General features: G+C 70.5%; 52 protein-coding genes (2 of these 52 running past the window's edge). 29 read left to right on the top strand and 23 right to left on the bottom strand.

Features of this window, described 5'->3' with window-relative positions; translation table 11 throughout:
• Both Pph01_RS11180 and Pph01_RS11175 read left to right on the top strand, forming a co-directional pair.
• Positions 1 to 655, top strand: partial view of a DNA recombination protein RmuC gene (locus tag Pph01_RS11180; protein WP_204072947.1) — the end only. Its footprint begins 659 nt before the window's first position; the window shows 655 of its 1,314 coding nt (coding positions 660-1,314); the start codon falls outside the window, past its left edge; it ends in the stop codon at positions 653 to 655.
• Positions 656 to 664: 9 nt separating this feature from the next.
• Positions 665 to 1,162: a DUF6542 domain-containing protein gene (locus Pph01_RS11175; RefSeq protein ID WP_204072946.1), complete on the top strand. Its 498-nt coding sequence runs from the start codon at positions 665 to 667 to the stop codon at positions 1,160 to 1,162.
• Between the two features lie 24 nt (positions 1,163 to 1,186).
• On the opposite strand, the gene Pph01_RS11170 is transcribed toward Pph01_RS11175, so the two are convergent.
• Positions 1,187 to 2,152: a 4-hydroxy-3-methylbut-2-enyl diphosphate reductase gene (locus Pph01_RS11170; protein WP_204072945.1), complete on the bottom strand. Its 966-nt coding sequence runs from the start codon at positions 2,150 to 2,152 to the stop codon at positions 1,187 to 1,189.
• Between the two features lie 88 nt (positions 2,153 to 2,240).
• Here Pph01_RS11170 and Pph01_RS11165 point away from each other — a divergent pair, with 88 nt between their 5' ends.
• Both Pph01_RS11165 and xseA read left to right on the top strand, forming a co-directional pair.
• Complete coding sequence (locus Pph01_RS11165; RefSeq protein ID WP_204072944.1) at positions 2,241 to 3,116, top strand: DUF8129 domain-containing protein; 876 nt, start codon at positions 2,241 to 2,243, stop codon at positions 3,114 to 3,116.
• Between the two features lie 8 nt (positions 3,117 to 3,124).
• Positions 3,125 to 4,327, top strand: a complete 1,203-nt coding sequence (gene xseA / locus Pph01_RS11160; RefSeq protein ID WP_204072943.1) for an exodeoxyribonuclease VII large subunit — start codon at positions 3,125 to 3,127, stop codon at positions 4,325 to 4,327.
• Positions 4,328 to 4,331: 4 nt separating this feature from the next.
• Here xseA and asnB read toward each other — a convergent pair whose 3' ends face one another.
• The gene (gene asnB, locus Pph01_RS11155) at positions 4,332 to 6,176 is read right to left on the bottom strand and encodes an asparagine synthase (glutamine-hydrolyzing) (protein ID WP_204072942.1); all 1,845 of its coding nucleotides are present in this window, start codon (positions 6,174 to 6,176) and stop codon (positions 4,332 to 4,334) included.
• A gap of 104 nt (positions 6,177 to 6,280) precedes the next feature.
• Here asnB and Pph01_RS11150 point away from each other — a divergent pair, with 104 nt between their 5' ends.
• Complete coding sequence (locus Pph01_RS11150; RefSeq protein WP_204072941.1) at positions 6,281 to 6,541, top strand: exodeoxyribonuclease VII small subunit; 261 nt, start codon at positions 6,281 to 6,283, stop codon at positions 6,539 to 6,541.
• 147 nt (positions 6,542 to 6,688) lie between these two features.
• Here the strand turns inward: Pph01_RS11150 and Pph01_RS11145 are convergent, their stop codons facing one another.
• Both Pph01_RS11145 and Pph01_RS11140 read right to left on the bottom strand, forming a co-directional pair.
• Positions 6,689 to 7,228: a DUF4245 domain-containing protein gene (locus tag Pph01_RS11145; RefSeq protein ID WP_204072940.1), complete on the bottom strand. Its 540-nt coding sequence runs from the start codon at positions 7,226 to 7,228 to the stop codon at positions 6,689 to 6,691.
• Between the two features lie 11 nt (positions 7,229 to 7,239).
• Positions 7,240 to 7,830: a TetR/AcrR family transcriptional regulator gene (locus Pph01_RS11140; protein ID WP_204072939.1), complete on the bottom strand. Its 591-nt coding sequence runs from the start codon at positions 7,828 to 7,830 to the stop codon at positions 7,240 to 7,242.
• A gap of 139 nt (positions 7,831 to 7,969) precedes the next feature.
• Between Pph01_RS11140 and glpX the strand changes: the two genes are divergently transcribed.
• On the top strand, positions 7,970 to 8,998 hold the full coding sequence (glpX, locus tag Pph01_RS11135) for a class II fructose-bisphosphatase (protein ID WP_204072938.1): 1,029 nt from the start codon (positions 7,970 to 7,972) through the stop codon (positions 8,996 to 8,998).
• 78 nt (positions 8,999 to 9,076) lie between these two features.
• Here glpX and Pph01_RS11130 read toward each other — a convergent pair whose 3' ends face one another.
• Positions 9,077 to 9,733, bottom strand: coding sequence for a DUF1707 SHOCT-like domain-containing protein (locus Pph01_RS11130; RefSeq protein WP_239116595.1), 657 nt, complete (start codon positions 9,731 to 9,733; stop codon positions 9,077 to 9,079).
• Between the two features lie 110 nt (positions 9,734 to 9,843).
• Between Pph01_RS11130 and Pph01_RS11125 the strand changes: the two genes are divergently transcribed.
• The gene (locus Pph01_RS11125) at positions 9,844 to 11,025 is read left to right on the top strand and encodes an MFS transporter (protein WP_204072937.1); all 1,182 of its coding nucleotides are present in this window, start codon (positions 9,844 to 9,846) and stop codon (positions 11,023 to 11,025) included.
• Positions 11,026 to 11,126: 101 nt separating this feature from the next.
• Here the strand turns inward: Pph01_RS11125 and pdxR are convergent, their stop codons facing one another.
• Entirely contained in the window at positions 11,127 to 12,494 is a 1,368-nt protein-coding gene (pdxR, locus tag Pph01_RS11120; RefSeq protein ID WP_204072936.1) for a MocR-like pyridoxine biosynthesis transcription factor PdxR, read from the bottom strand.
• Between the two features lie 67 nt (positions 12,495 to 12,561).
• On the opposite strand from pdxR, the gene Pph01_RS11115 reads away from it, so the two are divergent.
• The 10 genes from Pph01_RS11115 to Pph01_RS11070 all read left to right on the top strand — a co-directional run bounded on the left by Pph01_RS11115 (position 12,562) and on the right by Pph01_RS11070 (position 26,105).
• The gene (locus Pph01_RS11115; protein ID WP_239116594.1) at positions 12,562 to 13,527 is read left to right on the top strand and encodes an EamA family transporter; all 966 of its coding nucleotides are present in this window, start codon (positions 12,562 to 12,564) and stop codon (positions 13,525 to 13,527) included.
• 188 nt (positions 13,528 to 13,715) lie between these two features.
• Positions 13,716 to 15,368 carry a fumarate hydratase gene (locus Pph01_RS11110; RefSeq protein WP_204072935.1) on the top strand — a complete coding sequence of 551 codons (1,653 nt, stop codon included), beginning with the start codon at positions 13,716 to 13,718 and terminating at the stop codon, positions 15,366 to 15,368.
• Between the two features lie 98 nt (positions 15,369 to 15,466).
• Positions 15,467 to 16,645, top strand: a complete 1,179-nt coding sequence (locus tag Pph01_RS11105; RefSeq protein WP_204072934.1) for a serine/threonine-protein kinase — start codon at positions 15,467 to 15,469, stop codon at positions 16,643 to 16,645.
• Positions 16,646 to 16,687: 42 nt separating this feature from the next.
• Positions 16,688 to 18,226 carry a serine/threonine-protein kinase gene (locus Pph01_RS11100; RefSeq protein WP_204072933.1) on the top strand — a complete coding sequence of 513 codons (1,539 nt, stop codon included), beginning with the start codon at positions 16,688 to 16,690 and terminating at the stop codon, positions 18,224 to 18,226.
• A 13-nt stretch (positions 18,227 to 18,239) separates the two neighbouring features.
• Positions 18,240 to 19,631, top strand: coding sequence for a class II fumarate hydratase (locus Pph01_RS11095; protein WP_204072932.1), 1,392 nt, complete (start codon positions 18,240 to 18,242; stop codon positions 19,629 to 19,631).
• A 67-nt stretch (positions 19,632 to 19,698) separates the two neighbouring features.
• Positions 19,699 to 20,460, top strand: coding sequence for a 3-hydroxybutyrate dehydrogenase (locus Pph01_RS11090; protein WP_204072931.1), 762 nt, complete (start codon positions 19,699 to 19,701; stop codon positions 20,458 to 20,460).
• A 1-nt stretch (position 20,461) separates the two neighbouring features.
• Positions 20,462 to 22,315, top strand: coding sequence for a helix-turn-helix domain-containing protein (locus Pph01_RS11085; protein WP_204072930.1), 1,854 nt, complete (start codon positions 20,462 to 20,464; stop codon positions 22,313 to 22,315).
• A 78-nt stretch (positions 22,316 to 22,393) separates the two neighbouring features.
• Positions 22,394 to 23,746: an MFS transporter gene (locus tag Pph01_RS11080; protein ID WP_204072929.1), complete on the top strand. Its 1,353-nt coding sequence runs from the start codon at positions 22,394 to 22,396 to the stop codon at positions 23,744 to 23,746.
• Positions 23,746 to 25,089: a 3-hydroxybutyrate oligomer hydrolase family protein gene (locus Pph01_RS11075; protein WP_204072928.1), complete on the top strand. Its 1,344-nt coding sequence runs from the start codon at positions 23,746 to 23,748 to the stop codon at positions 25,087 to 25,089. Before Pph01_RS11080 ends, Pph01_RS11075 begins: the two co-directional genes overlap by 1 nt.
• A complete protein-coding gene (locus tag Pph01_RS11070) occupies positions 25,086 to 26,105 on the top strand; it encodes an alpha/beta fold hydrolase (RefSeq protein ID WP_204072927.1) in 1,020 nt (339 codons plus the stop codon). Before Pph01_RS11075 ends, Pph01_RS11070 begins: the two co-directional genes overlap by 4 nt.
• Here Pph01_RS11070 and Pph01_RS11065 read toward each other — a convergent pair.
• Entirely contained in the window at positions 26,087 to 28,012 is a 1,926-nt protein-coding gene (locus Pph01_RS11065; RefSeq protein ID WP_204072926.1) for a glycosyltransferase family 2 protein, read from the bottom strand. The two genes, Pph01_RS11070 and Pph01_RS11065, sit on opposite strands and share 19 nt — an antisense overlap.
• Before the next feature lie 153 nt (positions 28,013 to 28,165).
• Between Pph01_RS11065 and Pph01_RS11060 the strand changes: the two genes are divergently transcribed.
• On the top strand, positions 28,166 to 28,609 hold the full coding sequence (locus Pph01_RS11060) for a hypothetical protein (protein WP_204072925.1): 444 nt from the start codon (positions 28,166 to 28,168) through the stop codon (positions 28,607 to 28,609).
• On the opposite strand, the gene Pph01_RS11055 is transcribed toward Pph01_RS11060, so the two are convergent.
• The gene (locus Pph01_RS11055; RefSeq protein WP_239116593.1) at positions 28,606 to 29,232 is read right to left on the bottom strand and encodes an aggregation-promoting factor C-terminal-like domain-containing protein; all 627 of its coding nucleotides are present in this window, start codon (positions 29,230 to 29,232) and stop codon (positions 28,606 to 28,608) included. The two genes, Pph01_RS11060 and Pph01_RS11055, sit on opposite strands and share 4 nt — an antisense overlap.
• A 348-nt stretch (positions 29,233 to 29,580) precedes the next feature.
• On the opposite strand from Pph01_RS11055, the gene Pph01_RS11050 reads away from it, so the two are divergent.
• Genes Pph01_RS11050 through Pph01_RS11040 form a run of 3 tightly spaced genes read left to right on the top strand, consistent with a single transcriptional unit; the run spans position 29,581 to position 32,227 of the window.
• The gene (locus Pph01_RS11050) at positions 29,581 to 30,255 is read left to right on the top strand and encodes a response regulator (protein ID WP_204072924.1); all 675 of its coding nucleotides are present in this window, start codon (positions 29,581 to 29,583) and stop codon (positions 30,253 to 30,255) included.
• On the top strand, positions 30,252 to 31,682 hold the full coding sequence (locus Pph01_RS11045; protein ID WP_239116592.1) for an ATP-binding protein: 1,431 nt from the start codon (positions 30,252 to 30,254) through the stop codon (positions 31,680 to 31,682). Before Pph01_RS11050 ends, Pph01_RS11045 begins: the two co-directional genes overlap by 4 nt.
• Complete coding sequence (locus tag Pph01_RS11040; RefSeq protein WP_204072923.1) at positions 31,679 to 32,227, top strand: hypothetical protein; 549 nt, start codon at positions 31,679 to 31,681, stop codon at positions 32,225 to 32,227. The genes Pph01_RS11045 and Pph01_RS11040 overlap by 4 nt, the downstream gene beginning before the upstream one ends.
• Before the next feature lie 12 nt (positions 32,228 to 32,239).
• Here Pph01_RS11040 and phoH2 read toward each other — a convergent pair whose 3' ends face one another.
• From phoH2 to abmR, 8 genes are all read right to left on the bottom strand, one after another.
• Entirely contained in the window at positions 32,240 to 33,550 is a 1,311-nt protein-coding gene (gene phoH2 / locus Pph01_RS11035) for an RNA 5'-3' helicase PhoH2 (protein ID WP_275412820.1), read from the bottom strand.
• A 263-nt stretch (positions 33,551 to 33,813) separates the two neighbouring features.
• Entirely contained in the window at positions 33,814 to 34,575 is a 762-nt protein-coding gene (locus Pph01_RS11030; RefSeq protein WP_204072922.1) for an isoprenyl transferase, read from the bottom strand.
• 54 nt (positions 34,576 to 34,629) lie between these two features.
• Positions 34,630 to 35,016 carry an SCO6045 C-terminal-like domain-containing protein gene (locus tag Pph01_RS11025; RefSeq protein WP_204072921.1) on the bottom strand — a complete coding sequence of 129 codons (387 nt, stop codon included), beginning with the start codon at positions 35,014 to 35,016 and terminating at the stop codon, positions 34,630 to 34,632.
• Positions 35,009 to 35,848, bottom strand: a complete 840-nt coding sequence (locus Pph01_RS11020; RefSeq protein ID WP_239116591.1) for an MbnB/TglH/ChrH family RiPP precursor modification enzyme — start codon at positions 35,846 to 35,848, stop codon at positions 35,009 to 35,011. Before Pph01_RS11020 ends, Pph01_RS11025 begins: the two co-directional genes overlap by 8 nt.
• A complete protein-coding gene (locus Pph01_RS11015; protein ID WP_204072919.1) occupies positions 35,826 to 36,815 on the bottom strand; it encodes a TIGR04222 domain-containing membrane protein in 990 nt (329 codons plus the stop codon). Before Pph01_RS11015 ends, Pph01_RS11020 begins: the two co-directional genes overlap by 23 nt.
• A 204-nt stretch (positions 36,816 to 37,019) precedes the next feature.
• Entirely contained in the window at positions 37,020 to 37,982 is a 963-nt protein-coding gene (locus tag Pph01_RS11010) for a TIGR04222 domain-containing membrane protein (RefSeq protein ID WP_204072918.1), read from the bottom strand.
• Between the two features lie 126 nt (positions 37,983 to 38,108).
• A complete protein-coding gene (locus tag Pph01_RS11005) occupies positions 38,109 to 40,010 on the bottom strand; it encodes a phosphoenolpyruvate carboxykinase (GTP) (RefSeq protein WP_204073090.1) in 1,902 nt (633 codons plus the stop codon).
• A gap of 248 nt (positions 40,011 to 40,258) precedes the next feature.
• Positions 40,259 to 40,777, bottom strand: coding sequence for an ATP-binding transcription factor AbmR (abmR, locus tag Pph01_RS11000; protein WP_204072917.1), 519 nt, complete (start codon positions 40,775 to 40,777; stop codon positions 40,259 to 40,261).
• A 76-nt stretch (positions 40,778 to 40,853) separates the two neighbouring features.
• Between abmR and Pph01_RS10995 the strand changes: the two genes are divergently transcribed.
• Positions 40,854 to 42,359: an MFS transporter gene (locus Pph01_RS10995; RefSeq protein ID WP_204072916.1), complete on the top strand. Its 1,506-nt coding sequence runs from the start codon at positions 40,854 to 40,856 to the stop codon at positions 42,357 to 42,359.
• Positions 42,331 to 42,963 (top strand): acyl-CoA-like ligand-binding transcription factor, encoded by a 633-nt coding sequence (locus tag Pph01_RS10990; RefSeq protein ID WP_204072915.1) that lies wholly within the window; start codon positions 42,331 to 42,333, stop codon positions 42,961 to 42,963. The genes Pph01_RS10995 and Pph01_RS10990 overlap by 29 nt, the downstream gene beginning before the upstream one ends.
• Before the next feature lie 4 nt (positions 42,964 to 42,967).
• Here Pph01_RS10990 and Pph01_RS10985 read toward each other — a convergent pair whose 3' ends face one another.
• From Pph01_RS10985 to Pph01_RS10975, 3 genes are all read right to left on the bottom strand, one after another.
• Positions 42,968 to 44,230: a C40 family peptidase gene (locus Pph01_RS10985; RefSeq protein ID WP_239116590.1), complete on the bottom strand. Its 1,263-nt coding sequence runs from the start codon at positions 44,228 to 44,230 to the stop codon at positions 42,968 to 42,970.
• A gap of 128 nt (positions 44,231 to 44,358) precedes the next feature.
• Positions 44,359 to 44,859, bottom strand: coding sequence for a transcription elongation factor GreA (greA, locus tag Pph01_RS10980; protein WP_203943230.1), 501 nt, complete (start codon positions 44,857 to 44,859; stop codon positions 44,359 to 44,361).
• A 75-nt stretch (positions 44,860 to 44,934) separates the two neighbouring features.
• Entirely contained in the window at positions 44,935 to 45,372 is a 438-nt protein-coding gene (locus Pph01_RS10975) for a DUF4307 domain-containing protein (protein WP_204072914.1), read from the bottom strand.
• Positions 45,373 to 45,521: 149 nt separating this feature from the next.
• Here Pph01_RS10975 and mca point away from each other — a divergent pair, with 149 nt between their 5' ends.
• From mca to Pph01_RS10960, 3 genes are read left to right on the top strand one after another with little or no spacing between them, the layout of a single operon-like run.
• A complete protein-coding gene (gene mca / locus Pph01_RS10970) occupies positions 45,522 to 46,403 on the top strand; it encodes a mycothiol conjugate amidase Mca (RefSeq protein WP_239116589.1) in 882 nt (293 codons plus the stop codon).
• A 9-nt stretch (positions 46,404 to 46,412) separates the two neighbouring features.
• Positions 46,413 to 46,586 carry a hypothetical protein gene (locus Pph01_RS10965; RefSeq protein WP_204072913.1) on the top strand — a complete coding sequence of 58 codons (174 nt, stop codon included), beginning with the start codon at positions 46,413 to 46,415 and terminating at the stop codon, positions 46,584 to 46,586.
• Positions 46,583 to 46,891 (top strand): GNAT family N-acetyltransferase, encoded by a 309-nt coding sequence (locus tag Pph01_RS10960; protein WP_204072912.1) that lies wholly within the window; start codon positions 46,583 to 46,585, stop codon positions 46,889 to 46,891. The genes Pph01_RS10965 and Pph01_RS10960 overlap by 4 nt, the downstream gene beginning before the upstream one ends.
• A 135-nt stretch (positions 46,892 to 47,026) precedes the next feature.
• On the opposite strand, the gene Pph01_RS10955 is transcribed toward Pph01_RS10960, so the two are convergent.
• The gene (locus Pph01_RS10955; RefSeq protein WP_239116588.1) at positions 47,027 to 48,175 is read right to left on the bottom strand and encodes a hypothetical protein; all 1,149 of its coding nucleotides are present in this window, start codon (positions 48,173 to 48,175) and stop codon (positions 47,027 to 47,029) included.
• Positions 48,176 to 48,387: 212 nt separating this feature from the next.
• On the opposite strand from Pph01_RS10955, the gene Pph01_RS10950 reads away from it, so the two are divergent.
• The gene (locus Pph01_RS10950; protein ID WP_204072911.1) at positions 48,388 to 50,412 is read left to right on the top strand and encodes a thioredoxin domain-containing protein; all 2,025 of its coding nucleotides are present in this window, start codon (positions 48,388 to 48,390) and stop codon (positions 50,410 to 50,412) included.
• A 7-nt stretch (positions 50,413 to 50,419) separates the two neighbouring features.
• Here the strand turns inward: Pph01_RS10950 and Pph01_RS10945 are convergent, their stop codons facing one another.
• Positions 50,420 to 52,549 (bottom strand): transglycosylase domain-containing protein, encoded by a 2,130-nt coding sequence (locus Pph01_RS10945; protein ID WP_204072910.1) that lies wholly within the window; start codon positions 52,547 to 52,549, stop codon positions 50,420 to 50,422.
• A 239-nt stretch (positions 52,550 to 52,788) separates the two neighbouring features.
• Complete coding sequence (locus tag Pph01_RS10940; protein ID WP_204072909.1) at positions 52,789 to 53,256, bottom strand: Lrp/AsnC family transcriptional regulator; 468 nt, start codon at positions 53,254 to 53,256, stop codon at positions 52,789 to 52,791.
• 96 nt (positions 53,257 to 53,352) lie between these two features.
• On the opposite strand from Pph01_RS10940, the gene hppD reads away from it, so the two are divergent.
• Together hppD and Pph01_RS10930 are read left to right on the top strand one after the other, a co-directional pair.
• Positions 53,353 to 54,456: a 4-hydroxyphenylpyruvate dioxygenase gene (hppD, locus tag Pph01_RS10935; RefSeq protein WP_204072908.1), complete on the top strand. Its 1,104-nt coding sequence runs from the start codon at positions 53,353 to 53,355 to the stop codon at positions 54,454 to 54,456.
• 88 nt (positions 54,457 to 54,544) lie between these two features.
• Positions 54,545 to 56,014, top strand: coding sequence for a M1 family metallopeptidase (locus tag Pph01_RS10930; RefSeq protein WP_204072907.1), 1,470 nt, complete (start codon positions 54,545 to 54,547; stop codon positions 56,012 to 56,014).
• Between the two features lie 5 nt (positions 56,015 to 56,019).
• Here Pph01_RS10930 and ilvA read toward each other — a convergent pair whose 3' ends face one another.
• Positions 56,020 to 56,925 carry the 3' portion of a threonine ammonia-lyase gene (gene ilvA, locus Pph01_RS10925; protein WP_204072906.1) on the bottom strand. Its footprint extends 309 nt past the window's final position, so the window shows 906 of its 1,215 coding nt (coding positions 310-1,215); the start codon falls outside the window, past its right edge; its stop codon occupies positions 56,020 to 56,022.

Genomic DNA, 56,925 nt, shown 5'->3' with positions numbered 1-56,925 from the left:
CGTCGACTCCAAGGTGTCCCTGGCGGCCTATCTGGAGGCCGCCGAGGCGATCGACCCCGATCTGGTCTCGGCACGGCTCGACGCGCACGCCCGCCACCTGCGCGAGCACGTGGACCGGCTGGCCGCCAAGACCTACTGGCAGGCGTTCAGCCCTTCACCCGAGTTCATGGTGCTGTTCATCCCCGGAGAGGCCTTCCTCGCGCCCGCGCTGGAGCGCGACCCCGCGCTGCTCGAGTACGCGATGAAACGGCGCGTGCACATCGCGACCCCCACGACGCTGATCACGATGCTGCGCACCGCCCAGTACGCCTGGCAGCAGGCGGCGCTGAGCGACAACGCCCGGGCGGTCTTCGACCTCGGCAAGGAGCTGTACGAGCGACTGGGCAACCTCGGCCGGCACGTCGACGGCATGGGCAAGGCCCTGTCGAGGGCGGTCGTCGCCTACAACCAGACCGTGGGGTCGCTGGAGAACCGCGTACTCGTCAGCGCGCGCAAGATGAACGACCTCGGCCTCGTGAGCACTCCACTCAATTCGCCCGAACTCGTCGAGGAGGTCCCCCGGCTCGTCGGGATACCGGAAGTGGATGGTGAAGAGCAGGTAAGCCACCCTCCATTCCCGCGCCAGAACGGTAAATTGACGCGAGACTTGTCGTAAGGGGGGCTCATGACAGGCACCGATCAGGCAAGGCTCAAGCTCACGGCGCGTGGCGCCGTCGCTCTGCTCTTCATCGTCACGCTCCTGGGGCAGATCGTCTCCCTCCCCGGACCGGCGTTCGTCGCCGGCTGCATAGGGGCCGCCCTCCTCGTCCAGCCCCGCGACCTGCTGCCGATGGTCGTCACCCCGCCGCTGGTCTTCTTCGCGGCCACGACGTTCATCGAGATCATCCGGTCGATCGGGGCCGACTCGATGCTGCAGACGCTCGGCCTCGGCCTGTTCACCGCGTTCTCGTCGGGAGCGCCCTGGCTGTTCGGCGGCTCGGCCCTGGCGCTGGGCATCGCATGGCCACGGGGCCTGCCCGACAACGTCCGCGATCTCCGGCACGACCTCGCCGCCAAGACCCCCGGCATCCCCAAGCAGCGGGAGAGCAGCGAGGGGACCTACGCGCCCGAGCCGGAGGGCTACTTCGAGCCCCGCGTGTACGGCAAGGCGAGCGACGACTGAGCCGGCCCAGGACAGGGCCCGGGATCAGGCGGAGCGCAGATCGCGCCGCAGCTCGTGCGGCAGGGCGAACCGCATGCTCTCCTTGACCGACTCGACCTCCTGCACGTCGATGTAGCCGGACTCCGCGAGCCGCGCCAGCACGCCGTCCACCAGCTCCTCGGGGACGGACGCACCGCTCGTGACGCCGACGGTGGTCACGCCGTCGAGCCACTCCTCCTTGACGAACGAGGCGTCGTCCACGAGGTAGGAGGCGCCGGCGCCGTAGTCCTTGGCCACCTCGACCAGGCGCTTGGAGTTGGAGGAGTTGGTGGAGCCGACCACGATGACCAGCTCGGACTCGGCCGCGATCTCCTTGACGGCCGTCTGCCGGTTCGACGTGGCGTAGCAGATGTCGTCGCTCGGCGGGTCGATCAGGTTGGGGAAGCGACCGCGCAGCCGGGAGACGGTCTCCTCGGTCTCGTCGACCGACAAGGTCGTCTGGGAGAGCCAGACCACCTTCTCCGGGTCGCGGACCTGGACGCTCTCCACGCCGTCGAGCCCGTCGACGAGTTGGATGTGCTGCGGCGCCTCTCCCGCGGTCCCCTCGACCTCCTCGTGGCCCTCGTGGCCGATGAGCAGGATGTCGTAGTCCTTGGCGGCGAACCGCTTCGCCTCGTTGTGGACCTTGGTCACCAGCGGGCAGGTCGCGTCGATCGTCTTGAGGCCGCGTGCGGCGGCCTCGTCGTGGACGCTGGGCGCGACGCCGTGGGCCGAGAACACCACGATCGCGCCCTCGGGCACCTGCTCGGTGTCCTCGACGAACACCGCGCCTCTGGCCTCGAGCCGCTTCACCACGTGGGTGTTGTGCACGATCTGCTTGCGGACGTAGACGGGGGCACCGTACTGGTCGAGCGCCCGCTCGACCGCCTCGACGGCGCGGTCCACTCCCGCGCAGTAACCGCGCGGTTTGGCGAGCAGGACACGGCGGGCCCGAGGGGTCTCTGAATCCATGTTCCTATGCTATGTGGAACGCCAGCCACCTCTTGACTCCGGTCTTGCGAGACTGGACGTCCACTGAAATATCTCCCCAGGAGCAGCGATGTCCGTCCTTAGAACCATCACGAAACCACTGCGCGACGCTCTACATCGCCGCGACCAGCTCCGCGACAAGGCCAAGGACCTGCCCGTAAACGTTCTCCAGAGCGCTCTGAGCAGCGTCGGGCACGCGCTGCTCCTCAGTGATCGCCTCAGGTCGACGCTCAAGCGGATGACGACGTCCGAGGAGAAGGAGACGGCCGAGACCCCGAGCACCGCGACCGCCGAGCCCTCGGCCGCGCGCGAGGAAGCCGCCGCCCAGGCCGAGGAGCCCAGGCCCGCTCGCCGCGAGCCGGTGATCTACGCGCCGCGGCAGGAGAAGGCCGAGACTCCGTCCACCGAGGCCCAGAAGCCGGCGGCGGCCGAGCCCGCGGCACCGGTGGCCGAGGCCGCCCCGACCGTGGCCGAGACCGAGCCGGAGGCCGCGGCGAAGGCCGAGCCGGCCGTAGCCGAGGCCGAGCCCGCCGTGGCGGAGGCCAAGCCCGAGGCTCCCGCCGAGGCACCGGCGAAGGCCGAGACCCCGGTGAAGGCCGAGGCCGCCCCCAAGACGACGGCCAAGCGGGCCCCCAGGACCGGCGCCGCAGCGGGGACCAGGACCGCCACCAAGACGGCCGCGAAGACCGGGGCCGCGGCCAAGACCACGGCGAAGAGCGCCGCGAAGACCGTGGAGAAGACCGCGACGGACACCGGAGTGGACACCACGGCGGAGCCGCTGCCCGGCTACGGTGAACTGACGATCGCGTCACTTCGCGCGAGGCTCCGGGGCCAGTCGATCGACCAGATCCGGAACCTGCTCGCCTACGAGAAGGCCAACGCGGCCCGCGCCGACGTCGTCCGTCTGTACGAGAACCGCCTGGCCAAGCTCGAAGCCCAGCCCTAGGAGCACATGTGACCGCGAAGACGTCACCGGAGGCGCCGCTCCCGATCAGGTCGGTGCTGCAGATGGTCGCCCAGTGGATCGGCAAGCTGGGCACCATCTGGGTCGAGGGGCAGATCACCGAACTGACCGCCCGCGGCGGCACGGTGTTCCTGACCCTGCGCGACCCGGTGGCCAACGTCTCCGCGCGGGTCACGTGCACGCGGAACGTGTACGAGGCGAGCGTGCCCCGGCCGGTGGACGGGGCACGGGTGGTCATGCACGTGAAGCCGGACTTCTGGGTCAACAAGGGCTCGTTCTCGTTCACCGCGACGGAGATACGGCCGGTCGGCATCGGGGAGCTGCTGGCCCGGCTGGAACGGCTCCGCCAGGTCCTGGCCGGTGAGGGCCTGTTCAACGTGGACCGCAAGAGACGGCTGCCGTTCCTGCCGTCCACGATCGGCCTGATCTGCGGGCGGGACTCCGCCGCCGAGCGCGACGTCCTGGAGAACGCACGCCGCCGCTGGCCGGCCGTCCGGTTCAAGGTCGAGGCGGTGGCCGTCCAGGGGCCGTACGCCGTCGGCGAGGTCACGGACGCGCTGAGCAGGCTCGACTCCGACCGGGAGGTCGACGTCATCATCGTGGCCCGCGGCGGCGGCTCGCTCGAGGACCTGTTGCCCTTCTCCGACGAGTCGCTGGTGCGCGCGGTCGCCGCATGCCGTACTCCTGTCGTCAGCGCCATCGGCCACGAGCAGGACAGCCCCCTGCTGGACCTCGTGGCCGATGTGCGGGCCTCGACCCCGACCGACGCGGCGAAGAAGGTCGTCCCCGACGTCGGCGAGCAGCTGACGCTCGTCCGCCAGCTCAGGGACCGCGGCCGCCGCGTCGTCGGCGGCTGGGTCGAGCGGGAGCTGTCGTGGCTGGCCTCGGTGCGCTCCCGGCCCTCCCTGGCCGACCCGGTCCGGGAGCTGGACCGCCGGGCCGAGCAGGTGGACGCCCTGCGCGAGCGGTCCCGGCGCTGCCTCACCTCGTCCCTGGACCGCTCAGCCGACTCGCTCGAGCACCTGCGTGCCCGGCTGGTCGCGCTGTCGCCCGCCGCCACGCTGGAGCGTGGCTACGCCATCGCGCAGCGCGCCTCCGGCGAGGTGGTACGGCTGGCCCGCGACGTGAAGCCCGGCGACGAGCTGACGGTCCGCTTCTCCGACGACCGGGTGACCGTCGTCGCCCGAGACTGACGCCTCAGACGATGATCCGCGTCCCGTAGTCCTCCAGCCAGCTGTTGAACTGGAGCAGCCCCTCCAGTGCGGCCCTGGGGCCCTGGAGGCTGGTGGCGGCCATCGGCTCGGCGAGGATGGCCCGCACCCTGGCGGTGTCGACCAGAGGCTCGGCGGCGAACCCTCCGCCGTCGAGCAGCCGGGCGGTCTCCTCGCGCAGGGCCAGTTCGTAGGTGGGATCCTGCGTGGACGGGTAAGGACTCTTGACGCGGTCGCGGACCGACACCGGCAGGACGTCCCCCGTGGCCGCCCGCAGGAGGCTCTTCTCCCGGCCGTCGAAGGTCTTCATGCTCCACGGGGCGTTGAAGACGTAGTCGACCAGCCGGTGATCGCAGAAGGGCACCCGGACCTCGAGTCCGACGGCCATGCTCATGCGGTCCTTGCGGTCGAGCAGGATCTGGACGAACCGGGTGAGGTGCAGGTAACTGACCTCCCGCATGCGCTTTTCCAGGCCCGTCTCGCCGGCAAGCAGGGGCACCTCGGCCATCGCCTGCTGGTAGCTGTCGGCACGGTAGGCGGGGATGTCGAGCTTGCGCAGCAGTTGCTCCTCGAGGAAGTGCCCCCTACTGGTGTGCCCGGCGAGGCCCACGCCCGCCAGCCACGGGAACGTGCCGGCGTTGACGGCCTCGGGGTCGTGGAACCACCTGTACCCGCCGAACACCTCGTCGGCCGACTCACCGGACAGGGCGACCGTCGAGTGGCCGCGGATCGCCTTGAAGAGCAGGTAGAGCGAGGTGTCCATGTCCCCGATGCCGATGGGCAGGTCACGCGCCCGCAGCACGGCGTCCCGCACGGCCGGATCCATGAGATCGGCCGAGTCGAGGATGATGTCCGCGTGTTGTGAGCCGACGTGCCGCACGAGGTCGTGCACGTAGGGGGTGTCCGGCGTGTCACGCATCTCGTCGGGCTTGAAGTTCTCGGCGTATCCGGTGAAGTCGACCGAGAAGGACCGGACCTTGCCGTCGCCTTCCAGCGCCCGTGCGGCGAGCGCGGTCACGGCGCTGGAGTCGAGCCCTCCGGACAGGAGCGTGCACAGCGGCACGTCGGAGATGAGCTGGCGGGTGATGATGTCGTCCAGGAGTTCGCGGACGGTCCTGACCGTGGTCTCCAGGTCGTCGGTGTGCTCGCGGGACTCCAGCTGCCAGTAGCGGCGCTTGCTCAGTCCCCCTCGGCGGATCCGGACGATCTGGCCCGGGCGCACCTCGTACATGCCGCGGAAGACGGCGTTCTCCGGTGTCTTGACGAAGGCGAGCAGCTCGCGCAGCCCGTCGGCGTCGACGACCGGCCGCACCAGCGGGTTGGCCAGGATCGCCTTGGGCTCCGACCCGAAGAGCACGCCGGTGGGAGTCGGGTAGTAGTACAGGGGCTTGATGCCCATCCGGTCGCGGACCAGCAGCAGTTCCTCGCGCCTGGTGTCCCAGATGGCGAAGGCGTACATGCCGTTCAGGCGGGAGACGAAGTCCTCGCCCCACTCCAGGTACGCCTCGAGGACGACCTCGGTGTCGCTGGCGGTGCGGAATCGGTGGCCCCGCTGCTTGAGCTCGTCGCGCAGCTCGTGGAAGTTGTACGCCTCACCGCTGTAGGTCAGGACGGCGATCGGCCGGCCGTCCTGCTCGGCGATCATGGGCTGGCGGCCGCCCTCGATGTCGATGATCGCGAGCCTGCGGTGTCCGAGGGCGGCGTGCGGGGAGAGCCACAGTCCTTCGGCGTCCGGCCCTCGGCAGGCCATCGTGTCCACCATGGCCTGCGACGTCCCTCGTTCCCGCTGGAGATCTCGCTCATAGTCGACCCAGCCGCTGATTCCACACATCGTCGAGTCCCCCGACTTCGTCGTAGTGGTTAGCCGTGCTAACTGAAAAACGTTCAAATATGGAGTTTTATGCCCATACCGGACACTCATCATTCCGAAGTCAGATGACCTCTAGGGTGGGGGACGTGGCTGAGGACAAGCAGACGCCGTCGTACGAGCAGGCCCGGGAAGAGCTGACCGAGGTCGTGCGCCGGCTGGAGACGGGCGGGCTCACGCTGGAGCAGTCGATCGAGCTCTGGGAGCGGGGCGAGAAGCTGGCCGCGCTCTGCGAGGAGTGGCTGCAGGGCGCCCGCGTGAAGCTGGCGGCCGCGATGGCCCAGCGCCAAGAGCCCCAGGCGAACGGGCCCGACGAGGCGCCCTTCTGAGGGGCGGCCCCCAGCCTGCCGACTTGAGGCGGGCTCCGCAGCGGGCCGAGTCTGGAGCCTGAGCGAGGTACGGCTCCTCAGCCGGCCGCAGCGGGCCGGGTCTGAGGCGCGATGCGCGATGCGCGATGCGCGATGAGGTGCGGCTTCTCAGCCGGCCGCGGCCGGCTGAGTCTGGGGCGTGAGCGAGGCGGCCAGATCCGTCAGCTCCTGCCAGTCGGCGGAGCCGGTGACGACCACCGCGTGGGTCGGCTGGATCTGGACGAGAGATCGCTGGTTCTTGTCCGAGCGGAACCGCTCCTGCCAGGCCGTGCCGTTGATCTCACGGCTTCCGGTGACCTTGTCGGTGTTGGCCATCCGGTTGGCGAACTCGGCCGCGGGCTGCTCGTTGCTCTGGGCGACCAGGGCGTGCATCTGCTTGCCGGTGGCGAAGCCCAGCCGCCAGGTGACGGTGGACCCGTTCTGGGTGAGCGACGAACTGTTGGGCACCCAGTTCTGCGGAACCTGCCGGGGCGCCTCGATCGGATACGAGGCGGCGCGGACGGCGTTGGCCTGGTCGATCGAGTAGTCGACCTTGGGCACGTGCTGCGTCCCGCTCTGCGGCGTGACGAGCAGAAACAGCCCGACCGCGGCGAGGCACACGAACAAGGCGAACGCGTAGCCGTAGAAACCCTGGGTGAATCGTCCCACGTAACCGCAGATTACCCGGTCGTGCGGGCGATGATGAGAAGAGCGTCCTCGGCCAGCTTGCGGGCGGCCTCGGGATCCTCGGAGAGAGTGACCTCCTGGACGACGGCCGACAGGGCGCCGGTGACCACGATGACCAGGGTGTCCTCGTGTTCGAACAGCGCCGCCGTACGCCGGGCCCACTGGCGGAGCCGATCACGCATGATGACCTCGAACCCGGGAGGGGCGTCGCCCCGCAGGAAGAGCGCGGCGAGGTCGCGCTCCGCCAGGCATCCGTCGAGGTAGGCCCGCGCTCCGGCGAGGAACAGGGGCATCGGCTCGTTCTCCCCCGCCGCCCGGGCGTCCTGCACCGCCTGCCGGGTCCGCTGCGTCTGCCGGTGCTGGAACTCCTCGAAGAGCGTCAGATAGAGGTCGGCCTTGCCGGAGAAGTGGTGGTAGAGGCTGCCCACGCTCGCCCCCGCACGTGCAACCACCTCGGTTACACCGGCCTCGGCGAAACCGCTTGTGACGAATATCTCCCTGGCGGCGTCGAGAAGCGCACCCCGCGTGGCGGCTCCACGCTCTGACGTGCGTACTGTTACCGCTCGCTCGGTGTCGCTGCTCATGACGGCGACTGTATCCCGCCCCGCCTTCCCTGGGGCACTCCCGGACCAAATGGCCCTTCACCTGCGACGACAGGTCCAGACCAATCGGACAAAGGGGGGTTGAGGGAACTACGATCTCTTGAAGACGGGAAGGGGATCGATGTCCGACCACGTACCGGCCGCCCTGGCTACGGGCGAGCACGCACCTGACCGAAACCTGGCCCTCGAACTCGTACGGGTGACCGAGGCCGCCGCGATGGCCGCCGCCCGCTGGGTGGGCCGCGGTGACAAGAACGGCGCCGACGGCGCCGCCGTCAACGCGATGCGCCAACTGATCAACACGGTCTCCATGCGAGGCGTCGTGGTGATCGGCGAGGGCGAGAAGGACAACGCGCCCATGTTGTTCAACGGCGAGGAGGTGGGCGACGGCACCGGCCCCGAGTGCGACGTGGCAGTCGACCCCATCGACGGCACCCGGCTGTGCGCACTCGGCATGAACAACGCGATCTCCGTCATCGCCGTGGGAGAGCGCGGCTCGATGTACGACCCGTCCGCGGTCTTCTACATGGAGAAGCTGGTCACAGGCCCGGAGGCCGCCGACAAGGTCGACATCGAGGCGCCGGTCGCGGCCAACATCAAGGCGGTGGCCAAGGCCAAGGGCGGCAAGCCGTCCGACGTGACGGTCGTCATCCTCGACCGCCCCCGGCACGAGGGCATCGTCAAGGAGATCAGGGAGACCGGGGCGCGGATCCGGTTCATCACCGACGGCGACGTGGCGGGCGCGATCATGGCGGCCCGCGCCGGGACCGGCGTCGACCTGATGCTCGGCGTCGGCGGCACCCCGGAGGGCATCGTGGCGGCCTGCGCGCTGAAGTGCCTGGGCGGGGTCATCCAGGGCAAGCTGTGGCCCCGCGACGACAACGAGCGCGCCAAGGCCCTCGACGCCGGGCTCGACCTCGGTCAGGTGCTGACCACCGACGACCTGGTCCGTTCCGACGACGTGTTCTTCGCGGCGAGCGGGATCACCGACGGCGAGCTGATGTACGGCGTGCGGTTCAAGGGCGGGGCCGCCGTGACGAACTCGCTGGTCATGCGGGGCCGGTCCGGCACGATCCGCAAGATCGAGAGCGAGCACCGGCTGTGGAAGCTCGGGGCCTACAGCGCGATCAACTTCGACACCGCGGTCTGAGGGACGGCGCAGCTTGAGGGACGGCGCAGCTTGAGGGACGGCGCAGCTTGAGGGACGGCGCAGCTTGAGGGATGGGCGTCAGGTCCGGCGGAAGAGCCCCTTCCTGGGGCGCCGCGGCGACTTGGCCACGACCTTGCCGCCCAGCACGAATCCCGCCAGCTCGATGACGGGCGCGTCCGGCGCGTGGCCGGTCGCGCCCGGCGGCAGCCGTACCTCGTCGCGCACGGAGCCGACCCGCGCCGACGGGGCGGTCACGATGCGCACCCCCTCGGGGACGATCAGCGTGACCGTTCCGGCCATCACCGCGAGCTGGACCACCACCCGGCGTGACTGCAGCAGGGCCTCGCACAGGTCCATCGTGACCCGGCCGCCCAGGGACGTCACGGGGACGTGCGAGGGGACGACCCAGCGGCCTCCACGGGTTTCGCTGCGGAAGAAGGCCGTCAACGGGCGGCCGTCCATCCGGAGCGGCTGCTCCTCCGGAGGGAGCAGGTCCGCGGTCAGCGCGGCGAGGTCGCCGAGCGTCCGGGCGGCGTAGGCCTGCGCGACGCGCTCCTCGTGCTCGGGATGGCTCAGCCGGCCGTCGGTGACCGCGTCCGTCAGGACCGCGATCACCCGCTCTCGGTCCGCGTCGGACGCCCGCAGCTCCTCGGTGGGAGCCGTCTGTGGGCTCCGCGAGGCGATGAGGGCGGACAGGAGGTTGTTCAGCCGGGATTCGCGGGACTCGCTGCTCACATCTTCGAGACTAAACCGATTCAACGGGTCGATCACCGGCCATTGACCGCGTGGTCCACGACTCCTAGTCTGACGGAACTTGAACCCCCCTCATGTTCGCGGAGGCCTCGGTGCCCCAATCTCGCGACCGGCGGGCGCGTCTCGCCACCTTCGCCGTCTTCTTCGTCCAGGGCCTCACGTTCGCCACCCTGCTCACCCAGGTCTCCGCGCTCCAGAACAAACACGGGCTGACGGACGGCGAACTGTCGATCCTGCTGCTCGTGGTCCCGGTCATCGCGGGAATCGGCAGCGTGGTGGCGGGAAGTCTCGCGACGCGGTTCGGCAGCCGCTGGATTCTCAGGTTCGTCCAGCCGCTCGCGTGCGTGGCCGTCGTCCTGGCCGGCGCCGCCCCCAACGTCCCGTCGCTCGTGGCGGCCAACGTCCTGTTCGGGCTCAGCCTCGGCGGGGTCGACGCGGGGATGAACATGCAGGGCGTCACCGTCGAGCGCCGGTACGGCCGGCCCATCTTGACGGGCTTCCACGCCCTGTGGAGCGCGGCGGCCGTCATCGGAGCCCTTTGGGCCTCCGCCGCCGGCGGCATGGATCTCTCCCTGCCGGTCACGTTCGCGATCGCCCTGGCGCCCGCCGTGGTCATCTCCCTGATCGCCTCCACCTGGCTGTGCACGCCGGAGGAGGAGCACGTGGAGGTGGCGGCCGCCGACGCCGGGCCCGGGGTCCCGTGGAAGGCGATCATCCCGCTGTGCCTCGCGATGGCCTTCCTCTACGTGGGCGACGCGTCGATCTCCAACTTCGGCTCCGTCTTCATGGACAAGGTCATGCACGCGACGGCGGCGGTGGTGCCCCTGGCGCTGGGCGCCTACCAGGCGACCACGTTCGTCGTGCGGATCGGCGGCGACCTCGCCGTACGCAAGTGGGGACCCGCCATGATCGTCCGGATCGGCGGCGCGGTGGCCACGCTCGGCTTCGTCGCGATCGTCCTCGCACCCTCCGAGCCGCTGGCCATCGCCGGATTCGCGCTCACCGGGATCGGCCTGTCCGTCGTCGCCCCCCAGTCGTTCTCGGCCGCCGGCCGCCTGGACCCGGCGGGGACCGGCGTGGCGATCGCGCGGGTCAACATGTTCAACTACGTGGGCTTCATCGTCGGTGCGGCCCTGGTCGGCGGCATCGCGGACGCCTCCGACTACCGGATCGCGTTCACCGCGCCGCTCGTGCTCGCCGCCGTGATCATCCTGCTCGCCCGGGGATTCCAACCTCGTACGGCTCCCGCGGTGACGGCGCCCGCAGCCCCCTGAGACAGCCCCCAGCCACCCCTGACGCGGCCCTCCTGAGGCAGAGCCTGAGTCGGCCCTGAGGCGAGCCGCGTGAGAGGGGGCGCGCCGGCCGCCTCCACGGGTCACCCGACGCGCTCGGCGACCTCCTCGACCGCCCGCAGGATGCGGTGGGCGGGCAGCCGCGCGAATCCGATGACGAGCGCCGGGGGCCGCCTCCGAGCGCCCTCCCCCGTCACCGGCTCGACGCTCAGCCCCGCGGCCCTCGCCGCCTCGGCGACGGCCTCCAGCCGGCCGTCCGGCAGTTCGGCGTAGAGGTGGAGCCCGGCGGAGATGCCGTGCACCGTGACTTCCGGAAGATGCTCGGCGAGGGCGTCCACCAGCGCGTCCCTGCGCACCCGGTACTCCCTGCGCATGCGGCGCAGGTGCCTGTCGTAGCCGCCCGACGCGACGAGGTGGGCGAGCACGTGCTGGTCGATCACGGGAGAGCCGAGGTCGAGCTCGCCCCTGGCCCGCCGTACCGAACCGGCGATCTGCGGCGGCGCCACCATCCAGCCGAGCCGCAGCCCGGGGGCGAGCGACTTGCTGACGCTGCCCGCCAGGACGACCCGGTCGGGGGCGAGTCCCTGCAGGCAGCCCACGGGTTCCCGGTCGAACCGGAAGTCGGCGTCGTAGTCGTCCTCCAGGATCAGCGCCCCGGTCCGCGACGCCCAGGCGATCAGCTCGGCCCTGCGGCGGGGTGACAGGACGACTCCCGTCGGGTACTGATGCGCGGGGGTGAGGAGGACGGCCTCGGCCCTCGTCCTCGCCAGGTCCTCGGCGACCATGCCCTCCTCGTCGACGGGCACCGGGATCAGGTCGGCCCCCGCACGTGCCAGCAGCGGAAGCTGACGCGGGCTCGTCGGGTCCTCGACGGCGAGGGCCACCCTGCGGCCCGCCCTCTCCGACAGGACGCGGACGACCAGGCTGAGCCCCTGCGCCATGCCGGTGACGACCACCAGGTTCTCCGGGGTCGCGTCCGCGGCGCGCACGCGGCGCAGATAGGGCGCCAGCTGCTCGCGCAACTCGGGGACGCCGCCGGGGTCGCCGTAGTCGAACGCGTCGTTGGGCATCGTGTTCAGCACATGCCTGATCGCCGCGAGCCACGCCCGCCGGGGGAACGCCGCCAGGTCGGGAGAGGTCGGCCGGTGCCCGTAGTACGGCGCGGCGGACTCGGGCCTGTCACCCGCGGCCGCTGAGGCCTGGCTGGGCGCGGCCGCCACCCGGGTGCCCGCCCCGACCCTCGCCTCGAGGAAGCCTTCCGCGACCAGCTGCTCGTACGCCTCGACCACGACACCGCGCGACAGCCCGAGGTCCCGCGCGAGGTCCCTGCTCGCCGGAAGGCGGGTGCCCTGGGCCAGGCGCCCCGAGCGGATCGACTCTCTCAGCTCGCGGGCGACCTGCCCGGCGAGCCCGCCCGCGCTCCGGTCGAGGGTGAGATGCAGGTCGGCCATTGGTACTCGATTCCGCTGCCCGATTGGACCCGTTCAGTGAACCATTGGCTTCCTAACATCTCCACACGTGACCTCACTCATCGAGTCCGCTCCCCGTCGCACGACCAGATCGGCCGTGGCGGGCGCGACCGCGGCCATGTTCATGGTGGGCACGCTGGCCGGCGTCTCCGGGATCATCTCCGGCTACCCCCTCTACGGCGGCCAGGCCCTGCGGTACGCGCTCGCCGCTGTGATCTTCTTCGTCATCGTCCGGATCAGGAGGCCCGCACGGCCGGCGCGACTGGGGCCGGCCGTGTGGGGGCTGTTGTGCGCCCTGTCGCTGACCGGCTTGGTCGTCTTCAACGTGTGCGTGATCGAGGCGACCCGCTCGTCGGGACCGGCTCTGGTCGGGACGGTGCTGGCGACGGTCCCCCTGGCGCTGGCCCTCCTCGGCCCGCTCGCCGAGGGGTCGGGCCCCGCCCGCCCTTCGCTTCGCGTGGTGGTCGCGGCGCTCATCGTGGTCGCGGGTGCCCTACTAGCCGTGGGGTTCGGCAGCGGGAACCTGGCGGGCCTGCTGTGGTCGCTCGGCGCCGTCACCTGCGAGTTGTGCTTCTCACTGCTCGCCCTGCCGCTGCTGCCCGTCCTGGGACCGGTGAGGACCTCGGCCTACTCGACCGCTCTGGCGGTTCCGCTCCTGCTGGCCATCGGGCTCGTGGTGGACGGACAGGCGATGTTCAGGACGCCCACGCTCCCGGAGGTCGCCGGACTGGGTTACCTCGGACTGATCGTGACGACGGTTCCGTTCCTTCTCTGGTACGGCGCGCTGCCCCGGCTCGGCGCCGACCGCGCCGGCCTGTTCGCCGGGATGATCCCGGTCGGCGCGATCAGCACCTCGATGATCCTCGGCCTCGGCCTGCCGTCGGCGGCGGACCTCGCCGGCGCGGCCGTCGTCATCGCCGGGATTTCGCTCGGGCTTCGGACGACCGGTTCGAACGCTCGTCGCGGATCTCGTGCAGCACGATCGCGAGCAGCGAGAACGCCAGCGCGACCATGATCCCCGCACCGAAGAAGATCATCATCATGACCTCGGTCCCCATGGCCTCCCCCCTCGTGCACTTAGTACCAATTATTCCGTTTTGCGCCCTTATTCACCTATAAATTCGATCAAAACAAGGGCGAAGCGGAACCGCGACTGCAGAGCCGTACGCTGTGGGGAAAACGCGATGACGCAAGGGACCGAGGATGCCCGAGTTCGACTACACCGACCTGCTGCCGCTGGGCCCCGACGAGACGGAATACCGCCTGATCACGACCGAGGGGGTGCGCGTCACCGAGGCGGCGGGACGGAGGTTCCTCGAGGTCGATCCGGAGGCCCTGCGCCTGCTCACCGAGACCGCGGTCCACGACATCTCGCACTACCTCCGCTCCTCCCACCTCGCCCAGCTGCGGAAGATCGTCGATGACCCCGAGTCGAGCGGTAACGACCGCTTCGTGGCGCTCGACCTGCTGAAGAACGCGAGCATCTCGGCCGGAGGCGTCCTGCCGATGTGCCAGGACACCGGCACGGCGATCGTGATGGGCAAGCGCGGCAGGCACGTCCTCACCGACGGGAACGACGCCGAGCACATCAGCCGCGGCGTGTACGACGCCTACACCAGGCTGAACCTGCGCTACTCCCAGATGGCCCCGCTGACCATGTGGGACGAGAAGAACACGGGCGACAACCTGCCCGCCCAGATCGAGCTGTACGCCGAGGACCCGGCGGGTCATCCGGACGAGTACAAGCTGCTGTTCATGGCCAAGGGCGGCGGCTCGGCCAACAAGTCGTTCCTCTACCAGGAGACCAAGGCCGTCCTCAACGAGAAGCGGATGCTCCAGTTCCTCGAGGAGAAGATCCGGTCCCTCGGCACCGCCGCCTGCCCGCCGTACCATCTGGCGATCGTGGTGGGCGGCACCAGCGCCGAGTTCGCGCTCAAGACCGCCAAGTACGCCTCCGCGCGGTATCTGGACTCCATCCCGACGGAGGGCTCCCCGAGCGGCCACGGCTTCCGCGACCTCGAGATGGAGAAGAAGGTCTTCGAGCTCACCCAGAAGCTCGGCATCGGCGCCCAGTTCGGCGGCAAGTACTTCTGCCACGACGTCCGGGTGATCCGACTGCCCCGGCACGGCGCGTCCTGCCCCGTCGCGATCGCGGTCAGCTGCAGCGCCGACCGCCAGGCCCTCGCCAAGATCACCCCGGAGGGCGTGTTCCTCGAGCAGCTGGAGACCGACCCGGCGAGGTTCCTCCCCGACACGACCGACGAGCACCTGTCCGACGACGTGGTGAAGATCGACCTCAACCGGCCGATGTCCGAGGTCCTCGCCGAGCTCACGAAGTATCCGGTGAAGACGCGGCTGTCCCTCACCGGGCCGCTCGTCGTGGCCCGCGACATCGCCCACGCGAAGATCGCCGAGCTGCTCGACCAGGGCGGCGAGATGCCGCAGTACCTCAAGGACCACGCCGTCTACTACGCCGGCCCGGCCAAGACGCCCGAGGGGTACGCCTCCGGGTCGTTCGGGCCGACCACGGCCGGGCGCATGGACTCCTACGTCGAGCGCTTCCAGGCCGCGGGCGGGTCCATGGTGATGCTGGCCAAGGGCAACCGGTCCAAGCAGGTCACCGACGCGTGCCGGGAGCACGGCGGCTTCTACCTCGGCTCGATCGGCGGCCCCGCGGCCCGGCTGGCCCAGGACTGCATCACGAAGGTGGAGGTCCTGGAATACCCGGAGCTCGGCATGGAGGCCGTCTGGAAGATCGAAGTGGTCGACTTCCCGGCGTTCATCGTGGTCGACGACAAGGGTGAGGACTTCTTCACCGACACCACCGGGCCCGTCCTTACCATCGGCCGGCGCTGACCTGCGTTCGGCAAGTCAGAACATTTGACAGAAGATCTCAACAATTTCCCGGCATGGTCTCTACAGGTCATGTGGCACGAATCGGTAAGCTGCCACCCATGCGTGCGCCGTCCGGATACCAGTTAGCCGCGCGCTACCGGCTCGTGGAGCCGGTCGGCCGCGGCGGCATGGGCACGGTTTGGCGTGCGCGCGACGAGCTTCTCGACCGCGACGTGGCTGTCAAGGAAGTCCGGCTGCCCATGGTCCTCGACGAGGACCTGCGGGCCGAGTTGTGCGCACGCACCGAGCGTGAGGGCCGGGCCACCGCCATGGTGGCCCATCCCTCCGTCATCACGGTGTTCGACGTCGTCACCGAGGACGAGCGCCCGTGGATCGTCATGGAGCTCCTCAAGGCCCAGTCCCTCGAGGAGATCATCAAGCAGGAGGGCCCGCTCGACCCGCGACGGGTGGCCGACATCGGCAGGCAGGTGCTGGGCGCGCTGCGCGCCGTCCACGCCAAGGGCATCCTCCACCGTGACGTGAAGCCCAGCAACGTGCTCGTGACCGAGGACAGGGCCGTGCTGACCGACTTCGGGCTGGCCGCCCTGGAGGGTGACGTCTCCCTCACCCAGGCGGGCATCGTGCTCGGCTCGGCCGGTTACATCGCCCCCGAGCGGGTGCTGGGCGACAAGGCCAGCCCTGCGGCCGACCTGTGGTCGCTCGGGGCGACGCTCTACACCGCGGTCGAAGGCCGCGGCCTGCACGGCCGCCGTTCGGCCGCCGCCGCCCTGGCGGCCCTCACCAGCGGCGCCCCGATCCCCATGGAGCGGGCGGGCCCGCTCGCGCCCGTCCTTCGCGGGCTGCTCCAGATCGACCCGGCCAGGCGGCTCGACGCGGTCCGCGCCGCGGTGCTCCTGTCCAGGATCGCCGCCGGCGGGAGAGGCGACGAACTGAGCCTGCCGCAGCAGCACCGGCCGGTCCGTCCCGCGGCCCCGACCTCGGCCCCGACCTCGGTGCCGACGGCTTCGCGCAAGCCCCAGCACCGCGGACAGCACCGGGCCGAGCCACGGCCCGCGCCACGCGTCGCTCCGCGGAGCTATCCACGCGACCCGCAGGACTCGGGCCCGCACCAGACCAGGAGCTATCCCCAGAATCCGCGCCGCCCGGCCGAGGGAGTGCACCGCAAGCCCAGCGGGCCCGCCCGGCACAACGCCGTCGGCGTCCCGGTGATCCAGCGGCTGGTGCAGGTCATCGCCATGGTGCTGCCGCGTCGGTACCGGCCGAAGAAACTCAAGTGACCGGAAAGCGCGCCTCAACCGAGAATCGCTATCTTTCTTAATATGCCGGAACAGCAACCGCGGCTGATCGCCGGTCGGTACGAGCTGATCACGCCGATCGGCCGGGGCACGATGGGCACCGTCTGGCGCGCCTACGACCACTCGCTCGCACGCGTCGTGGCGGTCAAGCAGATCCGCCAGGACCCTGGGCTCGGCCGCGCCCAGCAAGAGGAGTTGCGGGAGCGCATGATCCGCGAGGGCCGCATCGCGGCCCGGGTGCGCCACCCGTCGGTCGCCACGATCCACGACGCCATCGAGGTGGGCGGCAGTCCGTGGATCGTCATGGAGCTGATCGAGGGGCGCTCGCTCGAGCAGGTGATCGACGAGGAGGGGCCGCTGCCGCCGCGGCTCGTCGCCCAGATCGGCTACGACCTGCTGGGGGCGCTGCGGGCCGCGCACGCCCAGAACATCCTCCACCGCGACGTGAAGCCCGCCAACGTGCTGCTGACCGACGCGGGCCGGGTCGTCCTGACCGACTTCGGCATCGCCAAGGCGCCCGGCGACAGCCCCCTGACACGGACCGGCATGGTGATCGGCTCGCCGGGTTACACCGCGCCGGAGCGGGCCAGAGGCGACCACACCGGCCCGGAGTCGGACCTGTGGTCGCTCGGGGCGACGTTGTACTTCGCCGTCGAGGGACGGCCCGCCTACGAACGGGGGACGGTCCAGGAGACGCTGGCCGCCCTCATGACGGAGACCGCCGACCCGCCCACCCAGGCCGGCCCGCTGCGTCCCGTGCTCGACGGCCTGCTCGACAAGGACCACACCACACGGCTGTCGCCCGACAGGGCGGCCTCGATGTTGCGGACGGTGGCCGAGACCCCGTCAGGCCGGGCTCGGCCCTCTGCGGCGCCCTCAGGGGCTCCCCGTACGGCTTCGCCCGCGCGCCCCGCGCCGCCCTCCGCCCAGCGGCCCGCGCCGCGGCGCGGGGACGACGAGGGGACGATGGTGATCAAGCGGCCTCCGACCGGTGCTCCCGGCCCCGCGTCCGCCTCCTCGCCACCGCTCGCCCCGGCGTCCCCGCCGTCGGCCGCCCCGCCGGTTCCTCCGGCATCCCCGCCGCCGGCCGCCCCGCCGTCCCCCGTGCCTGGCCCCGCGCCCGCCCGAGGCGGCTCGGCCGGCCCGTCCGAACACGAGACGACGGTCCCCGGCAGGGTGCCGCCCGGCCGTCCCCTGCCGCGGGAGGGCTCAGGCCTCCCCCAGGGCGGCCGGCCCGCTCCCCGGCCTCCGGACTCCCGCCCCGTCCCGCCGCGACCTCCCGTGCCGGGGACAGCGGGCCCCGTCGCGCCTGGGCCGGCCGCCGGCCCTGCCGTGCCGAGGCCGCCGCAGGTTCCCGGTCCGCCGTCCGAACCCGTGCCTCCGGCGCCGCCCGGTGACCGCGGGCTCGGCACCGACCTGTTCGCGATGAGAAGCGAGCCCACCCAGCCGCAGACGGACGGCAGGACACGCCTCCTCACGGTGCTCGCGATCGCTCTCGTCGCCTTCATCGTGCTCGCCGCCGTGGCGGTGGCGGCCTTCGCCGCCGGTCCCGGCGGCACTTGATAGGACTGGACGCATGGACGATTTCCGGATCGAGCACGACTCCATGGGCGAGGTGCGGGTCCCCGCACACGCGAAATGGCGGGCGCAGACCCAGCGGGCCGTGGAGAACTTCCCCATCTCGGGCCGCGGGCTCGAGCCCGCGCACATCTCCGCACTCGGACGGATCAAGGCCGCCTGCGCCACGGTCAACGCCGAGTACGGAGTCATCGACAAGGACCTGGCCGCGGCGATACGGGACGCCGCGAACGAGGTGGTGGAGGGGCGCTGGAACGACCAGTTCCCCGTGGACGTCTTCCAGACGGGCTCGGGCACCTCCTCCAACATGAACGCCAACGAGGTCGTCGCCACGCTCGCCGAAGAGCGGCTGGGACGGGCCGTCCATCCGAACGACCACGTCAACGCCGCCCAGTCGTCCAACGACGTGTTCCCCTCCTCGATCCACGTGGCCGCCACCATGGCGGTCGCGCACGACCTGACCCCGGCGCTGGAGCACCTCGCCTCGGCGCTGGAGGAGAAGGAGTCGGAGTTCTCCGGGGTGGTCAAGTCCGGCCGCACGCACCTCATGGACGCCACGCCCGTCACGCTCGGCCAGGAGTTCGGCGGCTACGCCACCCAGATGGAGCTGGGGATCGAGCGGCTGCAGAGCGTGATCCCGCGTCTGGCCGAACTCCCCCTCGGCGGCACGGCGGTCGGCACCGGCATCAACGTCCCCGCTCCCGACTGGGCGGCCACCGTCATCGCGGAGCTGAGCCGCACGACCGGCCTGCCGTTCATCGAGGCCAGGAACCACTTCGAAGCACAGGGCGCCCGTGACGGGCTGGTGGAGCTTTCTGGCGTGCTGCGGGTGATCGCGGTCTCCCTCAACAAGATCGCCAACGACCTCAGGTGGATGGGCTCGGGTCCGCGCGCCGGCCTGGGCGAGATCAACCTCCCCGATCTCCAGCCGGGTTCCTCGATCATGCCGGGCAAGGTGAACCCGGTCATCCCCGAGGCGGTCACGATGGTGGCCGCGCAGGTCGTCGGCAACGACGCGACCATCGCGATGGCCGGGGCCTCCGGCGCGTTCGAGCTCAACGTGATGCTCCCGGTCATGGCGCGCAACGTGCTGGAGTCCATCCGGCTGCTGGCGAACGTCTCGCGCCTGCTGGCCGACCGGTGCGTCAGCGGGATCACCGCCAACGCCGACCGGCTCAGGGAGTACGCCGAGTCGTCCCCGTCCATCGTCACCCCCCTGAACCGGTACCTCGGTTACGAGGAGGCCGCGAAGATCGCCAAGCAGGCGCTCGCGGAGCGCAAGACGATCAGGCAGGTCGTGGTCGAGCGCGGCCACGTCGCCGACGGCACGGTGACGGAGGCGCAACTCGACGAGATCCTCGACGTGCTGTCCATGACCCGGCCCACATAGGGGGGCGACGATCTATGTCTGCCGACCCCATGGGCCGGACCGGCCGCGATTCCTAGGGTGAATCGTCATGAGCCTTGATGGGCGTACCGCTCTGGTGACGGGCGCGGGCAGCGGCATCGGACGGGCCTGCGCCCGCCGGCTGGCCGGCGAGGGCGCGCACGTGATCGTCGCGGACGTGAACCGTGACGCCGCGAAACAGGTGGCGGCGGAGGTGGGCGGCGTCCCCCTCATCGCCGACCTGTCCGATCCGGCCTTCCTCACCACCTGGAAGGACCAACTCGGCGGGGAGGTCTCCGCCGACATCGTGGTCAACAACGCGGGTTTCCAGCACGTCGCGCCGATCGAGGAGTTCCCTCCCGAGACCTTCTCGAAGATCCTCCGGGTCATGGTCGAGGCGCCCTTCCTGCTGGCCAGGGCCGTGTTGCCCGGCATGTACGAGCGAGGCTGGGGACGCGTCGTCAACATCTCCTCGGTGCACGGCCTGCGCGCCTCGCCGTACAAGTCGGCCTACGTGACGGCCAAGCACGCGCTGGAGGGCCTCTCGAAGGTGATCGCGCTCGAAGGGGCGCCGCACGGCGTCACGTCGAACTGCGTGAACCCCGCCTACGTCCGCACCCCGCTCGTGGAGAACCAGATCGCCGACCAGGCGCGGACCCACGGCATCAGCGAGGACGAGGTCGTGGAGCAGATCATGCTCGCGCCGGCGGCGGTCAAGCGGCTGATCGAGCCCGACGAGGTCGCCGCGATGGTGGCCTACCTCTGCGGCCCGCAGGGGTCGTTCATCACCGGGGTGTCGATCCCGCTCGACGGAGGATGGAGCGCGCGCTGACGTGAACGTCTACCTCGAACTCCTGGTCAGGGAGGCTTCGGCCGTGGAGTTCGAGGGGCCGGTCCTGCAAGCCCGCGCGGCCGGCGCGGACTCAGCGACGCTCGACGAGCTGGAACAGGCCAAGGTCGCGGCGCTCAAGGTCCGTGCGATGTTACGCAGGAGGGCCAAGCGGGAGGCCGAACTGTCCGCGCTGTTCGACACGGCGAGCGACCTCGCCGGGCTGACCGACCTCGACGCCGTGCTCGAGGCGATCGTCCACCGTGCCCGGCTCCTGCTCGGCACCGACATCGCCTACATGACGCTGAACGACCCCGAACACGGCGACACGTACATGCGGGTGACGGACGGGTCCATATCCGCACACTTCCGGCGGGTACGGCTGGCCATGGGCGCGGGACTCGGCGGTCTGGTCGCCCAGACGGGCATGCCGTACAACACGGCGGACTACTTCGACGACCCCCGCTTCCGGCACACGAGCACGATCGACGAGGCGGTGCACGAGGAGGGCCTGGTGGCCATCCTCGGCGTGCCGCTCCGCATCGGCGCCCAGGTGATCGGCGTGCTGTTCGCCGCCAACCGCAGCGCCCGGCCGTTCCTGCAGGAGGAGGTGGCGCTGCTGGTCTCGCTGGCCGCGCACGCCGCCGTCGCGATCGACAACGCCAGGTTGCTGCAGGAGACCAGGGCCGCCCTGGCGGAGCTGAGCCAGGCGAACGGCCTCATCCGCGCGCACAGTGAGGCCATCGAGCGCGCGGCGGACGCCCACGACCGGATGACCGGCCTCGTCCTGCGCGGAGGCGGCGTTGAGGACGTGGCGGCCGTCGTGACCGAGGTGCTCGGCGGCAGCCTGACCGTCCTCGACGACGAGGGGCGTCCGCTCGTCGGGCAGGCCGGCGACCTGGACGCCGGAGTCTTCGACGCCGCCCAGTCGTCGCGCGCGCTCGGCCGTACGGTCAAGAGGGGCGACGCGTTCGTGGCCTCGGTCGACGTCGGCGCGGCGCCGCTGTGCACGCTGGTGTTGCGGACGGACAACCCGGTCTCCGACACCGACCAGCGCATCCTTGAGCGGGCGGCCCTGGTGACCGCGCTGCTGCTGCTGTTCAGGCGCAGCGTGTCCGAGGCCGAGGGCCGGGTCCGCGGCGAGCTGCTCGACGACCTCATCTCCCGGCCCGAACTCGGCGGCCTGCGCGACCGCGCCCGCAGGCTCGGCGTGGACCTCGGCGCGCCGCACGTGCTGATCGTCGCCCGGCACGACGGGCAGCGGGAGCGCGCCGCGTTCTGGGCGTCGTCGCAGGCGTCGATCGCGCACGGGCTCGCCGCCGCGCGCGGCGACGAGGTCGTCCTGCTGCTCCCCGGCGACAAGCCGGGGCTGATGGCGCGCCGCGCCGCGGCCGACCTGAGCGCCTCGCTGGGACGTCCGGCGACGGCGGGAGCGGCGGCGGGCAGCGCCGCGTCGGTGGCGGAGGCGTACCGCGAGGCCCAGCGCTGCGCCGACGCGCTGATCTCACTCGGGCGCGCGGGCGACGGGGCGAGCGCGGAGGAGCTCGGCTTCGTCGGCCTGCTGATCGGCGAGGGCCGCGACGTCTCCGGATTCCTCGTCTCGGCCCTCGGCCCGGTGCTCGACTACGACACGCGGCGCGGGACCGCCCTGGTCAAGACGCTGACGGCCTACTTCGGCGTCGGGGGTTCGTTGTCCCGCACGGCGGACGCGCTGCACATCCACGTCAACACGGTGACCCAGCGGCTCGACCGGGTGGGACAGCTCCTCGGCGCCGACTGGCAGGAGCCCGAGCGGGCACTGGAGATCCAGCTCGCCCTGAGGCTGCACCGCCTGCGCACCCACATGCCCGATGCCTGAGGTGTGTGTGAAGGCCCCATAGGAGTGACCCGGGTCACTGCGTACGTTGGCCGGAACCCCCCATGCGAGGAGTTCGACATGGTCAGCACATCCCCACCCCGCACCCGAATCGGCAAGATCGTCGGCGCCAGCCTGATCGGCACGACGATCGAGTGGTACGACTTCTTCCTGTACGGCTCCGCCGCGGCCCTCGTCTTCAACAAGCTGTTCTTCCCGACACAGGACGCGCTCACCGGCACGCTGCTCTCGTTCCTCACCTACGCCGTGGGCTTCGCCGCCCGTCCGCTCGGCGGGCTGGTCTTCGGGCACTACGGCGACCGGCTCGGCCGCAAGCGGCTGCTCGTCATCAGCCTCCTCATGATGGGCGGCGCGACGTTCCTGATCGGCCTGCTCCCCACCTACGCCACGCTGGGCACCGGAGCCGCGATCCTGCTGACCCTGCTGCGGCTGATCCAGGGCTTCGCCCTCGGCGGCGAATGGGGCGGCGCGGTGCTGCTCGTCTCCGAGCACGGCGAGCCGCGCAACCGCGGCTTCTGGGCGTCGTGGCCGCAGGCCGGCGCCCCCGGCGGCAACCTGATCGCCACCGGCGTGCTCGCCCTGCTCACCGCGGTCCAGCCGGACGACGCCTTCCTCTCCTGGGGCTGGCGCATCCCGTTCCTGCTCTCCGGCGTGCTCGTGCTGATCGGCCTGTGGATCCGGCTCACCGTCACCGAGTCCCCCGTCTTCCAGGCGGCGCTGGCCAAGCAGGAGGAGGACAAGACGCCGTCGATGCCCATCCTCGACGTGCTGCGCTATCACTGGCGCGACGTCGTCCTCGCGATCGGCGCCCGGCTCGTCGAGAACATCTCCTACTACGTGATCACCGCCTTCATCCTGGTGTACGCGGTGGAGGCGGCCGGGCTGGCCAAGCAGACGGCGCTCAACGCGGTGCTGATCGCCTCGGCGATCCACTTCGTCACGATCCCCATGTGGGGCGCGCTCTCCGACCGGGTCGGCCGCCGTCCCGTCTACCTGTTCGGCGCCGCCGCGATGGGCCTGTGGGCGTTCGCGTTCTTCCCGTTGATCGACACCAAGTCGTTCTTCCTCGTCACGCTGGCCGTGACCGTCGGACTGCTCTTCCACGGCGCGATGTACGGCCCGCAGGCGGCGTTCTTCTCCGAGATGTTCGGTACCCGCATGCGCTACTCGGGCGTCTCGATCGGCTACCAGCTCGCCTCAATCGTGGCCGGCGCGCTCGCCCCGATCATCGCGGTCCAGCTGCTCAGCTCTTTCGACTCGGCCCTGCCCGTCTCCATCTACGTGGCGGCCGCGGCCGTGCTCACCCTCATCGCGGTCTTCGTGACCAAGGAGACCCGCGACCGCGACCTGGCCGCCGTCGAGGCGTCGTCGAACCCCGGCCCGCAGCCCGTCCACGTCGTCAAGGAGGCCTGATGCCCCGCCGTCTTCCCGGACTGCTCGTCGCCGCGGTGGTCGCCGCCGCCGGCCTGTCCGCCGTCCCCGCGTCCGCGTCGGCGTCCTCGTGCCGTCCGGTCACCGTGCCGGGGGCCGAGCACCAGATCAGCGCGTGTCTCGACGACCTCACCACGGCGGGCACGGTGGCCTCCGGCCACACCGACGTGGCCGACTGGACGGGGCTCAACTCGGCCGGGGCGGTGAACCCGACCGGAGTGCCCGGCATGCAGATCGACGGGTACTTCCCCGACACCTCGACCGGGGACACCAACCACGGGTGGAACCACGACGCGCAGTTCGTCGTCCGGCTCCCCGAGCACTGGAACGGCGGCCTGGTCGTGGCGGGGTCGCCGGGCAACAGGGAGACCTACGCCAACGACTTCACGATCTCCGACTGGGCGCTCGCCAAGGGCTACGCCTACGCGGCGACCGACAAGGGCAACACCGGCACCACCTTCTATCTCGACGGGAAGCGTCCCGGGGACGCGGTCGTGGAGTGGAACGACCGGGTCAGCCAGCTCGCCGTCGCGGCCAAGAAGGTCGTCAAGCAGAGGTACGGCAAGGCGCCGAAGACCTCCATCGTCGCCGGCCAGTCCAACGGCGGGTACCTGGTGCGCTGGCAACTGGAGAACCGCCCCGACCTGTGGGACGGCGGCGTCGACTGGGAGGGCGTCCTGTGGACGGCCGACGGGCCCAACCTGCTGACGTTCCTGCCTCCCGCCCTGCGGGCCTACCCCGCGGGGGACACCGCGGGCATGCTCGCCGCGGGCTACGCGCCCGGCTCGGAGTTCCTGTGGCCCTTCCACTACCAGATCTACTGGGACCTCACTCAGCGGATCTTCCGTGAGGAGTTCGACCCGGACTTCGACGGCGCCACTCAGGCGGGCACGCCGTACTGCGCCCCGGGCGCGCCGGCCTGCGACACCGACTACGACTACGCGTCCAGGCCCAAGAGCGTGCACAAGGCCGTGGAGAGGGTCTCCCTCACCGGCAAGATCAAGCGCCCGCTGATCATGGTGCACGGCACTCTGGACAGCCTGCTCCCCATCAGCCAGGATTCGGACGTCTACGCCAAGATGATCCGCGATCGCCACCGTGACGACCTGGTCCGGTACTACCGGATCGAGGACGGCAACCACGTCGACGGCCTGTACCCCGCCTATCCCGACCAGCTCCGGCCGCTGCTGCCGTGCTTCCGCAGCGCCTTCACCGCTCTCGAGCGGTGGATCGGCACCGGCGCGCCGCCCCCCGCCAGCCGTACCGTTCCCCGCCCGACCACGGGCGACCTGGAAAACACCTGCTCTCTCGGAGCCACGCAATGAGTTCATCGATCTCGTCCGAGCGCGTCACCACGCCGCGCCTGACCCTCAACGTCGTCTCGGTGCCCGAGGCGACGGGCGAGCCCGTCGTGTTCGTCCACGGCAACGTCTCCTCGAGCACGTTCTGGCACTCCACCATGACGGCGATCGCCGGGCGGGTCCGGCCGCTCGCCGTCGACCTCCGCGGATTCGGCGACTCCGACCCCGAGCCGGTGGACGCCTCCCGCGGTGTGCGGGACTACTCCGACGACGTCCTGTCGTTCCTCGACACGATCGGGCCGGCGCACCTCGTCGGCTGGAGTCTGGGCGGCGCCGTCGTCCTGCAGGCTCTGCGCGACCGCCCTGAGGCCGTCAGGAGCCTCACGCTGGTCAACCCCTGCTCGCCGTACGGCTTCGGCGGGACGCGGGGCCCCGAGGGGACGCTCAACCACCCCGACGGCACGGGCTCGGGCGGTGGCGCCGCGAACCCCGACTTCGTGGCGGCGATCAAAGCGCGCGACCTCACGGCCGACTCTCCCGTGTCCCCCCGCTCGGTGCTCCGGGCCGCCTACGTGGCGCCCGGCACGGACCTCGGCGAGGAGGAGGACGCGTTCGTCGAGTCCATGTTGTCCACGCGGATCGGCGAGGACCACTACCCGGGTGACATGGCCGCGACGGACGCGTGGCCGGGCATCGCGCCGGGCAAGCGGGGCGTGCTCAACACCCTCGCCCCCACCAACTTCCGCATCGACGACCTGCACACGATCGATCCCAAGCCGCCGATCCTGTGGATCAGGGGCGCGCAGGACGTGATCGTCTCCGACACGTCACTGTTCGACCTCGCCCACCTGGGCGCGATCGGCGCGGTCCCCGGCTGGGACGGCACGCCGGCCCAGCCGATGATCGCCCAGACGCGGGCCGCTCTCGACCTCTACGGCGCCTACCGCGAGGTGGTCATCGAGGGAGCCGGCCACGGCCCCCAGATCGACAGGCCCGCCGAGTTCCGTGAGGCCCTGCTGGCTCACCTGCTCGGACGGTAGCGAAGGACCCGCCGCGCGACCCTTCTGAGGAGCGACGGCGCGGGACGCGTCCCGGCGGGCAGGACCCTCACCTGCCCGCCGCGGCCAACCGCCAGGCCGAACAGCAGGTCGACGTCCTTCTCGTCGATCCGCAGGCTCGGCCGCCAGGATCCCGGCCCGATGCTGTCGTCCCCGCGCGTCCTGCTCACCGGCACCTTGGCGATGAGCTGGCCGGCCAGGCGCCCGGGGATCCCCGGCTCGACGAGCGCCGGGACCGTCATGCTCCGGCCGTGTCCGTCCCCCTCGCGCAGCACCAGCTCGGCCGGCGGCCCGCCACTGGGCGGCACGTACGGCACGGGAACGACGACGAAGACGTGCCGCTCCTGGCGGGCGACGGACGCCCTCGACGACACCAGCGCGATGGACTCGGGGAACGACTTGGGTTCAACGCAGACGCCGAGCTCACCGCGCTCCGACCAGCACGGCACGACCAGCCGCCGGGGATCCTCCGCAAGCACCCCCGCGCAGTTCACCGGCGCGTCGGGCCGGGCGACGCGGGTGCGGCAGGGGTGCACGCCGCGCATCCGCACGTGGACCTCCCATATCCCGGTACGGAGCGGCCTGCCGAGCGCGGCCGAACCCACGTCGAGCCGGGCCTCGCCGCTCGCCCGGACACGCACCTGGTCCCCCACGGCGTCCCGGTCGACCGTGCTGGTCACCGGGAGGAAGTACATGACGCCGGTCTCCGCGTCGCGGATGTAGACCTCCATGCGGGCCTTGGCCGCGGCGTCGGTGACATCGGCCGTCTCCTGGTCCAGCAGCCCGTCCATGGGCACGGTGGGCGTCCAGAACAGCCGCCCTCCCTCTTCGCGGAACCACAGCGGGCTGCCGTCCGCGCGCACGATCTCGACGCCGAGGTCGAGGGCCAGCACGCTCTGCTCCCAGCGCACGTCGCGCAACTCGGCGCGCAGCCTCGTGCCCTGGGACGCGGCGGCGAGTTCGACGAGCGTCTGCAGCCTGCCGTGCCGGAGCAGGGCCACCCGAGCCCTCAGATGGACGGGGAGATAGGCGTCGAGGGCGGGAGGGAACCGCTCGACGGTGAGCCGGTACATCAGCGAGAACAGGATCGTGCGCTCGTCGTCGGGGGCCGCCAGGAACCGGCTCCCGCCGAGGCGCCGCAGCCCCAGCACCCGGTACCAGTGGGCGTAGATGCGGTCGCGCTGCCGTCCCGGCCCGGTGTGGGCGTCGACGACGTCGAGGATCGCGTGCAGGCCGTCGTACAGGGCCCCGGGGTCGGGCGACTCGTCCTCGACGGGACCGAGGTGGCAACAGATCTCCTCGGCGAGGATCGCGACCACCTTCGCCGCCAGGTACGCCCTGGTCACGAAGGACGGCTCGGACAGCGGGCGTTCGGGGAAGCGCAGCTGGCAGGCCTCGACGAACTCGCGGTTGAACAGCTTGTGCGCCGTCGGCAGCGCCAGCAGGTGGTCGCGCAGGACGTCCGCACGCGGCTGGTTCCCGGCGAAGGCCGACAGTGGCGGCCCGCCGTCCACCACCCGGCCGACCAGCACGTCCGCGTCGGTCTCCACCGCCATGCCGTACATGTGCTCCAGTGCGGCGGGCTCCAGCCGGTCGTGCTGGTTCATCAGGTAGACGTAGTCGCCGCGGGCCGCCGACAGTCCCACGTTGCGCGCGCGGGCGAGGGAGCCGCTGTGGTCCAGGTGCAGCACGCGGACGTTCGGGCGGTTGACCGCGATCGCGTCGAGCCGACCGGGCGCGCCGTCCGTCGACCCGTCGTCCGCGAAGATCACTTCGTACTCTTCCGGCGGGAGCGACTGCTCGAGGAGCGAACGCACGCACGCGCCGAAGGCGTCGTCCGCCGGCCCGGGGTTGAACACGGGCACAACCACGCTGACCTTCACACCCATGAGGGCAAGGGTGCATTGCGGACCGGCGGCATCCCCTCAGGATTGCCGAAAGGTCGACCAAATCTGACCAGAGAATGGACGCCTCGCCGGTGTGAACCGGGCCGGGCGAAATCCCGTTGGACGAGATCCCCGCCGATCGGCCAGGCTGGCGAGATGCTGCTCAAGCTGACCGGGTCCAGTTGCTCGGGCAAGTCCGCACTCGCCCTCTCCGTGGCCGGCAGGCTCCGTGGAGTGGCCGTGCACGACTTCGACGAAGTCGGTGTGCCGGAGGGCGCGGACCGCCGCTGGCGGCAGCACATGACCGAGCTGTGGGTGCGCAGGGCCCTGGACTACCAGGAGCGTGGAGTCGACCTCCTGCTCACCGGCCAGTCTCCACTGGGAGAGGTCCTGGCCGTTCCCTCCGCTCCCCTGCTGGACGGGATCGCCGTGTGCCTGGTCGACGTCGCCGACGACGACCGGCGCGACAGGCTCGTCGCACGTGATCCCGGCCGATGGGACGCCTCCGCCGTCGCCGCGTTCCTCGGCTGGGCCGCGTGGCACCGCGGGCACGCCCGCGATGTGCTCCCGCTCGCCAGAGGCTGGGCGGATACGGCCTAGTACCAGCCGGAGGACTGAGAGTGCGCCCAGGCGCCGCAGGGCGACTTGTAACGGCCGGCGATGTATCCGAGCCCCCACTTGATCTGGGTCGCGGCGTTGGTCTGCCAGTCGGATCCCGCGCTGGCCATCTTGCTGCCCGGCAGGGACTGGGGGATTCCGTACGCGCCGCTGTAGCGGTTCATCGCCCGCTCGTTCCAGTGGCTCTCCTTGTCCCACAACTTCTCGAGGCATCCCCACTCGCCGCTCCAGCCGCGGGCGGCGGCCATCTGCTTGCCGAGCGCCTTGTTGCTGCCGGGGTCAGGCGTGGAGCCGGCCGGGAAGTTCGCCGCCGCGAAGCCGCCACCGCCGGGGGCCTTGGGAACGATCTTCACGGGGTCGAGGTTCGCCTTGCGGCTGTCGGTGACCTCTTTGAGTCTTTCCTGCTTGAGCGCCTGTACGGCGTGCGCCTTGAGCGCGTCGTTCTCCGGGTTGGGCGCGTAGGGGTCGCTGTTGGCGATGTCCTGGAGGGTGAGCACGTCCTTCGGCGCCTTGGCGTTCTCCATGGCCGTGCGGACCACGTAGGCCGTGCCGCCGGCGAGGACCGCGATCGTGACGCCGATGATGGCTACCCGCTTGGGGGTCACCCAGCCAGGCTTGGATTTGACGTCGGGGCGCTTCGAGCGAGAACGAGGCGCGGGCGGACGGTCCCTCAGCTGCTGACCAGAGCTCACGGCACCTGAGCTTGCCCTGTCTTGGGGGGTGTTGCGCACCTAATCGTGAAACACAGTTGGTGTTCTCTTGACCTAACCCGCCTGCTACATGGACTTTCCATAGAAATGTGATTTTGGTCACATCACCCGTAAATCCTTCCACAGCACACTCAACGGGAAGCCCGTGCCACTCTCCCCTCCTTTTTTGTGGATCATGTGCGCCCGATGTCACAGTTTCATGTCGAAGATGGGAGAACGTCCGGACCGAACCATAATGACCGCGTGGCAGGCATCCTCCTCGTCGAAGACGACCCCTCCGTCCGCACCGGGCTCGAACTGGCGCTCACCCGCCAGGGCCATTCGGTGACGACGTACGCGTCGGGTGAGGAGGCTCTCGACCACGTCCGGGCGCGCAGGCCCGAGATCGTCATCCTCGACGTGATGCTCCCCGGCATCGACGGTGTGGAGGTCTGCCGTCGCATCCGCAAGATCGACTCGCTGCCCATCATCCTGCTGACCGCGCGGGGGGACGACCTCGACGTGGTCGTGGGACTGGAGGCGGGCGCCGACGACTACGTGGTCAAGCCCGTCGAGCCGCGCGTCCTCGACGCCCGCATCCGAGCGATCCTCCGGCGGCTCGAGTCCGCGTCCGCCGACCGGGTCAGCTTCGGCGACCTGGTGATCGACCGGGGCGCGCTCAAGATCAGCCTGGACGGCCGCGAGATCCACCTCACCCCCACCGAGCTGCGCCTGCTGCTCGAGCTCGTCCGCCATCCCGGCCAGGTGCTCAACCGCCGCTACCTGCTGCGCGCCGTCTGGGACCACACCCACGTCGCGGACTCGCGTCTGGTCGACGCGTGCGTGCAGCGGATCCGGGCCAAGATCGAGCCGGTGCCCGCCGACCCGGTCTTCATCCACACGGTCCGCGGATTCGGGTACCGCTTCTCCCCGCCGTGACCTGGGTGCCGACCGGGCTCCGGGCCCGGCTCGTGATCACCTTCCTCCTGGTGGCGGTGACGGCGTCCGCCATGGTCGCGGGGCTCGGCTACCAGCTCGTCCGGAGGGAACTGCTGGACCGCGCCGAGCGGGCCGCCGTCGCCGACGTGCGCGACACGCTCTCCACGATCACCCTGCCCGTCGGCGCCAGCGACGTCGTGTGGCCGAGCGACAGCACCGTCACCGACGACGACCTGGCCGGCCTGGTCAACGCGCTGAGCGGCCCCGGCCGCTCGGTGATCATGACGTACGGAGACCTCCAGCACACGAGCCCGGGCGGCCGCTTCACGATGAACGACGTCCCCGACCAGCTCAGGTGGCAGTCCGGCAGGAGGCTCGTCTACCAGCGCCTGCGCATCGAGAACCAGCCGTGGCTGCTCGTGGCGACCCAGATCCAGCGGGTCAACCAGAGCGGCGCCCAGCGGGCCACGGGGCTCACCGCGTACGTCTTCGTCTCCCTGGCCGAGGAGGAGGGCGTCCTGTTCCGCCTCCGCACCGCCCTGGCGCAGGCGGGAGGCATCACGCTGACGATCGCGTTGACGGTCGCGCTGGTGTCGGCCCGGCGGGTGCTGCTGCCCGTGCGGAGACTCGGCGTGGCCGCCCGGGCGCTGGGAGCCGGCGAGCTGCACGTCAGACTTCCCGTACGGGGCAAGGACGAGCTCGCGGAGCTCACCGCGACGTTCAACGAGACGGCCGCCGCCCTGGAGCACACGGTCTCGGAACTGCGCACGCTGGAGTCGTTGTCCCGCCGCTTCGTCGCCGACGTCTCCCACGAGCTCCGCACCCCGCTGACCGCCATGACGGCCGTGACAGACATGCTCACCGAGGACGCCGCGCGGCTGCCCGACGACGCGGGCGAGGCGATGCTCATCGTGGTCCGCGAGATCGACAGACTCCGCGTGCTGGTGGAGCACCTGATCGAGATCAGCCGTTTCGACTCCGGCGCCGCCGTGCTGCGGCAGGAACGCGTCGATGTGGGCGACTGCCTGGCCGACTCCCTGGAGATGCGCGGCTGGGCCGACCAGGTGAAGCTCACCATGCCCGTCGGCCTGATGTTCTCCCTGGACCCGCGCCGGTTCGACGTGATCGTGGCCAACCTCGTGGGCAACGCGCTCCAGCACGGCTCACCGCCCGTGCAGGTCCAGGCCCGCGTCGACAGGCAAGGACTGGAGGTGACCGTGCGCGACCACGGCAAGGGCATTCCCGAGCAGGCGCTGCCGCACGTGTTCGACAGGTTCTTCAAGGCCGGGTCCGACCGGGCCAGAAGCGTAGGCAGCGGTCTCGGGCTCGCGATCGCCAAGGCCAACGCGGAGTTGCACAACGGCACCATCACCGCGGAGCGACGCGAGCCCGGCACCCTGTTCCGTCTCAGGATCCCCCGGTCATGAGGCGGGTCTGGCGGAGCGGCCTCGCGCTCCTGGTCGCGTTGCTCGCCGCCGCGGGGTGCGGCGTGCCGCCCACGGGCGTCGTCGACACCGGCCCCGCCCCCATCGCGCGCGGGGGGGCGAGCCTCACCAGGATCTATCTCGTCCGCGACGGGCGGCTCCAGCTGACGAGCGTCGCCGTGGGCTCCCCGCATGTCAGCGACTTGATGGCCACCCTGTTCAAGGCGGACGCCGAACCCACGGAACGGCTGACCACGGCACTGGACGAGCTCCACCTCGCGGAGGTGCAGCTGGTCCGTTACGAGCCCGACGCGAGCAGCCGCAACGATCCCGACAACACCATCACGCTGCGGATGCGCGTGTTCGTCAGCGGCCGGCGGATATCCAGGATCGCCATGGCCCAGATCACCTGTACGGCACGGCTGCGCTCAGAGGTCTGGGCCGTGGAGATCGCGCACGGTACTCCCGGCGACACGGGACACCTGAAGGTCCACACGTGCCGGGAGTACTGGGATCTGGCCCCGAGGAACGGCCATCTCCCCCCGTGACGTCCGCCGGGGTCAGACGGCGATGTTCTCCAGCATCTCGGTCACCAGCGCGGCGATGGGGGACCGTTCCGACCTGGTGAGAGTGATGTGCGCGAACAGCGGGTGTCCCTTGAGCTTCTCCACGACCGCCACGACGCCGTCGTGCCGGCCCACGCGCAGGTTGTCGCGCTGGGCGATGTCGTGGGTGAGCACCACGCGGGAGTTGGCGCCGATCCGCGACAGCACGGTCAGCAGCACACCCCGCTCCAGCGACTGCGCCTCGTCCACGATGACGAACGCGTCGTGGAGCGAGCGGCCTCGGATGTGGGTCAGGGGCAGCACCTCGAGCATGCCGCGGTCGAGGACCTCCTCGATGACCTCGGGCGTCGTCACCGCGCCGAGGGTGTCGAAGACGGCCTGCGCCCACGGGCCCATCTTCTCGTTCTCCGAACCGGGCAGGTAGCCGAGTTCCTGGCCGCCCACGGCGTAGAGCGGGCGGAAGACGATGACCTTGCGGTGCTGGCGGCGTTCGAGCACGGCCTCCAGACCCGCGCACAGGGCGAGCGCCGACTTGCCGGTGCCCGCGCGACCGCCCAGGGAGACGATGCCGACCTCGGGGTCCATGAGCAGGTCGAGGGCGATCCGCTGCTCGGCGGAGCGGCCGTGCAGGCCGAAGACCTCCCGGTCGCCCCTGACCAGCCGTACGGACTTGTCCGGCAGGACCCGGCCGAGCGCGGAGCCGCGGCTCGACAGCAGGCGCAGGCCGGTGTGGCAGGGCATCTCGCGAGCTTCCTCCAGGTCCGCGGTGCCGTTCTCGAAGAGGGTCTCGACCTCGTCGGTCGTGACCTGGAGCTCGGACATGCCGGTCCAGCCCGACTCGACCACCATCCCCGCGCGGTACTCCTCGGCGGCCAGCCCGATGGAGGCGGCCTTCACCCGCATCGGGAGGTCCTTCGACACGAGGACGACGTCGCGGCCCTCGGCCGCGAGGTTCTGCGCGACCGTGAGGATGCGGGTGTCGTTGTCCCCGAGGCGGAAGCCGGCGGGAAGGACGGATGGATCACTATGGTTGAGCTCGACCCGGATGGTCCCGACGCCGATCGGCATCGGCTCATCCAGCCGCCCGTGCCGCACCCGAAGGTCGTCGAGGAAGCGGAGGGCCTCGCGGGCGAAGTACCCCAACTCGGGGTGGTGCCGCTTGGCCTCCAGCTCGGTGACGACAACGATCGGGAGGACGACCTCGTGCTCGTCGAAGCGGCTCATCGCCGCCGGGTCAGCGAGCAGGACCGAGGTGTCCAGAACGTAGGTGCGGGATGCGGACGGGTTGTTCGAGGACACTGCCACGCGTTCTCCCCCGGGCACCGAAGACGGCGCCCTGCCTTGACTGGTGGTGAACGGACCGGGCCCGTGACCTGCCGAAGCGGGTCGGGACTCCAGCCCGCCTCGCAAGGTCGTGACGCAAGGACGGGCCCTCTCCCCAGGTAAGAGCCATCGACCAGGTCGATGGCGGCTCACCTACCACGGTACGTAATGAAACCCCCCGACCCAATACTTGGGCGCTGTCCGAAAGAGGCAGTTCATGTACCGTTTGGAATGATCTCGGCGGCCTAAGAGCCGTACCGCCGGTTACGCGCGGCGTAGGAGCGGAGTGCCCGCAGGAAGTCGACTCTGCGGAAGTCAGGCCAGTAGGCCTCGCAGAAGTAGAACTCGGAGTGGGCGCTCTGCCAGAGCAGGAATCCGGACAGCCGCTGCTCTCCCGACGTCCGGATGACGAGGTCCGGATCGGGAAGACCGCGCGTGTAGAGATGCTCCGCGATGTGCTCGACATCGAGGACCTCGACGAGGTCTTCGATGCTCGCGCCCTTGCTTGCGTGCTCCTGGAGGAGGGAGCGCACCGCATCAGCGATCTCACGCCTTCCTCCATACCCAACCGCAACGTTCACAATCAGCCCGGGACGATGCGATGTGGTTTCTTTTGCATCTTTGAGGACACGAGCCGTGTGATCGGGCAGCAGGTCGAGCGACCCCATCGGCGAGACGTGCCATCCCTGGTCGACGATGTCCTGCACGAGACCCTCGATGACCTGAAGCAACGGCCCCAGCTCGGCCTGGTCTCTGGAAAGGTTGTCGGTGGAGAGCAACCACAGTGTCACGTATTCGACACCGGCCTCCCGGCACCACACCAGAAGTTCCGAGATCTTGTCGGCGCCCTTCTGGTGGCCGTGGCTGACGTCGCGCAGCCCCATGGCCCGGGCCCAGCGCCGGTTGCCGTCGACGATGACGCCGACGTGCCGGGGAATCTGGTCCGAGGAGAGCTTGCGCTCGAGCCTGCGCTCGTACAGCTTGTACACGAGATCGCGCACGCCCATGAAGTCCTCTTCCTTCGCGACCTGGGAGCCTCGGTGAGGCAATTATCGCGGGACTCATGGAGTAGACGCGCCATGCCCGTCCCCCTGGGACGGGCCCTCCTGTGCTCCCAGCCACTCGGCGAAGCTCCTCGCGTCGGCCTGCGAGCCTCCGGCGGGCTTGGGACGGCCGGCGGCGTAGGCCGCGAACTTCCCGGCGAAATCCGGGCCGAGTGACATGACCAGGTCGGGCCGCCTACGGGCGACGAGTCCCCGCCGTTTGGCGACGAGGCTGTGTGCCTGAATCCTGACGCGCTCGCGGTCGAACCCGTCGGGCACCCCGCCTCCGGCCACCAGGGCGGCCAGCAGGGCCGCCTGGGAGGCCCGCAGAGACTCTCGCGCCGCGTCCGCCGACCCGCGGTCGCTCCCACCCCCCGCGTACGGCACGGGCCCCCGCTCAGCCACGCGCGGCCCGGCCACGCGCCATGGCGGCGCGGATGCGGTCCAGCTCTGCCGCGATGGCCCGGTCGCTCGGATAGTCGTCGTCCCATTCGAGCAGGACTCCGGGGGGCCGCACCCGGCCGCACAGGTCCGCCAGGATGTCGAGCACCGCCTCCGGGGCGGAGGCGGTGTGGGTGTCGTGCCAGACGTCGCCGTGGAGGTGACCGCCGGCCACGTGGACGTAGGCCAGCTCGCCGAGCGGAAGCCCGTCGAGGGCATCCCTGGCGTCCAACCCGAGGTTGACCTGGTTTGTGTACAGGTTCGCCACGTCGACGAGCAGTTTCACCCCGGTCCGCTCGACCAGTTCACCGAGGAACTCCGCCTCGGTCAGCTCGTCCTCCGGCCAGCCGAACAGCGCGGCCACGTTCTCCAGCGCGAGAGGCACGGGGAGGGCGGCCTGCGCGAGCCGTACGTTCTCCGCGATGACGGACAGGGCTTCACGGGTGCGGGGAACGGGCAGCAGGTGGCCCGCCTCCACGTCGCCCTCGCGGACGAACGCCAGGTGCTCGCTCACGAGCGGCGCCTCCAGCGCCTCCGCGCAGGCGGCCAGGTGCGCGAGGCGCGCCGGGTCGGGCCGGTCCGCGCCGCCGATCCCGAGGGCCACGCCGTGCGGGATGACCGGGACGCCTCGTGCGCGCAGCAGGGCGAGCGACTCCGGCAGCCGGGCGGGGTCGACGTTCTCCGCGATCACCTCGACGAAGTCGACGTCCATCCGCTCGACGGTCAGGTCGATCTCCGAGCGCCACCCGATGCCGACTCCCAGCTCGGCCCGCTCAGCTTCCGCCTCCGCAGCCACCGCCGCACCCTCCTCCGCCGCAACTCGAACCGCCCCCGCAGCCGGAATGACCACCGCACGAATGGCCGCCGCCGTGGTCGGACCCGACGGATCCGGTCCCCCAGTCCGAGGAGCCGCCTCCGCAACTCCCCGACGCGCAGCCGCCGGCACCTCCTCCGCCGTGATCGCGTTCTTGGTCGATTTCGGTCGCGACGGTCTGATCGGGCATCTCACCCAGGCCGTAGAGGGCGACGCCGCCCGCCACGCCGGTGTAGAGCGCGCCGTCCGCCATGACGGAGGCCGGCTCGGCCCGTGTGCGCGCGTTCCGCACCTGCGCGGTCTGGAGGGCCTCGTGCCCGCTCGTGGTGAGAAGACCCGGCAGCGACCTCGAGTAACGGCGGTGGGCGCGCAGCCCGGACACGGCGGTGACGCCTGCCACGAGCAGCGCACCGACGGAGGACGGGTTCCACGGGACGAGGCCCGCGAGCGGAAACACGATGGAGACGGCCGTGACCACGAAGGCGAGGGCGACCAGGAACCCCAACCTGGTGTTGATCGCGCTCGGGCCGTTGAGCGCGCCGTCCGGGAGGAGAAGCCCTCGGGCGATCAGTCGCAGCTTGATGTCGGTCATCGCCGCGCCGCCGGCGACCTCGTGGCGGATCTCCGACGCCGAGCGCCCTCCCGGCACGGCGGCCAGGTCCAGCACGGCCCGCTCGACTCCGTTCGCGGGCGGAGCGGTCCCGGCGACGACGGTGACGCGGCCTCCCCGCGCGACGCGGACGAGTTCCCGCTCCACGAGCAGCGCGATCGCCGTGTTGATCACACGACGCGGGCCGCCCGCGAGATAGGCGAGTTCGTAGTGGGTGAGATCGTCCCGGCTGAAGCCGGAGACCGACCGGATCCTGCGGTGCTCCCGGGTGAAGGCCGACGCCGCGTTCCTGGCGAGGACCGCGACGACGATCGCGACGACGAGAAGTGCGTACTCCATGAACGCCCTCCTTGGGGGGAGAGGAGGAAGCGCTTCACCACTGCCCTGCCGGCCGTTCGGCTCGCGCCCCGTCCACCTGATTAGACGCGCGGGAATCGCCGGAAGTTTCCCCCCGGGGCGCACGCCTGTACGGCATCGGCGGCGGGGCGCACACGCCCTGCGGGATCGACGGCGGGCCGCCCCCGATCGCCGTGTGGCGGGATCTCAGCCTCCGCATCCGCCGCAGCCTCCCCCGCACCCGCCGCCGCAGCCGCCGCACCCCGGCGTGGCGCCCCCGCCTCCGGCCGCGGGGCCGGTGTCCTGCCCCTTCTCCCGCGCGTCATCGCGATCGACCTCGGTCGCGATCTGCTGCGCGATCCCCCGATCCGGCAGCGCCCCCAGCCCGTAGATCGCCACGCCGACCGCCAGGGCGGCGCCGGCGGGGCGTCTCGCCACGTCGGCGCGGGCCCGCCGTCCCGCCGTCCGCTGCGACGGCTCGCGCGACGCGGAGGAGGGCGCCGTACGGGCCCGGGCGTCCTGCACGGCTCGCTGTCCTTCCGGGGTGAGCACGCTCGTCATCTGGAGCGCGTGGCGCCGGCGGACGCGGATGCCGTACAGGGCCGCCAGGACATTCACGATCACCGCCGCCACGGACGGCACGCTCCAGGAGACGAGACCGATGACCTGCACCAGTAGCGCAAGCGCGACGACGAGGCACTCGAACACGATGAACCCCGTCAGCACGCCGGCCTCCAGTCGGCGCTTGTCCACAGTCCCGTCCGAGAGCAGCAGACCCTTGGCGACCAGGCGCGACTTGAGGCCGGTCATCGCAGGGCTCACCGGAAGATCCCGGCGGAGCTGGGCCGACCTCACCCCGGGGCGGCCGGAGACCGACGCGAGGACGGCCTGCTCGACGGCGTCGTCGGAGACCCGGGCCGCCCCGGACACGAAGTGGACGCGGCCTCCCCGCGAGATCCGGATCAGCTCCCTGTCCATGAGCACGACGATCGCCGTGTCGACCACGCGGTGCGGACCGTCGGCGAGGTAGGCCAGCTCGTACGGATCAAGCCCACCCCTGCCGGAGTCTCCGGCGCCGTCCCCCTCGCCGGAGCCGGCCGGCATGGTCCCTACGACGAACGAGGTGAATCCGGCGATCACGGCGGCGACGACGAGGAGCACGTACTCCATGTCGACCTCCTGGGGGAGGAGGAGGCGCGTCACGCCACGGCGGCTGTAGTACGGCTTGCGCCTCGTCTACTGATTGGACGCTCGATTCCCCAGAATCTTCGCATCCGTGGCGCAAGCCGTACAGGATCAGCCGAGTCGTTTCACCAGGGCGTCGTACTCGGCCCACAACTGCTCGGGCATGTGGTCGCCGAAGGTCTCGAAGTGCGCCGGGATGAGCGACGCCTCCTCGCGCCAGACCTCGGGGTCGACGGTCAGCAGGAGCCGCAGGTGCTCCTCGGAGATGTCCAGACCCTCGGTGTCGAGCTCGGCCGGGAGGTTCCCGATCGGGGACGGCACGGCCTCCGCCTGGCCGTTCAGGCGGTCGACGATCCACTTCAGCACGCGGCTGTTCTCACCGAAGCCCGGCCACACGAACCGGCCCTCGGCGTCCTTGCGGAACCAGTTGACGTAGTAGATCCGCGGCAGCTTCGCCGCGTCGGCGGCCTCGCCGACCTTGAGCCAGTGGGCGAAGTAGTCGCCCATGTTGTAGCCGCAGAACGGCAACATGGCGAAGGGGTCGCGGCGCAGCTCGCCGACCTTGCCCTCGGCGGCGGCGGTCTTCTCCGATGCCACGTTGGCGCCGAGGAAGACCCCGTGCTGCCAGCTCAGCGACTCGGTGACGAGCGGGACCGCGGTGGCCCTGCGGCCGCCGAACAGGATCGCCGAGATCGGCACACCGGCCGGGTCCTGCCATTCGGACGCGATCGTCGGGCACTGCCCGGCGGGAGTGGTGAACCGCGCGTTCGGATGCGCGGCGGGCTCGCCGGAGTCCGGCGTCCAGGAACGGCCCTTCCAGTCGGTGAGGTGGGCGGGCGGCTCGTCGGTGAGGCCCTCCCACCAGACGTCGCCGTCGTCGGTGAGCGCGACGTTGGTGAAGATGCTGTTGCCCCAGAGGGTCTCGACCGCGTTGGCGTTCGTGCTCTCCCCCGTGCCCGGGGCGACGCCGAAGAAGCCGGCCTCGGGATTGATCGCGTACAGCCGCCCGTCGGGGCCGAAGCGCATCCAGGCGATGTCGTCGCCGATCGTCTCGACCTTCCAGCCGGGGATCGTCGGCCGGAGCATTGCGAGGTTGGTCTTGCCGCAGGCCGAGGGGAACGCCGCGGCCACGTAGCGGGCCTCTCCCTCGGGCGGGGTGAGCTTGAGGATGAGCATGTGCTCGGCCAGCCAGCCCTCGTCCCTGGCCATCACGCTGGCGATGCGCAGCGCGTAGCACTTCTTCCCGAGCAGCGCGTTGCCGCCGTACCCGGAACCGTACGACCAGATCTCACGGGTCTCGGGGAAGTGGCTGATGTACTTCGTCTGGCTGCACGGCCAGGGAACGTCCTGCTGCCCCGGCGCCAGCGGCGCGCCCACGGAGTGGACGGCCTTGACGTAGTCGTCGTGCCCATGGTCGCGCTTGCTCAGACCCTCGTTGGCTCGTCCCTCGCTCTCTCGGGCCTGTCGCGCCGCTCCGCGTTCTTCGATGAGGCGCAGCGCGTCCTCACCCATCCGCGTCATGATCCGCATCGACACCACCACGTACGGCGAGTCGGTGATCTCGACGCCCAGTTGCGAGATGTTCCCGCCCAGGGGTCCCATGCAGAACGGCACGACGTACATGGTCCGGCCGCGCATGCAGCCCCTGAAGAGGCCGGCGAAGGTCCGCCGCATCTCGTCGGGCGCGATCCAGTTGTTGGTCGGTCCCGCGTCCTCGGCACGCTCCGAGCAGATGAACGTGCGGTCCTCGACCCGGGCCACGTCGCTGGGGTCGGAGGCGGCGTAGAAGCTGTTGATCCGTTGGCTGAGCCGGGTGAAGGTGCCCTGCTCGACGAGCAGGTTGGTGAGGCGGGTCCATTCGGCCTCGGAACCGTCGCACCATTCGATCCGGTCGGGCTGGGTCAACTCGGCGATCTCCGCGACCCACGCGGCGAGCTCCGCATGGGTGGTCGGATTCGAAACCTCTACTGAAACTGACACGGGATGGCTCCTCTTGTCGCGGGGCCAAATCATCATCAACGACGAATAGCCGGCGAAGCCAATTGGCGTAGACCATCGAGTTTCCACGCCGTTAAATTCGCGATATTCGTCATCTCCTCCGCCCGGCTCGACGTTGTGCCAGGCAGAGGGGGTGATGCTGCATGGGAACACACCCATGCGGGCCACTTCCGAAGAAACGTCCCGTTTTCCTTACCCGCCTCCCGCGTCTTACACATTGGTATAGGCCAATATGAATGGTCTAGGCCATTCGGCCAATTGGTTCAGTCCACCAGACCGGGGCCTTCGGAACGGACGCGGTCCACGTGCTGGAGGGCGTCGCGCAGGTCAGCGAGCCAGGTGTCGGTGTGTTTGCCCACGAGCCTGACGCACCAGGCGAGCGCGTCACTGCGACTGCGCGCCACTCCCGCCGCGACGAGTGTGTCGAGCACCTGCCGTTCGGCCTGGCGCAGGCGGGTCATGACCGGCACGGAGAGAGTGGTGAACATCACTGTCTCGCCGCCGACCGTCACCCCCCAGGAGACCTTCTTCCGGAAGCGGTGCTCCGCCTCACGGGCGATCTCCATGCGGCGCTCGCGGGTCTCCTCGCGAAACCGCTCGACGTACCCCTCGACCGCCGCCGCCCGCTCCACGTCGGGCAGGCCCTCCGTCACGGTGAGCGGCGGAAGGGCGCCGATGACCGTGATCTCCTCACGGTCGAGCACGATCGCAGGCCGTTCGGAGAACCAGCCCTCCGGGAGGCGCCCTGCGAACCAGCCTCGCAGCTGTTCTTCTGCATCCATGTAATGAAGATTACAACCTGCCTGGCTACCGGCCAAGCGTTGACAGTGACTCGTTTTTGATAGCTACTATCAAATCATGTCGACTCTCAGTTCTCGTTGGTGGGCGCTCGGCGCGCTCGTGCTCAGCGTGCTGGTCATCGGGTTGGACGCGACCGTCCTCAACGTGGCCCTCCCCACCCTCGCCGCCGACCTCGGCGCGAGCACCGGCGATCTGCAGTGGATCGTCGACGCGTACATGGTGTTGTTCGCGGCCCTGATGCTCCCGGCGGGCGCGTTCGGCGACCGGTTCGGCCGCAAGCGTCTGCTCCTGGGAGGCCTCGCCGTCTTCGCCGTCGCCTCGGTCATCGCGACGATGGCCGACGGCATCGGCACACTGATCGCCGCGCGGGCGCTCATGGGAGCCGGCGCCGCGGTGATCATGCCGCTGTCCACCTCGATCCTGCCGGTGATCTTCCCGCCGGCGGAGCGCGGCCGGGCCATCGCCGCCTTCACCGCGGCCATGGCCCTCGGCCTGCCTCTCGGGCCGATCGTGGGCGGTTACCTGCTCGACCACTTCTGGTGGGGCTCGATCTTCCTGATCAACATCCCCGTCGTGGTCCTCGCCTTCCTGGCTGCGGCCATGCTGCTCCCCGAGTCGCGCGATCCCTCCTCCCCCCGTCTGGACGTGCCCGGAAGCCTGCTGTCGGTGACCGGTCTCGGCGCGCTCGTGTACGGGATCATCCAGGCGCCCGCGGACGGCTGGGGCGACGGCCGGGTGGTGGCCGCGCTCGGGGCGGGGATCGTGCTTCTCGGGGCGTTCGTCCTGGTGGAGACCCGCACCCGCCAACCCATGATCGGCCTCGGCCTGTTCGGCGACCGCGTGTTCGTCTGGGGCGCGATCGGTGCGACCTTCATCAGCCTGGGCATGACGGGCGTGCTGTTCGTCGTCCCGCAGCACCTGCAGGCCGTCCTCGGGCACGACGCCTTCGGCACCGGAATCCGCGTGCTTCCCATGGTGGCCGGGCTCATGGCCGGCGGCCTGACGGGTGAGCGGCTGATGCGGCGGTTCGGGCTCCGGGCGATGATGGCCGCCGGCCTGCTGGTGCTGGCCGGGGGCTTCGGCCTCGGCACGATGACCACGGCGACGACGGGCTACGGGTACGTCGCCCTCTGGCTGTCCGTCATCGGCGTCGGCGTGGGGCTGGCGATGGTGCCCGCCATGGACGGCGTGCTGGCCACGCTGCCCGAGGAGCGCTCAGGCTCGGGATCCGCCACGTTGCAGACCATGCGTCAGGTCGGCGGCACGCTGGGCGTGGCCGTGCTCGGCAGCCTGCTGTCGGCGGCCTACGTGGACGGCCTTCCCGAGGACGCACCCCAGATGGCGAAGGACTCGATCATCGGCGCCCTTGCCGCCGGCGACGGACCTCTCCTCCAGGCGGCCCGGCAGGCGTTCGTCACCGGGATGGACCAGGTCCTGCTCGCCTGCGGGCTGACCGCCGTTCTCGCCGCGATCCTCATGGCGATCTTCCTGCCGGGCCGTACGCCGAAGGCCGGCGAGACGGCAGAATCGGAGCATGAGCTCACCGCCGCGCACCGACCGTAATCCGGGCCCCTCGGAGCACGTGGCCACGAGCCTCCGTGAGCGCAAGAAGGCCAAGACTCGGCGGACCATCCAGGAGCAGGCCCTGCGACTGTTCGCCGAGCGCGGCTACGAGGCCACGACGGTCGAGCAGATCGCGGAGGCCGCCGAGATCTCGCCGAGCACGTTCTTCCGCTACTTCCCCACCAAGGAGGACGTGGTCATCCAGGACGACTACGACCCCCTTCTCGTCGCCGCGATCCTGCGGCAACCGGCGGACCTCGCTCCGCTGTCGGCGGTCCGGGCCGCGTTCCGGTCGGCGTTCAGCGAGCTGGCGCCCGAGGAACTCGCCCAGGCCCTCTACCGTGCCAAGTTGTCGCTCAGCGTCCCCGCGGTGCGCGTGCGGACCGCGGAGGGCTTGTTCACCACGATCGACGGTCTCGCGCAGGCCGTCGCCGAGCGGTCCGACCGCGACCCGGACAGCCCCGCCGTACGGACCTTCGTGGGCGCCGTGATGGGGGCGATGCTGCCCGCGATCTTCTCGTGGGTCGAGCAGGACGGCGCCGAGCCGTTGCCCGACCTCATCGACGAGGCCATCGGCTACCTCGAGGCCGGGCTGCCGATCTGAGCCGTCAGCGCACGCCCCGGGCGACCGCCGGGCTCACCCGGACGACGCCCGCCAGGTTCTTCGTGTAGACCGCCTGGAACTTCACGACGTCCCCGGTGTGGGGCGCAACCAGCATCTTGCCGTCGCCCCAGTAGATCGCCACGTGCGAGATGTAGCCGGGGTTCGTGGGGTCGTTGCGCCAGAAGAGCAGGTCTCCCGGTCTCACCTGGGACAGCGGGACCTGCGGCCCGGTCGCCCACTGCTGGTCCGCGACCCTAGGCATCCGCACCCCGGCCTGGGCGAAGGCCCACTGCACCAGTCCCGAGCAGTCGAAGCTGTCCGGCCCCTCCGCACCCCACACGTACGGCCGGCCGAGCTTGCCCTGGGCCGCCTGGAGCGCGACCTGGATCTGATCCGTGGACATGAACGACGTCGTCGGCCACGCCGTACGGCCACGCCGCTCGACGACCACCGGGTTGATGGTCGCCACCTGGCTGCCCTTCGGCAGGAGCTTCAGCAGCTTGGCCCGCAGGGCCCGCGAGTCGGCCTTCGGCGCGCTCACGACGAGGGCGTTCCCGGCGGGAATGCCGAGCGACCTGGCGGTCTGCCGGGACACGACGGCCGAGATGGACCCCATCCCCACGGTCGCGTAGGCCCCGACGCGTAACTGCCGGCCGCCTCCGTCCACCATGGAGCCGAGCGTGAGGCCCCCGTCCTTGCCGAGATCGAACGACACGGCCATGTCACCGGCGGCGATGTTGGCCCACAGCGCGTCCGACCTGGCGGTCGACTTCGGCGCGTACGGCCGGAACGTCGACGGCTCGACGCCCAACGTCTGGACCCGCTTGCCGTCCATCCGCACCTCGGCGGCGTCGACGACCTCGACCCCGGTCACGCCCTTCTGGTCGCGCGCCTCCGCCACGTCCTCCGGAGGGAGGGGATGGTCGGCGACCACGAGCAGTTGCGCCTGGATCAGCTTCTTGAGCGGGGCGACCGCGGGCGTCGGGGCCACCGCGGGTCCGGAGGCGGCGACGAACCCGCCCGGATCCCGCACCGGCTGCGCCTGCTCGCGGAAGGCCGCCTTGTCCGGCTCCCGGCCGGTCAGTTCGGCCAGGACCACGACGTCCAGGATCAGCACGGAGGCCAGCAGCGCCGCGATCAACGGCACTGTTCTGCGCAGATTGCGGATCCGGCGGTGAGGGTCCTGCCGGGGCATCCGGGGGCGGAAGGCGAGATCCTGCCGGACCTCGGATACGACCTTGGTGAGCCGCGCTCGTCCATCGAGCACGATCTCACCCCTTTCGACAAATACGCCCGGTCCATCCCGAGCCTGCCGTACAGCCGGGAATCTCGCAATCCTTTACCGCGAGACTCCCGGCATATGGGGTGAGACGCTTTCCTGCGGCTCCGGTCGTCCTAGTTGCCGATGTACGGCACGGCCTCGAGGATCTCCACGGTGTTCTGCCGGCCGTTGGGCAGCGTGTACGTGGCCTTGTCGCCGATCTTCTTGCCGTTGATGGCGGCCCCGAGGGGGGACTTCGGCGAGTAGACGTCGATGGGTGCGCCGCTCTCCTCACGGGAGGCCAGGAGGAAGGTGACCTCCTCGTCGTCCCCGCCGAAACGCACCGTCACGGTCATCCCGGGACCGACGACACCTTCGGCGCGGGGAGCCTCGCCGACCTTCGCGCTGTCGAGGATCTGACGGAGGTGGAAGATTCGGGCCTCCATCTTGCCCTGCTCGTCCTTGGCGGCGTGGTAGCCGCCGTTCTCCTTGAGGTCGCCCTCTTCCCGGGCGGCCTCGATCTTCTTGGCGATGTCGGTGCGACCCGGGCCAGAAAGGTACTCGTACTCCTCCTTGAGGCGGTCGTACGCCTCCTGCGTCAGCCAGGTGACGTTTTCGTTCTGGGAGACGGCCACGGGTTCTCCTTGTTCCTGTAAGTGACTCGGAAGGCTAGGAAGTTAACGCCTTCGAACGCTTCCCCAAAGAATCCACTATACGAGATTGCAGTACTGGACGTGGACCGCTGTGGCCTGGGCAGTGGTCTTCAACGTCTCGGTGAAAGCGATGTCCGATTCGCCGCGCGGAACGTCGATCTCGCGGCTGCCGACCTCGATGTGCTGGGTGTCGACCGCGCGCAAACGGCAGGTCGCCTCGCGGTCGGCCGGCTTGTGCACGGAGAAGGTGATCCGCGCGGACGACGGGGCGCTCGCGTCGAACGTGATGACCTCGGCGCTCACCGAGGGATTGCCCTTGAACGCCACCATCACGTATCCCCAGCCTCCGGCCATCAGGGCCACGAAGACGCCGATGACGGCGTACGCCAGGAATCTCCGGCGCGTGGCCGGGCGGGGCTGGAACTCGTCCGGCGTGCCGAGGATGGGTCCGGGCACCTGACCCTCCGGGCCGTTCGCGGCCTCGTCGCTCGGCATGGCGGAATCTCCCCGTGGTCTGTGGACGTTGTGCGAATCAATTGTCCCCGGAGGGTCGTCCGGGGTCGCGGTCGGGCGGCTAATCCGAAGCACCCCGCCGAATAGAAGCTAACCTCTCCTGGGAGCTACCAGGAGACTTGAGGAGAGCCGTGAGTGCACCGCTGAGGCTGATGGCCGTTCACGCGCACCCAGACGACGAGTCGAGCAAGGGCGCGGCCACGATGGCTCGTTACGTCGCCGAGGGCGTGGAGGTCCTCGTGATCACGTGCACGGGCGGCGAACGGGGCTCGATCCTCAATCCGAAGATGGAGCGCCCGGAGATCCTGGAGAACATGGGCGAGGTGCGCCGCCTGGAGATGGCCGCGGCGCGCGAGATCCTCGGCGTCGAGCAGAGCTTCCTCGGATTCGTCGACTCGGGCCTCCCCGAAGACGAGAGCGAGCCGCTTCCCGAGGGATGCTTCGCCCTTCAGCCGCTCGAGGTGGCCTCCCGGCCGCTCGTGGCGGCGATCCGCGAGTTCCGGCCGCACGTGATCTTGACGTACGACGACAACGGCGGCTACCCGCACCCCGACCACATCATGACCAACCGTGTGTCGGTGGAGGCCTTCGACGCGGCGGGCGACCCGGACCGCTACCCGGGCACCGGGGAGCCCTGGCAGCCGCTGAAGCTCTACTACCACATGGGCTTCACCAAGGAGCGGTTCGAGGCACTGCACGAGATCATGAACGAGCGCGGGATGGGCTCGCCGTACGCCGACTGGATCTCACGCTGGGAGGACCGCCCGCAGAAGTGGGAGGTCACGACCCGGGTGCCGTGCGCCGACTACTTCGAGACGCGGGACCGCGCCCTGCTGGCCCACGCCACACAGGTGGACCCGGACGGGTTCTGGTTCGTGTGCCCGATCGAGATCCAGAAGGAGGCGTGGCCGACCGAGGACTACCACCTGGCGCGCTCGCTGGTCGACACCTCGCTGCCCGAGGACGACCTGTTCACGGGGATCCACGCGGGGGTCTCCCCCGCCTGCTCGTAAGCTGGACCCGTGAACGTCACACCCGACTACACCCACGTCGGCCCCGGGATCCTCGCCTTCATGGTCGTCGCCGCGATCGGCGTCGCCCTGTTCTTCCTGATCAAGTCGATGAACAGGAAGTTCGCCAAGATCCAGGGACCGGACGACAGGGGCGAGAACCACAAGAACGGAGACGACGCGTGACCGAGGTCGTGGACGACGCGGAGAAGGCGCGCTACGAGATCCTGGTCGACGGCCAGGTCGCCGGATTCGCGGAGTATCGGCTACGGCCAGGCAAGATCGTCTTCACGCACACCGTGATCCGCGACGAGTTCGAGGGCAAGGGGCTGGGCAGCAAGCTCGTCTCCACGGCGCTCGACCGGTCGCGGGACGCGGGCCTCAAGGTCGTGCCCCTGTGCCCGTTCGTGGCGGGCTACATCGAGCGCCACCCCGACTATCTCGACCTCGTCGACGACGAACACCGCGCGACCGTCGAGTCCGCGGACTGAGGCGTCGCGCCTGCGGACCGGCCGGTCTCCGGCCGGTCCCGCCTTCGGTCGATCTCCCCGCCCGTTCGATTCAGGCCGATTCGACGCCTGCCGGTACGACTCAGGCCGTTTCGACGCCTGCCAGTACGCCTCTGATCAGTCCGCCGACCAGGCCCGCTCGAGCGCCTTGGGCAGTCCCCACCAGCCCAGCGGCGTGAGCACCTCCGCCTTGTCCACGATGCCGAGGTGCGCCCACAGCGGCGTGACGGCCGTGAAGAGCATCTCGGTCGCCTCGAGGTCCTCCGGTTCGTCGGGCTCGACGTCGATGTCCTCGGAGTCGGCGATGAACCGGGCGATCCGCTCCGGCGAAGCGAGCACGCCCGGGCCGTAGCGGGCCAGGGTGATCACCACCGCCAGCCAGTCGGCGTGGTGGATCGCGCAGAGGGAGGCGAGGATCGAGTCCTCGTGGCTGAGCTCCCCCTCCATGTCGAAGAAGCGGGCCGCGTCCTCCTCGTCGGGGAGGTCGGAGATCGGGGCGGCGATCCCGGCCGCGACCGCGAGCCACAGATCCTCGTCCCGCTCGGGCAGGATTCCGTCCTCGAGCCCGGCGCACGCCCGCAGGATGTTGCCGGGATAGCCCTGCTGGGTCAGTGTGACGCGCAGCCGCCCGGCGGCCGACCGGAGGTCCTGGGCGGGCAGCGGCGGTTCCGGCAGGTCGCCGAGCACCCGGCGCAGCTCGCTGAGCGCGAAGGCCTCCTCCTCGTCCCACGCGGCGAACAACTCCTGGTCCTGCTCGTCGCTGACCACGACGTTCGGAATCCGCCCGTCGGGCAGCGGCGTGGTCAGCCAGCGCTCCTGCAACTCCTCGAAGGCGTGGCGGGCGTCCTGGTCACCGGCGGCCAGCGCGTCGGGGTCGATCTCGCCGGCGTCCACGAGTCCCTCGAGGAACGCGACCATGCGCCCGTACATCTCGGTGGCGACGGGGCCGCGCTCGCTCTCCTCCGGCCACACGAAGTAACTGCGAGTGAGCAGGATCGGCTCGGTCCCGCTGGACTCGAGCCAGCGCTGGACATCTCCCACCGTGGCCGATCCGGACTCGATGCGGGACAGGATCGCCCTGGCCGAGTCCCAGAAGACGACGGACAGCGGGTTGCCCGCGGCCAGCAGTTCCTTGCGCAGGTCAGACAGGGAGACCAGGGCCTGCCCCGAGGGCACGGCCAGCAGGACGCGCGCCACGTCGCGCCGCGTCAGCGCCGCCGCCTGCCGTCCCGAATGCCTGACAGCGAAGTCCAGATCCAAGCTCACGCCCCGTGAGCCTACGCTGGACGGGGCCGGAACACATCCCCGCCGCGTTCGTGGCGGTTCCTTGCCCTAGTAACGGAATGATCTGCTCGTTGTTTTCCCTGGCCGCGAGGGCGATCCGGGCCGCCCGGCCCGCTCCGGCGGAGGCCCTGCCGACGGCCTGACCTCCCCGAGACCCGGGGCCCTCGCGCGTCTCCGTGTGAGAGGCTGGATCTATGAACCGGCTTGGTGGCGCGACCTCGCCTTACCTGCTGCAGCACGCCGACAACCCGGTCGACTGGTTCCCCTGGGGCGACGAGGCGTTCGACGAGGCCCGCTCACGCGGCGTGCCGCTGTTGATCAGCGTCGGTTACTCCGCCTGCCACTGGTGCCACGTCATGGCGCACGAGTCCTTCGAGGACCCCGCGACGGCCCGGATGATGAACGAGCTGTTCGTCAGCATCAAGGTCGACCGCGAGGAGCGGCCGGACGTCGACGCGGTCTACATGGGGGCCACACAGGCGATGACCGGGCAGGGCGGCTGGCCCATGACCGTCTTCGCCACACCGGAGGGGGCGCCGTTCTACGCGGGCACCTACTTCCCCCGGGCGCGCTTCCAGCAGCTTCTCCAGGGCATCTCCCAGGCCTGGCGCGAGGACAGGGAGGCCGTCGTCGCGCAGGGTGCGACGGTGGTCGCGGCGCTCAACGAGCGCGCGGGGCTTCCCCCGGGGGCGACGCCCGCGGCGCCGGTGCTGGAGGCCGCGGTCCGCAACCTCGCCGAGAGCTTCGACCCGCGCAGGGGCGGCTTCGGCGGCGCGCCCAAGTTCCCGCCGTCCATGGTCCTGGAGTTCCTCCTCAGGCACGGCACCACCGACGCCCTCGCCATGGCGGAGAAGACGATGGACGCCATGGCCAGGGGAGGCGTCTACGACCAGCTCGCCGGAGGCTTCGCGCGCTACTCGGTGGACGCCGGCTGGGTCGTCCCGCACTTCGAGAAGATGCTCTACGACAACGCCCTGTTGCTGCGGGTCTACACACACTGGTGGCGCTCCACCGGGTCGGTGCTCGCCAGGCGGATCGCGCTGGAGACCGCCGACTGGCTGCTGCGCGAGATGCGCACACCCGAGGGCGGCTTCGCCTCCGCTCTGGACGCCGACAGCGCGGGCCCGGACGGCACGCACGGAGAGGGCCTGTTCTACGTCTGGACCCCCGAGCAGCTCCGTGACGTGCTCGGCGACGACGACGGCGCCTGGGCCAGCTCGCTCTTCGAGGTGACCGGCACGTTCGAACACGGCACGTCCGTGCTCCAGCTTCTCGCCGATCCCGACGACGCCGCCCGGTTCGACCGGGTCCGTACGGCACTGCTCACGGCCCGCGACAAGCGGACGCGGCCAGGGCGGGACGACAAGGTCGTCGCCTCCTGGAACGGCCTGGCCGTGTCCGCGCTCGCGGAGGCCGGCGCGCTGTTCGACCGTCCCGACCTGGTGGGGGCCGCGCGGGCCGCCGCCGTGCTGCTCGACGACCTGCACGCCGCGCCGGACTCCCCCGTGAACTCCACCGCCGGCTCCACGCCGGACACCGGCCCGGTACGACTGCGCCGGACCTCACGTGACGGGCGGGCCGGCGCCAACGCCGGCGTGCTCGAGGACTATGCGAACGTGGCTGAGGGCTTCCTCACGCTCTACGGCGTGACCGGGGAGACGCGGTGGTTCCGTCGCGCCGGCGGCCTTCTGGAGACGCTGCTCACGCGGTTCCCCGATGGGTCGGGCGGCTTCTTCGACTCGCCCGACGACGGCGAACGACTGTTCCAGCGGCCGCAGGACCCGACCGACAACGCCACGCCGTCAGGTCAGTTCGCCGCCGCCGGAGCCCTGCTGTCCTACGCCGCGCTCACCGGGTCCGCGCGGCACAGGGAGGCGGCCGAGGCGGCTCTCGGCGCGGTCTCGGTGCTGGCGGCCAAGTACGCCAGGTTCGCCGGGTGGGGCCTCGCGGTGACGGAGAGCACGCTGAACGGTCCGGTCGAGGTGGCCGTCGTCGGCCCCGCCGACGATCCGCGTACCAAGGCGCTCCATCGGGCCGCCCTGATGTCGGGCGCGCCGGGACTGGTCGTCGCCCTCGGGCCAGGGGGGACCGCGGATGTCCCGCTCCTGGAGGGCCGCGGACTGGTCGGCGGCGAGCCGGCGGCCTACGTGTGCCGCGGTTTCGCCTGCCGCGCCCCGGTCACCACTCCCGCGGAGCTGCGCGCCCAGCTGTCGGCGTGATCGGCCGTCACCCGGTGCCCGGCGGCGCGGTCGGCACCATCCGAGGCGGCTGACCGGGGGTTCCGGCACCGGGAGGCGTGTCGTCCCCGGGCACGCCTATGCCTCCGTCTCCGGCGCCTCCGCCGACGTCGCCGTTGCCGGGCGGGCCGCTGGAACCGGTGGAGCGGCGGGGATCCGGTGTGGTGGCTGTCGCGGCCCCGGTGTCCGACGCGGTGGGCGTCGGGGTGGCGCCCTGGCTGGGCGACTGCGAGGGCGACGCGCTGGCGCCGTATCCGTCCCAGTAGTAATAGGGATCCCAGGAGACGGGGTCGGGGAACTCCTTGACCGGCTTGCCCTCCATCGCGGCGCTCATGAAGTACTTCCAGATCTGGGCGGGCAACGTCCCGCCGTACAACTCCCCGTAGCCGGGCACGGTCACCGGCTTGTTGTCGTCGCGGAACATGTCGACGGCCACGGCCAGCTGGGGGACGTACCCGGAGAACCACACGGCGGCCGACTCGTCGGTCGTCCCCGTCTTCCCCGCCACGGGGCGGTCGTAGAGGCGGGCGGCGGTTCCGGTGCCCCCGGTCACGACCTGCTCCAGCGCGTAGGTCGTGTCGGCGGCCGTGGCCTCGCTGAACGCCCGCACCCCGTTGACAGTGATCTTCTTGGTCACGCCGTTCGCATCGGTGATCGCACGGATCACGTGCGCCGGGCGGTGCACGCCCTTCGCGGCGAACGTGGCGAACCCTGAGGCCTGCTGCACGGCGCTCACCGACGCCGTGCCGAGCGGGAAGGTGGGGAAGTCCTTCTGCTTGACGAGCTGGTCGGCCGGGATCCCCGCGGCCTCCGCCGCCGCCGCGACCTTGTCCAGGCCGACGAGCCGCCCGAGATCGACGAACGCGGTGTTGACGGAGTACTGGGCGGCCTGCACGAGCGTGATGGCCGAGCCGTACGACCTGTTGTCGGAGTTGGGGATCTCGGCCGTGTCGATCCGCAGGGGCGAGTTGCCGTACACCCGGGTGCCGAGGCCGTAGCCCGCCTGCAGGGCGGCGGCGAGCGCGTACGGCTTGAACGTCGAGCCCGCCTGGACCTTCGCGGAGAAGGCGTTGTCGTACTGGTTGGTCTCGTAGCGGCCCCCGTAGAAGGCGACCACCTCTCCCGTCGCCGGGTCGACGGCGGCGAGGCCGGTGCGGACGCTCTTGGGCGTGCCGCTGGGGAGCACCGCCTTCACCGAGTCCTGCGCGAGGCCCATCAGCTTCTTGTCGAAGGTCGTGGTGATCTTGAGACCACCCTGGTTGATGTTCTCGTCGCTGTAGCCGAGCCGGTTCAGCTCCGCCCGCACCTGGGCGAGCATGTAGCCGTTCTGGCCGCCGAGTGACAGCGGGGCCTTCTGCGCGGCCAGCTTGGGGAACTCCTGGGCGGCCCCGTCGGCGGAGGTCAGCGCCCGCGTGGCGACCATGCCGTCGACGACCGCACGCCAGCGGGCGCGCGCCGCTTCGAGGTCAGCGCCCTTGGGATCGGCGAACCGGCTCGGCTGCTGGATCACGGCCGCCAGGTACGCCCCCTCGGCCGGGGTGAGGTTCTGCACGTCCTTGTTGAAGTACGCCAGCGAGGCGGCCTGGATGCCGTAGGCGCCGCGGCCGAAGTAGATCGTGTTGAGGTACTGCTCGAGCACCCAGTCCTTGGACTTCGACTGGTCGACCTTCAGGGCGATCATGATCTCCTTGAGCTTGCGCCCGATGGAGCGTTCCTGACCGAGGCCGCTGTAGTAGTTGCGGACCATCTGCTGGGTGATCGTCGAGCCGCCCTGGAGCTGGCCGCCGGTGAGCGTGGACCACATGGCGCGCGCGGTGCCGGAGAGCGAGACCCCCTGGTCCTGGTAGAACGTCCGGTTCTCCGCGGCGATGACCGCGTTGCGCACGACTGTGGGGACCTGGCTGAGCGGCACGTTCTTGCGGTTGACGCCCTCGTTGGCGAGGACGGACCTGCCATCGCGGTAGTAGATCACCGAGCCCTGCGCCGTGGCCAGTTCCTGGGTGGTGTCCGGAATCGGGGTCAGCACCCACACGACGCCGACGGTGACGACCAGCGCGGCGGCCGACGCCGCCACCGCGATGAGAAGTATGCGGAGCAACCGCTTCCGTGGCCGCTTCACGACCCGCCGAACGGTCCCGGATTTGGGCGGTATTGGCCCTTCGCCACTTTCGACCGGCTTGGTCCAATTCCGGCTGTCACGGTCCCCCCGACCGTCTTCGCCGCCGTGCACGCGTTACCCCCAAAACATCCCCTTACACCCCTGAGCTGGGCGAATGGATCCACGGTAAACGATGGATAACAATGCTCGGCCCAAACCCATACTGGCGTACGGCGCGGTTTTCCCGCCCGCGTTCCGGTCTATGTGCGCGCGGCGGCGACCAATGGAAGGGTTCGATAAGGGACAGGTGTGTCGAGAGCGATCACCGATGAAGTCCGCACGACGCCCTCGACGTCGACGATGAGGTCGATGACCCGCTGGAGATCGGCGTTGCTGCGGGCGACCACCCGGCAGAGCATGTCGCCGCCGCCGGTGATGGTGTGGACCTCGAGCACCTCGGGAACCAGGGCGAGCCGGTCGGCGACCGGCACGTGCCCGCTGACCTGACGGATCTGCAGCGTCACGAAGGCGGTGACGTCGTATCCCAGCGCGGCGGGGTCGATCTGCGGGCCGTGCCCGACGATGACGCCCCTGGCCGCCAGGCGATCGAGCCGCGCCTGCACGGTGCCCCTCGCCACGTTCAGCCGGCGGGAGCACTCCAGCACGCCGATCCGCGGCTCTTCGGTCAGCAACGTGACGAGCCTGACGTCGAGCTGATCAATCGTCACAACGTTTACCTCCGTCGGGGATTAGCGATTGGGCAAATTGTCCACCAATAGATCTCACTCTTGCACAATTTGGCCACCTCATCGGACAGTGGACTCATGAACGATGTCTTTCCGGTTAACGGCATGGACGCGGTGGTCTTCGCTGTCGGCAACGCGAAGCAGGCCGCGCACTACTACTCGACCGCCTTCGGCATGCGACTGGTGGCCTACCGGGGCCCCGAGACGGGCAGCCCCGACGAGGTCGCGTACGTCCTGGTCTCCGGTTCCGCACGCTTCGAGCTGCGCGGGGCCGTACGGCCGGGCACGGAGCTGGCCAGGCATGTGGCGGACCACGGTGACGGCGTCATCGACCTCGCGATCGAGGTGCCCGACGCCGAGGCGGCCTATCGGCAGGCCGTCGAACGGGGTGCCACGGGCCTCGTGGAGCCGCACGTCGTGGAGGACGACCACGGCAAGGTCGTGATCTCGGCGATCGCCACCTACGGCGAGACCCGGCACACCTTCGTGGACAGGTCCAACTACGGGGGCGTCTACCTGCCCGGTTACGTCCCCGCCCAGCCGATTGTCGCCGCCCCCGACGTGAAGAACGGCCGGGTCTTCCAGGCCATCGACCACTGCGTCGGCAACGTCGAGCAGATGGACGAGTGGGTCGACTTCTACGAGCGCATCATGGGCTTCACCAAGATGGCGGAGTTCATCGGCGACGACATCGCCACCGAGTACTCGGCGCTGATGTCGAAGGTCGTGGCCGACGGCACCCGCAAGGTCAAGTTCCCGCTGAACGAGCCCGCGGAGGGCAAGAAGAAGTCGCAGATCGAGGAGTACCTCGAGTTCTACGGCGGAGCGGGCGTCCAGCACATCGCGCTCGCCACCAACGACATCCTGGCGACCGTGGACCACATGCGGGCGGCCGGCGTGGAGTTCCTGGCCACGCCCGACTCCTACTACGACGACCCCGAGCTGCGTGAGCGGATCGGCACGGTGCGGGTGCCCGTGGAGGAGCTCAAGAAGCGCAGCGTCCTGGTCGACCGCGACGAGGACGGCTACCTCCTGCAGATCTTCACCAAGCCGGTGGTGGACCGGCCCACGGTGTTCTTCGAGCTGATCGAACGCCACGGGTCGCTCGGCTTCGGCAAGGGCAACTTCAAGGCGCTGTTCGAGGCCATCGAGCGCGAGCAGGCCCTGCGAGGCACCCTGTAACGATCACGCGGTAGCGGGCGGCGGGGTAAAACAGCCGGACAGTCGGTGCCTGACCTGGGAACCCACCTCACGTAAGGTGGCTCGACATATGGCTCCTCATCACACGGCGACCCCGCCGCGCCACCTCGCCAAACGGCTCCTGCGACCACTGTCACTGGGGGTCGCGCTGTCCCTCGCCCTGCCACTCGCAGGCGTCTCCGCGGCGTGCTCCGCCTCTGAGGGCGCGGTGAGCGGCAGGGGGCCGGGAGGCGGCACCCAGGGAGCCGCCGGAATCGGCGACCCCGACTTCCCCGAGGACGGCAACGGCGGCTACGACGCCGAGCACTACGATCTGGCCCTCTCCTACGACCCCGCCTCCCGGCGCCTGTCCGGCACCGCGACCCTGCGGGCGACGGCCGTACAGGACCTGACGTCCTTCGATCTCGACCTGCACGGACTCACGGTGAGCCGGGTCACCGTCGACGGCGCCGCCGCGCGGTTCGGCCGGCGAGCCGACGAGCTGACGATCTCCCCGGCGACGCGGATCGCCAGGAACACGAAGTTCGAGGTCACGGTCGCCTACGCCGGGGTCCCGGATCCGATCCGCAACTACGCCAACCTGGGGACCTACGGGTTCATCGCGACGCAGGACGGGTCGTTCGTCACCTGCGAGCCCAACGGGGCCAAGACCTGGTACCCCTCGAACGACCACCCCTCCGACAAGGCGACGTACGGCTTCACGATCACGGTGCCCGCGGGAGTCACCGCGATAGCGAACGGCGAGCTCGCCTCACCGCCCTCGACGAACGACGGCAGGACCACGTTCGTGTGGCAGGAGAGGCACCCGATGGCCTCCTACCTCGCGACGATGACGACGGGCAGGTTCGAGACGCGCACCGGGAAGAGCGCCGCCGGCATCCCGATCTACGCGGCCGTCGACCCCGCCTTCCACGGCTCGCTGGACACGCTCTACACGAGGACCGGGCAGATCACCGACTACTGGTCGACCGTCTTCGGTCCCTACCCGTTCTCCTCGACCGGCGCCGTGGTGGACGACTACGCCGCCGGGTACGCGCTGGAGAACCAGACCAAACCGATCTACGGCGGGTTCACCCCGGATTCCGGGGTCATCGCCCACGAACTGGCCCATCAGTGGTTCGGCGACAGCGTGAGCATCACCCGCTGGAAGGACCTGTGGCTGAACGAGGGGTTCGCCACGTACGCCGAGTGGTTGTGGTCGGAGCATGAGGGCGGGTCGACGGCCGACACGGTCTTCCGCAACTACTACGCGAAGACCGCCGACCCCATGTGGGGCTACCCTCCGGGGCGGGCCCAGCGCGCCGACCTGTTCAACGGCTCGGTGTACACGCGGGGCGCCATGACGCTGCACGCGCTGCGCAGGCAGATCGGCGACTCGGCCTTCTTCACGCTGATCAAGAAGTGGACCGCCACCCACCAGTACGGCAACGCCACCACCGAGCAGTTCATCGCCCTGGCCCAGCAGACGTCCGGCAAGGATCTGTCCGGCCTGTTCGACGCGTGGCTGTTCCAGCCGCGGCGCCCCGCGCCCGTGACCTGAGAGGGTCAGGAGAAGATCAGCTTGAGCCCGTCACGGCGGAGGGCGCTCAGCACCTCGTCGCAGTGCGCGGGGCCTCGGGTCTCCAGTTGCAGCAGGACCTCGACCTCGTCCAGGTGCAGGCGGGTGCCCATCCGCTCGTGGACCACGTCGAGCACGTTGACGCCCAGGTCGGCCAGCCTGCCGAGCAGCGCCGCGAGGGCGCCGGGACGGTCGGTCAGCCGGACGCGGAACGCCAGATAACGCCCGGCCGCCGCCAGACCGTGCCTGAGCACGCGGGCGAGCAGCAGCGGGTCGATGTTCCCGCCGGACAGCACAGCGACCACGGGCGGCTCGAACGCGTGCGGCTGGTCGAGCAGCGCCGCCACCCCCGCGACGCCGGCGGGCTCGACGACCAGCTTCGAGCGCTCGAGGCACAGCAGCAGGGCCCGCGACAGGGACTCCTCTGAGACCGTCACCACACTGTCGACCAGGTAGTGGATCAGCTCGAACGGCAGCTCGCCCGGGCGTCCCACCGCGATCCCGTCGGCCATCGTGAACGCGGGCTCGACCATCACCGGGTGCCCGGCGGCGAGCGACTCCGGATAGGCGGCCGCCCGCTCCGCCTGGACGCCGACCACCCTGATCCCCGGCCGCTGCGACTTCACCGCGAGCGCCACTCCGGCGGCCAGACCGCCGCCGCCGATCGGGAGCACGATGGTGGCCGCCTCCGGCAGTTGCTCCAGGATCTCCAGACCGACCGTGCCCTGCCCGGCGACGATGTCCGGGTGGTCGAACGGGTGGATGAACAGGGCGCCGGTCTTCTCGGCGTGCTCCTGCGCCGCCTGCAGCGCCACGTCGACCGTGTGCCCGGCGAAGACGACGTCCGCGCCGTACGCCCGGGTGGCCTCGACCTTGGGCAGCGGCGCGCCCTC

This window comes from Planotetraspora phitsanulokensis (assembly GCF_016863295.1).
Classification (GTDB): Bacteria; Actinomycetota; Actinomycetes; order Streptosporangiales; family Streptosporangiaceae; genus Planotetraspora; species Planotetraspora phitsanulokensis.
This window is presented reverse-complemented; position numbering and strand designations above follow the sequence as displayed.

Bases quoted from the DNA above. Each gene is read 5' to 3' on its own strand.
- Pph01_RS10950 (WP_204072911.1), top strand. From the start codon at position 48,388: ATGAACCGGCTTGGTGGCGCGACCTCGCCTTACCTGCTGCAGCACGCC.
- Pph01_RS10995 (WP_204072916.1), top strand. From the start codon at position 40,854: ATGTCGACTCTCAGTTCTCGTTGGTGGGCGCTCGGCGCGCTCGTGCTC.
- Pph01_RS11100 (WP_204072933.1), top strand. From the start codon at position 16,688: ATGCCGGAACAGCAACCGCGGCTGATCGCCGGTCGGTACGAGCTGATC.
- Pph01_RS11010 (WP_204072918.1), bottom strand. From the start codon at position 37,982: ATGGAGTACGTGCTCCTCGTCGTCGCCGCCGTGATCGCCGGATTCACC.
- Pph01_RS11110 (WP_204072935.1), top strand. From the start codon at position 13,716: ATGCCCGAGTTCGACTACACCGACCTGCTGCCGCTGGGCCCCGACGAG.
- pdxR (WP_204072936.1), bottom strand. From the start codon at position 12,494: ATGGCCGACCTGCATCTCACCCTCGACCGGAGCGCGGGCGGGCTCGCC.
- Pph01_RS11140 (WP_204072939.1), bottom strand. From the start codon at position 7,830: ATGAGCAGCGACACCGAGCGAGCGGTAACAGTACGCACGTCAGAGCGT.
- Pph01_RS11015 (WP_204072919.1), bottom strand. From the start codon at position 36,815: ATGGAGTACGCACTTCTCGTCGTCGCGATCGTCGTCGCGGTCCTCGCC.
- Pph01_RS11070 (WP_204072927.1), top strand. From the start codon at position 25,086: ATGAGTTCATCGATCTCGTCCGAGCGCGTCACCACGCCGCGCCTGACC.
- abmR (WP_204072917.1), bottom strand. From the start codon at position 40,777: ATGGATGCAGAAGAACAGCTGCGAGGCTGGTTCGCAGGGCGCCTCCCG.
- Pph01_RS11030 (WP_204072922.1), bottom strand. From the start codon at position 34,575: ATGGGCGTGCGCGATCTCGTGTACAAGCTGTACGAGCGCAGGCTCGAG.
- Pph01_RS11175 (WP_204072946.1), top strand. From the start codon at position 665: ATGACAGGCACCGATCAGGCAAGGCTCAAGCTCACGGCGCGTGGCGCC.
- hppD (WP_204072908.1), top strand. From the start codon at position 53,353: ATGAACGATGTCTTTCCGGTTAACGGCATGGACGCGGTGGTCTTCGCT.
- Pph01_RS11060 (WP_204072925.1), top strand. From the start codon at position 28,166: ATGCTGCTCAAGCTGACCGGGTCCAGTTGCTCGGGCAAGTCCGCACTC.
- Pph01_RS10975 (WP_204072914.1), bottom strand. From the start codon at position 45,372: ATGCCGAGCGACGAGGCCGCGAACGGCCCGGAGGGTCAGGTGCCCGGA.
- Pph01_RS11075 (WP_204072928.1), top strand. From the start codon at position 23,746: ATGCCCCGCCGTCTTCCCGGACTGCTCGTCGCCGCGGTGGTCGCCGCC.
- Pph01_RS11150 (WP_204072941.1), top strand. From the start codon at position 6,281: ATGACCTCTAGGGTGGGGGACGTGGCTGAGGACAAGCAGACGCCGTCG.
- Pph01_RS11040 (WP_204072923.1), top strand. From the start codon at position 31,679: ATGAGGCGGGTCTGGCGGAGCGGCCTCGCGCTCCTGGTCGCGTTGCTC.
- Pph01_RS11065 (WP_204072926.1), bottom strand. From the start codon at position 28,012: ATGGGTGTGAAGGTCAGCGTGGTTGTGCCCGTGTTCAACCCCGGGCCG.
- Pph01_RS11080 (WP_204072929.1), top strand. From the start codon at position 22,394: ATGGTCAGCACATCCCCACCCCGCACCCGAATCGGCAAGATCGTCGGC.
- glpX (WP_204072938.1), top strand. From the start codon at position 7,970: ATGTCCGACCACGTACCGGCCGCCCTGGCTACGGGCGAGCACGCACCT.
- Pph01_RS11095 (WP_204072932.1), top strand. From the start codon at position 18,240: ATGGACGATTTCCGGATCGAGCACGACTCCATGGGCGAGGTGCGGGTC.
- Pph01_RS11105 (WP_204072934.1), top strand. From the start codon at position 15,467: ATGCGTGCGCCGTCCGGATACCAGTTAGCCGCGCGCTACCGGCTCGTG.
- Pph01_RS11005 (WP_204073090.1), bottom strand. From the start codon at position 40,010: ATGATTTGGCCCCGCGACAAGAGGAGCCATCCCGTGTCAGTTTCAGTA.
- Pph01_RS11165 (WP_204072944.1), top strand. From the start codon at position 2,241: ATGTCCGTCCTTAGAACCATCACGAAACCACTGCGCGACGCTCTACAT.
- Pph01_RS10930 (WP_204072907.1), top strand. From the start codon at position 54,545: ATGGCTCCTCATCACACGGCGACCCCGCCGCGCCACCTCGCCAAACGG.
- Pph01_RS11170 (WP_204072945.1), bottom strand. From the start codon at position 2,152: ATGGATTCAGAGACCCCTCGGGCCCGCCGTGTCCTGCTCGCCAAACCG.
- Pph01_RS10990 (WP_204072915.1), top strand. From the start codon at position 42,331: ATGAGCTCACCGCCGCGCACCGACCGTAATCCGGGCCCCTCGGAGCAC.
- Pph01_RS11090 (WP_204072931.1), top strand. From the start codon at position 19,699: ATGAGCCTTGATGGGCGTACCGCTCTGGTGACGGGCGCGGGCAGCGGC.
- asnB (WP_204072942.1), bottom strand. From the start codon at position 6,176: ATGTGTGGAATCAGCGGCTGGGTCGACTATGAGCGAGATCTCCAGCGG.